Here is a 55,574-nt window from a genome sequence, read left to right as displayed (position 1 = left end):
AACTTGCTGCGCGGGAAACGGAAGTCGGCGAACTCCTGAGTGTCGGCCATGCGCCCAACGCGGTCGACGCTTTTCACCAGGCGGTATTTCTCGATCACCGTGTTGCGGTCGACATTCTTGGACGGTGAAAAGCGGTCCTTGATGATCTTGAACACCGTGTTGAAGCCTGGCAGGGTGAACACCGACATGACCATGCCGCGCACCCCGGGGGCCATGATGAAGCGGTCATCGGTGTCTGCCAGGTGGTGAATGAGCGCGCGGTAGAATTCGGACTTGCCGTGTTTGTAGAACCCGATGGAGGTGTAGAGCTCGGCAATGTGCTTGGCCGGCAGGATGCGTTTGAGAAAGCCGATGAATTCGGCGGGCACGGGCACATCCACCATGAAATACGAGCGGGTGAAGGAAAAGATGATCGACACCTCCGCCTCATCAGTGATCAGCGCATCAATGCGCACGCCCTGCCCTTCACGGTGCAGGAATGCGATTGCCACGGGCCACTGCTCGTCATGGGTGAACAGGCGTCCCACCAGGTAGGCGCCTTTATTGCGGTACAGCACCGAAGAAAACAGCTCCAGGCGCAGTTCACCGTCCTTGCACACCCAGTCGGGCAGGTGCTCACGCAGCTGGCCTTCCAGACGCTGCATATCGCCGCCCAGGTCTGCGTAGGCAACGTCGAAACGGTAATCGGCGAACACCTGGGCCAACATGCCCGCCAGCTGGCCATTGGGCGCATAGAGACGAGTCTGCGGCGCCCGCTCGCCGCGCAAGGAGGGTCGCGTGGTGTGGATGAACATGCAGCCGTCGCTGATCAGGTCATGGCTGAACAGGCCACAGAAGATGGAGTTGTACCAGGTTTCCGCCAGCTCATCGTCAAAGCGCAGATCGATCAGGCGAATGTAAGCGCTCTTGACCAGCGGCCACTGATCCACGTCGGTGAACACCTCAGTGGTAAAACCGTGGCGCAGGCGAGTCACGGTCTGGCCGACTTTCTCTTCGTACAGGCTGATGCGGGCTGCCGAGGCCTCCTGGATTTCCTGCCACTGGGCCTGCTCGAAGCGCCCGCGCGCGCCGTCGGTGATCAGGCGAAACTGTTCGCGGTAGTCATCGAAGCCATCAAGGATGGTACGGGCGATCTCGGCCGCCGGCCATTGTTGCGCCATGGGTCACGGGCCTCTGCAAAGGCATACAGGAAACCCAAGCGTAGCAGCCAGTGGCCGCCGCGACCTGTGGGGCCGGGCGAAGCTCGGGAAGGGGCCACCGCGTAGTACCTGAAGACCGCAGCGCCTGCTTCCCGAGCTGGCGCCCGGTCCTACAGGGTTGGCGGCGGTGCAGCGCCAACCCTTGCGCAGGCCCAACCGCTCAAGGACACTTGCGCCCTGCCAATCGGATCAGGAGATCCCCGTGAAACCCGCCTCCCTCATGAACATGTTGCTGCTGGCCGCCGTCTGGGGTGCGAGCTTTCTGTTCATGCGTGTCATCGCCCCGGAACTGGGTGCACTCCCCACTGCTTTTTTCCGCGTGGCCATCGCGGCCACCGGGTTGCTGGTCATGCTGGCGCTGATGCGGGTGAAATGGGCCTTCAATGGCAAGCTCAAGACCTGCCTGCTGCTGGGCATGATCAACTCGGGCATGCCGGCCACCCTGTACGCCGTCGCCGCCCAGGTGCTGCCAGCGGGCTACTCGGCCATCTTCAACGCCACCACCCCGTTGATGGGCGTGCTGATCGGCGGGCTGTTCTTCCATGAACGCCTGACCCCTATCAAGCTGCTGGGCGTGTTTGTCGGCTTGTTCGGCGTGGGCATCCTCACCCGCGCCGGCCCGGTGGCCTTCGACGCACAATTGGCCATGGGCGCCGGAGCCTGCCTGCTGGCTACCACCTGTTACGGTTTCGCCGGTTTCCTCGCGCGGCGCTGGCTGGACCAGCAAGGCGGCCTCGACCCACGCCTGTCGGCGCTGGGTAGCATGCTGGGGGCAACGTTACTGCTACTGCCCTTGTTCGCCGCCAGCGTCACCATCGCGCCCCCGGCGAGCTGGGGTGGCTGGGAAGTGTGGGGCTCGTTGCTGGGCCTGGGCCTGGTGTGCACGGCGTTCGCCTACATCCTGTATTTCCGCTTGCTGAGCGACATCGGGCCGGTGAAATCCAGCACCGTGACCTTCATGATTCCGGCGTTCGGGGTGCTGTGGGGAGCGTTGCTGCTGGGTGAGCCGCTGTCGTGGGCGCACTTGTATGGCGGGGTATTGATCGGGGTGGCGTTGTACCTGGTCTTGAGACCTGCGAAATAAGTGCTGGTGCGAACGTGTCACGGACCTGACCGCATACCATCACCAGAGTATCAGGCAGATGGCGGCCCTGCTGCACCGGGCGACGCTCGGGAGGGAAGCGACGTGCAATGTCAAGACCATCGCAGTGCCTGTTCCCGAGCTGGCGTCCGGTCCTGCAGGTGTGGCATCAGCCCAGTATCTCCTTGAGCCGGTACCACGCCATGCCCAGCGCCAACAGCGGCGAGCGCAGGGCCTTGCCGCCCGGGAAGGTCATGTGCGGCACTTTGCTGAACACGTCGAAGCCGTGACTGTGGCCCGCGTGAATGACCTCGGCCAGCAGTTTCGCCGTCCAGTGGGTGACGTTGACGCCGTGGCCGCTGTAACCCTGTGCGTAATACACGTTGGGGTACTGGCTCAGGCGCCCTACCTGGGGGAAGCGGTTGGCGGTAATGCCGATCATACCGCCCCATTGGTAATCCAGCCGCACGTTGGCCAGTTGCGGGAAAACCTTGAGCATCTTCGGCCGCATGTAGGCGCCGATGTCCGCCGGGTCACGCCCTGAATAATGGCAGGCGCCACCGAACAACAGACGGTTGTCGGCTGTCAGACGGTAGTAGTCCAAACCCACCTTTTGATCGCACAGCGCCAGGTTCTGCGGAATCAGGCTGGCAGCCAGTTCGGCCCCCAGCGGCTCGGTGGTGACAATGTAACTACCCGCGGGCAGTACCTTGCCGCTCAAGCGCGGTTCCAGGTCATCCAGGTGGGCGTTGCAGCCCAGGACCAGGTGGCCGGCACGCACGGTGCCACCGGCGCAGCGCACCTGCACGGTACTGCCATGGATGATCTCCAGCGCCGGGCTGTTTTCGAAGATGCGCACACCTTGGGCCTGGGCCAGGCGCGCTTCGCCCAGCACCAGGCGCAAGGGGTGCAGGTGCCCCGAGCCCATGTCCACCAAACCACCGGCGTACTGGTCGCTGTTCACCACCTGCCTGATGTGCGCGGGGCCGACAATGCGGGTCTCGTGGGCGTAGCCCATTTCTCCCAGCCAGCGCTGCTCCTCGGCAAACGCCGCGAACTGGGCCGGGGTGTTGGCCAGTTCGCAGAAGCCCCAGCGCAGGTCGCAATCGATGCCGCTGGCCTCGATGCGTTCGCGCACCAGCGCCACCGACTCGATACCCGCCTGCTCCAGGTAGCGTACGCCGTCATTGCCCACGTAGCGGGCGAAACCGTCCACTGCGTGGCCAATGCCGCGGATCAGCTGGCCGCCGTTGCGGCCACTGGCGCCCCAGCCGATTCGCCGCCCTTCCAGGAGCACCACCGACAGGCCACGCGCGGCCAGTTCCAGGGCCGTGTTGACGCCAGTGAAGCCACCGCCGATCACGCACACATCCGCCACCAGGTCTTCCCCCAGGCAGGGGTACTCCAGCATCTGGCCTGCGGTTGCCGCGTAATACGACCGGGCATGTTCTGAATGCACCACCATCACATTTCTCACTTAGCGGTTCGACTTGATGTCCACCCAGTCACGCGTCATCAAACGCATGATGGCCGGTTTCGGGGCGGTGGAAATGTAGAGCTGTTTGAGTACTTCCTGGGACGGGTATACCTCAGGGTTGGTCAGCAGGTCCTTGTCCATGTACTGCTTGGCCTCGAGGTTCGGGTTGGCGTAGCCGACCGTCGCGCTGACCTTGGCGATGACCTGAGGGTCGAGCAGGTTGTTGATGAAGGCGTGGGCCTCTTTCACGTCACCAGCATCGGCGGGAATGGCCAGCAGGTCGAACCACAGGTTGGCGCCTTCCTTGGGAATGGCATAGGCGATATGGATGCCGTTCTTGGCTTCCTTGGCGCGGTTGGCGGCCTGGAACACGTCACCCGAATAGCCGAAGGCCACGCAGATATTGCCGTTCGCCAGGTCCGACACGTACTTGGACGAGTGAAAATAGGTCACGTAGGGGCGCACGGCCTTGAGCTTGGCCTTGGCTTTGGCGTAGTCATCGGCATTGGCGCTGTTAGGGTCCAGCCCCATGTATTTGAGGGTGGCTGGCAACACTTCGTCAGCCGAGTCCATAAAGGAGACGCCACACTTGGTGAGCTTCTTCATGTTCTCGGGCTCGAACAGCACCGCCCAGGAATCGATGTGGTCGACGCCCAGTACTTCCTTGACCTTGTCCACGTTGTAGCCAATGCCGTTGGTACCCCACAGGTAGGGCACCGAGTGGGCGTTGCCGGGGTCATTCTTTTCCAGCAGCGCCATGAGTGTGGGGTCCAGGTTTTTCCAGTTCGGCAGCTGGGAGCGGTCCAGTTTCAGGAACGCCCCCGCCTTCACCTGGCGGCCCAGGAAGTGGTTGGACGGCACCACCACGTCATAGCCGGTGTGGCCAGCCAGCAGCTTGCCCTCCAGGGTTTCGTTGGAGTCGAATACGTCGTACACCACTTTGATGCCGGTCTTGGCGGTAAAATCCGCCAGGGTCGTTTCGCCGATGTAGTCGGTCCAGTTGTAGACACTGACCGAACCTTCGGCCTGGGCCCCAGTGGCCAGGGTCAGCGCAAGCGCTGCAGGTAACAGGGTTTTCAGAACATGCATTCGACTCACTCCTTTGGAAAGGTTGGAGCTGCAAACTTGAAGCTTGCAGCGTGAAGCTGCCTCAAACGCTCAACAGCAGGAACTCGCGTTCCCATGAACTGATGACCCGCTTGAAATTTTCATGCTCGGCGCGTTTCACCGCCACGTAGCCGCGCACGAACTTCTCGCCCAGGTACTGGATGACGGTGTCGCACTCTTCCATATGCGCCAAGGCATCTTCGATGGTGATCGGCAGGCGCAGGTTGCGGCGCTCATAGGCGCGGCCTTCCACCGGCGCGCTCGGCTCGATGCCCTCCACCATGCCCAGGTAGCCGCACAACAGGCTTGCGGCGATGGCCAGGTAAGGGTTGGCGTCAGCGCCTGGCAGGCGGTTTTCCACGCGCATGGCTTCGGGGCTTGCATCTGGTACGCGCAGGCCCACGGTGCGGTTTTCCTCACCCCACTCCACGTTCACCGGTGCCGATGTGTCCGGCAGGAAGCGGCGGAACGAGTTGACGTTGGGGGCAAACATGGGCAGCAGTTTGGGAATGTATTTCTGCAAGCCGCCAATGTGGTGCAGGAAAAGCTGGCTTTTGGCGCCGGTGTCGTCGACGAAGATCGGCTTGCCGGTGGCGATGTCGATCACGCTCTGGTGCAGGTGCATGGCGCTGCCAGGCTCGTCGCCCACCGGTTTGGCCATGAACGTGGCCGTGACGTTGTGCTTGAGCGCGGCTTCACGCATGGTGCGCTTGAAGATGGTGATCTGGTCGGCCAGGTCCAGGGCATCGCCGTGGCGGAAGTTGATCTCCATCTGCGCCGGGCCGTCTTCGTGGATCAGCGTGTCCAGGTCCAGGCCCTGGGCTTCGCACCAGTCGTAGACGTCTTCGAACAGCGGGTCGAATTCGTTGGCCGCATCGATGGAGAACGACTGCCGGCCGCTTTCAGCGCGGCCCGAACGGCCCAGGGGCGCACGCAGAGGCAGGTCCGGGTCTTCGCAGCGCTGGGTGAGGTAGAACTCCATTTCCGGCGCAACGATGGGCTGCCAGCCTTTGTCGGCATACAGCTTGAGCACCTTCTTAAGCACGTTGCGCGGCGACAGCTCAACGGGGTTGCCCTGTTTGTCGAAGGTGTCGTGGATGACGATGGCCGTCGGCTCGATGGCCCAGGGGATCACGTAGATCGACGAAGGGTCCGGGCGGCAGATCATGTCGATGTCGGCAGGGTCCAGCAGGTCGTAGTAGATGTCGTCGTCGACAAAATCCCCGGTTACCGTTTGCAACAGCACACTTTCCGGCAGGCGCATGCCTCGCTCATGCAGGAATTTGTTGGTGGGTGCTATCTTGCCGCGGGCAATGCCGGTCAGGTCGCTGACCACGCATTCAACCTCGGTAATCTTGTGATCTTTCAGCCAACTGGACAGTTGGTCGAAGGGGGCATTCATAAAGACCTCATCTCGATTTTTGTTGGCGCCGATAGTGCCTGGTTTTTGCTTCAAATGGACGAAGCGTGGGGCCGATCTTCCCCTCGGGCGCGTTCCCTTATATCTTGCGCAAGCAGCTTATAACCATCTATCCATTTTACGCACGCCTTAATGCACCATCGTGGTGCGATCAGGTCATCGTATGAAAGAGCCCTACCCGCTTACCGTCCACGCCTACCAGACCGGCAGTTTCACCGAGCAGATCCAGGCCACACCGGGCTGGGTGCAGGACTATCAGCAGATGTCACCGGGGCATTTCCGCGGGCAGATCCGTTACCTGGACCTGCACGGCGTGGAAATTTACGAAGAAGGCATGAACACCCGGGTAGAGCAGCACTTCAGCGCCCCCCAAGGTTCACTGGCGTTCTGTTTCGACCAGAGCGAGCAGTCGCTGTACCTGCTCAATGGTGAAAGCCGCAATATCTGGATCACCCCGGAGCACTACCGCGAGACCGCCGTGGTGTTCGGCCCGCAATTCGTGCGCGAGCATGGCCTGGATGTGGCGCGCCTGGAAGGGTTGTTCATGGCGCCGCTGCGCTGCGGGCAAAATCAACTGTTCACCCGATGGCTGGGCAGCACCCTCACCCGCCTGGGCCACAGCGCCGACGGCCCCGACCGTGACAGCCTGACCACGCAGCTGCTGGACGATTGCCTGTTCATCCTCGACAACGCCTCGGTGAGCCTGGACACCGGCGCCTTGCAGCGCCGGGCCGCAGAACGGCGGATCATGAAGCGGGTGTTCGAGTGGGCTGCCGACGTGCCCGATGAAACCCTCAACCTGGTGGCGCTGGCCCGCGTCGCGGGCGTTTCACTGCGCCAGTTGCAGCAAGCGTTCAAGGCTTACACCGGCATGGCGCCGGCCCAATGGCTGCGGCTCAAGCGCCTGAACAACGCGCACCGCGAACTGCTGCGCGCCCAAGGCAGTGCCACCACGGTGGCGGAGGTAGCGATGCATTGGTCGTTCTGGCACCTGGGGCGGTTTTCCAGCAGTTACCGGGCATTGTTCGATGAACTGCCCAGCGAGACGCTGAAGCGCAAGACCTGAAACCCGATACCTGCGCAACCGCAGCTAAACCTTGCGAAACACAAATATCAGCCCCAGCACGATCAGCCCCATCCCGGCCACGCTCAGCAGCGCCAGGCGGTTACCGAAAATCAGCCAGTCCATCACCGCCGTGACAGCCGGCACCAGGTAGAACAGGCTGGTAACGTTGACCAGGTTGCCACGGGCAATCAGTCGATAAAGCAGCAAGGTCGCCAGCACCGAGACCACCAGGCCCATGTACACCACCGGCACGTAAAACGACAGGCTGTGCTCGATGTGGAACGCCTGGCTGGGCACGAACACCGCGCACAGCAGCATGCCGGCCGCGTATTGCACCGGCAGGGTGCCAAGCGGATCAGTGGTGATGCGCTTCTGCATGATGGAGCCCAGGGTCATGCTCAGCATCGCCAGCAACGCGAACGCAATGCCTGCCCATGACATGCCAGCGATGCCGATGCTCTGGAACACCACCAGCACCAGCCCGGCGAGCCCCAGGCACAGGCCAAACAGGCGGGTGAGCGAATGGCGCCGCTCCACCAGCACCGCCGTGAGGATGGGTTGCACGCCCATGACCGTGGCCATCACGCCGGGGGTGACCTTCAGGCTCAGGGCCAGGATGTAGAAGATCTGGTAGGCGCCCAGCAGCACCAGGCCAGTGGCGATGGCGTATCCCAGGCCCTGACGGGTAGTGGGCAGGCGCAGCTTGAGCAACGGCACCAGCAACAACAGCGCCACCAGCGCGATGGCGAAACGGCACAGCAGGAAGGCGAAGGCCGAGGCATGCGCCAGGCCCCATTTGGAGAAGAACGCGCCACTGCTCCATAGCAGGACGAACAGCACGGTGGAGGCCACCGAGGCCACGGAGTCTTTCGAGAAGGCAAACATGTGAGGCACCTGTCATTCGGGCCAGATAAGGCCAGAGCGGCTAAACAGCCGGGTTCAGTGTGTTGGGGTGCGGTGCTTCAGACCGCAGCAACGACGCCGCAGGGCGGTGCAACAACTGCACACACGGGCGTCTGAACGACAGGAGGGGGATAGTGGCTGAGCTGGGCCGGCTGCTGGTCCGCGCACGGCACGCCGACAGCCAAAGCTGCGCGGGTGTGGCTGGCGTGAGGACGGATGGCGGGCATGGCGAGCTCGGATTCGGTTGAGGGCTGACTATAACCATCGCTCAGGGGTTTTGACAATGGTGCCTGGCGCGATTTTCGCGCTGTTGCGTTCCCGAGCTACGCCCATTCTCACAAGGAGCTGCGTGAACGCCTGTGGGACCGGGCGACGCTCGGGAAGGGGTCGCATGGCAGCCACCGCCGTGTGAAGATAAGCCCCCTGCCCCACCCATCGAAAGGACTGAATGATGCGTACCAAAGCCGTACTGGGCCACACCGAAACCACCCGTATCCTGGCCGCCGCCCGCGCTGAAGCACAGCAGAACAATTGGGCGGTGACCATCGCCATCGTCGACGACGGCGGCCACCTGCTGGCGCTGGAACGCCTGGACGGCGCGGCCTCCAGCACCGCCTACCTGGCGCCGGAAAAGGCCCGCACTTCGGCCATCAGTGGCCGCGAGTCGAAATATTACGAAGACCTGGTCAACACCACGGGCCGCACCTCGTTCCTGTCGGTGGACATCATGACCTGCCTGGAAGGCGCGGTACCGATCATCCACGACGGCCAGGTGATTGGCGCCGTTGGCGTTTCGGGGGTCAAGTCGGAGTTCGATGCGCAGATCGCCCGGGCCGGCGTGGCCGTGCTGGGCTAGGGGAACAGCAAACGAGAAGCCCCGGCCGAAAGGCCGGGGCACGGGTTTCAGCCGAACAGCCAGTAACCCAGCGCAGTCAGCACCACCACCGCCAGCACCGGCCGCAGTACGCGGTAGGCCTTGGGGTTGGCCCGCTTGAACTTCTTCATCTTGCCGGAAATGCCGTCGCTGAAACGCTTGCTCCAGGCATAGGCCTGGTTGATACCGCCCACGCGCTCTTCATCGACGTTCTGCGGCGCCGTGGCACGGCCCAGGAAGGCGCTGACGCTACGGTTGATGCGGCCCATCAGGCGGTTGCTCAACGGGCGCTCGATGTCGCAAAACAGGATCACGCGGGTGAAGTCGGTCTCGTTCTTGACCCAGTGCACATAGGTCTCGTCGAACATCACGTCCTCACCGTCGCGCCAGGCGTATTCCTGGCCATCCACGAAGATGCGGCACGCATCGGAATTGGGGGTCGACAGGCCCAGGTGGTAGCGCAGCGAACCGGCGAACGGGTCACGGTGCGGGTTCAGGTGGCTGCCGCCCGGCAGCAGGGCAAACATCGCGCCCTTGACGTTGGGGATGCTGCTCACCAGTTCCACCGTCTTGGGGCACAGGGCCACGGCCGAGGGCAGCGGCTGGTCGTACCATTTGAGGTAGAAACGCTTCCAGCCTTTCTTGAAGAACGAACCGAAACCGGCGTCGTTGTTCTTTTCGGCGGCGCGGATGTAGCCCTCGTCGAACAGGTGCATGGCCTCTTCGCGGATGGTTTCCCAGTTGTTCTTCAACAGGTCCAGTTCGGGAAACTTGCTGCGGTCCAGGTAAGGCTTGGACGGCACGGCGGAAAACAGGTACATCAGCGCGTTGTACGGCGCGAAAAACGCGGAGTGGTTGACGAACTGGCGCAGCACCGGCAGGCGCGCCTTGCCGCGCAGATGCACGTAGAGGATGCTGCAGACGAACAGCATCAGCACAGCAACCTTGACGGCGAGTGAAAGGGTCATGCAACAACTCCTTGAATGGGCAGTCCGCCATGATAAACCCTGGAAGGCTGCCTGGGCAGCCATTCCGGACGACATTCATTATTGCGCGGGCGATAGAACCCTTTCTTGAGGCAGGTCAACACCCTGTAGCCCTGGCGGGAAGGCCGCGTCGGCGTTACACGCCTACTGCTGGGTTTCGGCCTCGGTGAACAGGTCGCTGAACAGCATGCTCGACAGGTAACGCTCACCCGAGTCCGGCAGGATGACGACGATGGTCTTGCCCTGCATCTCCGGCTTCTCAGCCAGGCGAACGGCTGCCGCCATGGCGGCGCCACAGGAAATACCGCACAGGATGCCTTCTTCCTGCATCAGGCGCAGGGCCATCGCCTTGGCTTCATCGTCGCTGACCAATTCCACCCGGTCCACGAGCGCCAGGTCCAGATTGCCAGGCACGAAGCCCGCGCCGATGCCCTGGATCTTGTGCGGGCTGGGCTTGATCTCTTCACCAGCCAGCGCCTGGGTGATCACTGGCGAAGTGATCGGCTCCACGGCCACCGACAGGATGGACTTGCCCTGGGTTTTCTTGATGTAGCGCGACACGCCAGTAATGGTGCCGCCCGTGCCCACGCCGGCCACCAGCACATCGACCGCGCCGTCAGTGTCGTTCCAGATCTCCGGCCCGGTGGTTTTCTCGTGGATGGCCGGGTTGGCGGGGTTGCTGAACTGCTGGGGCATGAAATAGGTGTCGGGGTTGGCGTTGGCCAGTTCCTCGGCCTTCTCGATGGCGCCTTTCATGCCTTTGGCAGGCTCGGTGAGTACCAGCTCGGCGCCCAGGGCTTTCAGCACCTTGCGGCGCTCGATGCTCATGGAGGCCGGCATGGTCAGCACCAGTTTGTAGCCACGGGCGGCGGCGACAAAGGCCAGGCCAATGCCGGTGTTACCAGAGGTAGGTTCGATGATGGTCATGCCCGGCTTGAGCTTGCCGCTGCTTTCGGCGTCCCAGATCATGTTGGCACCGATGCGGCACTTGACCGAATAACCGGGGTTGCGGCCTTCGATCTTGGCCAGCACGGTTACACCGCGCGGGGCGATGCGGTTGATCTGCACCAGCGGCGTGTTGCCGATGGAATGCGCGTTGTCAGCGAAAATGCGGCTCATGGCAGGAGGTCCTTATGCACCAGCGTAAAAATCCAAGGGTAAGCCTGGTGGCCGGGGGAGTCCAGTCATGGCGAACGGATGCCGCGCGTACCGGTCAATGTCTTATAACGTCCAGGACACCGGCATCATGAAACGTCGCTACAGTTGGCCCCTGTGGACCGTGGCAGTCATCGCACTGCTGCTGATCGTGCTGCACATCGCGTTGCCCTACGTGGTGCGCAACTATCTCAACGACAAACTCGCCGACATGGGCGCCTACCGCGGCCACGTGGCCGACGTGGACTTGGCGCTGTGGCGCGGCGCCTACAAGATCAACGGCCTGGAGATCGTCAAGGTCGACGGCAAGGTACCGGTGCCCCTGCTGACCGCACCGTTGATCGACCTGGCGGTGAGTTGGCATTCCCTGTGGTACGACCATACGGTGGTGGCCAAGGTGGAGTTTGCCAACCCGGAACTGAACTTCGTCGACGGCGGTACCAACAAACAGGCCTCCCAGACCGGTGCCGGTACCGACTGGCGGGCACAGTTGAACAAGCTGGTGCCGTTCACCCTGGATGAAGTGCGGGTCAATGATGGCACCATCACCTTCCGCAACTTCAATTCCAAGCCGCCGGTGAACCTGTCGGCCAACCACGTCAACGCCAGCCTGTATAACCTCACCAACGTGGAAGACAAGCAAGGCAAGCGCGACGCCCGCTTCGAAGGCCATGCGCAGTTGTTCGGCCAGGCACCGCTGGAGGCGATCGCCACGTTCGACCCGTTCAGCAACTTCGAGGACTTCCAATTCCGCCTGCGCACTACCGGTGTGCAACTGCGCAAGGTCAACGATTTCTCCAGCGCCTATGGCAAGTTCGACTTCAATGCCGGCACCGGTGACGTGGTGGTGGAGGCCCAGGCCACCAAGGGCCAGCTCACGGGCTACATCAAGCCGTTGCTGCACAACGTCGAGGTATTCAACTGGCAGCAGGACGTGGAAAACAAGGACAAAGGCTTCTTCCGCTCGGTGTGGGAAGCCATTGTCGGCGGTACCCAGGCAGTGCTGAAGAACCACAACAAGAACCAGTTCGCCACCCGCGTGGACCTCAGCGGCAGTGTGCACCGCCAGGACATCAGTGCCTTGGAGGCGTTCTGGGAGATCCTGCGTAACGGCTTCGTGCAGGCCTTCAACGCCAAGTACGAACAGTCGCCACCCAAGGAAGGTGATTGATTGCGCTGGCCCGTGTTCATTCAGCGACTGAATAGCGGCGCTGCGTTCACATTCGACCAGACCCCGCGTTATAGTCGCGCCATAACAAACTGTTCAGACTGAGGGCAAGCAGACATGAAGTTCGAAGGCACCGCGGCATACGTCGCCACAGACGACCTGAAACTGGCGGTGAACGCGGCCATCACCCTGCAACGCCCCCTGCTGGTCAAGGGCGAGCCTGGCACCGGCAAGACCATGCTGGCCGAGCAACTGGCCGAGTCCTTCGGCGCCCGCCTGATCACCTGGCACATCAAGTCCACCACCAAGGCCCACCAGGGCCTGTACGAGTACGACGCGGTCAGCCGCCTGCGTGACTCGCAACTGGGCGTGGACAAGGTCCACGATGTGCGCAACTACCTGAAGAAGGGCAAGTTGTGGGAGGCTTTCGAATCCGAGGAGCGGGTCATTCTGCTGATCGACGAAATCGACAAGGCCGACATCGAATTCCCCAACGACCTGTTGCAGGAACTCGACAAGATGGAGTTCTACGTCTACGAGATCGACGAGACCATCAAGGCCAAGCAGCGCCCGATCATCATCATCACCTCCAACAACGAGAAAGAGCTGCCAGACGCGTTCCTGCGCCGCTGCTTCTTCCACTACATCGCCTTCCCCGACCGCCCTACCCTGCAGAAGATCGTCGACGTGCATTACCCCGACATCAAGAAAGAGCTGGTGAGCGAAGCGCTGGACGTGTTCTTCGACGTGCGCAAGGTGCCCGGCCTGAAGAAAAAGCCCTCTACGTCCGAACTGGTGGACTGGCTGAAACTGCTGATGGCCGACAACATCGGCGAAGCCGTGCTGCGCGAACGCGACCCCACCAAGGCCATCCCGCCGCTGGCCGGTGCCCTGGTGAAAAACGAGCAGGACGTGCAGTTGCTCGAGCGCCTGGCGTTCATGAGCCGTCGCGGTAACCGCTGAGGGGCCTGCCATGCTGCTCAACCTCTTCAACGAGATGCGCGCTGCCAAGGTGCCGGTCTCGGTGCGCGAACTGCTGGACCTGATCAACGCCCTGCAGGCGCGGGTCACCTTCGCCGACATGGACGAGTTCTACTACTTGTCCCGCGCCATCCTGGTAAAGGATGAACGGCACTTCGACAAGTTCGACCGTGCCTTCTCCGCCTACTTCAATGGCCTGGAAAAACTCGACGACCACTTGCAGGCGCTGATTCCCGAAGACTGGCTGCGCAAGGAGTTCGAGCGCTCGCTGACCGACGAGGAACGCGCGCAGATCCAGTCCCTGGGGGGCCTGGACAAACTCATCGAAGCATTCAAGCAGCGCCTGGAAGAACAGAAGGAACGCCACGCCGGCGGCAACAAGTGGATCGGCACGGGCGGCACCAGCCCATTCGGCTCCGGTGGCTTCAACCCCGAAGGCATCCGCGTGGGCGACGCCGGCAAGCGCCAGGGCAAGGCCGTGAAGGTATGGGACCAGCGCGAGTACAAGAACCTCGACGATCAGGTGGAACTGGGCACCCGCAACATCAAGGTGGCTCTGCGCCGCCTGCGCAAGTTCGCCCGCCAGGGCGCCGCCGAGGAGCTGGACATCGACGGCACCATCGACCACACCGCCCGTGATGCCGGCCTGCTGAACATCCAGATGCGCCCCGAGCGGCGCAACACCGTCAAGTTGCTGCTGTTGTTCGACATCGGCGGTTCGATGGACGCCCACGTGAAGATCTGCGAGGAACTGTTCTCGGCCTGCAAGACCGAGTTCAAGCACCTGGAGTACTTCTACTTCCACAACTTCGTGTACGAGTCGGTGTGGAAGAACAACCTGCGCCGCACATCGGAGCGCACCGCCACCCAGGACCTGCTGCACAAGTACGGGCCAGACTGGAAGGTGATTTTCGTCGGTGACGCGGCCATGGCGCCCTACGAGATCACCCAGCCGGGGGGTAGCGTGGAGCACTGGAACGAAGAAGCCGGCTACGTGTGGATGCAGCGGTTCATGGAGAAGTACAAGAAGCTCATCTGGATCAACCCCTACCCCAAGGACACCTGGGGGTATACGGCGTCGACCAACATCGTACGCGAACTGATCGAAGACCAGATGTACCCGCTGACCTTGCGCGGGCTAGAGGAAGGGATGCGGTTTCTCTCCAAATGAGATCGGCGCGAGCCGCTTCCCTGGCTTCGCCCGGTCCTGGAGACGGGCGCGGCCAGGGAAGAGACCCTCGCGGCCTAGCGCCAGTGTTCCGGCACTTCACCCTTGTAGCGACGCACGCCATACAGGGTCCACGCCGGCAACATCACCAGGCACTCCAGCACCAGCGCCAGAATGAACGCCACCGCCACGCCCCAGCCAATGGCTTCGGGCACCAGTAACACCTGGTAGGTATACCCGTTCAGGGTTTCCTGGCTGATCTTCGGGTCGGCTGCCGTGATCACGTGCCAGTCGCGCCACCACCATGGCCCCTGCAACGCCAGCCACTCGGCGTCCAGCGCCTTGTGCCGCTCGATCAGGGTGCCCACGCTCTGGCCATCGCTCTGGAACACGGGGTCGCTGCTGTCATGGTAATGGGCCACCAACGCCTGCAAGTCACCGTTGAAGAACTTGTCGGCAGTGTCCTGGAAGCCGCGCAGGCTTTGCTGCGCTTCCATCAGGTGTGCTTCCACCCGGTGCACGTAATCATTGATCAGACCGGGCACTTGAACGCCCAGCAACAACCCCACGGCAAACAGCACCAGTCGCAAGTAACTTCGCAGCATTGGGCTTTCCTAGTCAGTGGTGCCCTGCAGCACGCATTCGCCGCGGCGCCACAGCGCCCATTGGCCGGGCTCGTAGCGCTGCCAGGTTTCGTTTTCGGTCAGAGGTTCGGTGGCAATCACCGTGACCACGTCGTTGGGAGTGGTCTCGGCCTGAAAATCGACGATCACGTCAACGTCTTTGAGCCGGGCCGGGCCGAACGGCGCGCGACGGGTGATGTGGGCCAGTTTGGTCGAGCAGAAGCAGAACAGCCAGTCGCCGTCACTGAACAGGCAGTTGAAAACGCCCTTGGCTCGGTAGTGAGCGCACGCTTCGATGAGGACAGGCATTACCTGCTCGATTTCCACTGGCTCGGGGAACGCCTCGCGTACCCGGTTGAGCAAGTCGCAGAACGCCGCTTCGCTGTCGGTATCCCCTACCGGCCGGTAGAACGTGGCAGACGGGTTGAAGTCGGCCAGTTGGCCGTTGTGGGCGAAACACCAGTTGCGCCCCCACAGTTCGCGCACGAACGGGTGGGTGTTGGACAGGCACACCTTGCCCACGTTGGCCTGGCGAATGTGACCAATGACCACCTCGCTCTTGATCGGGTAACGCTGCACCAGTTCGGCCACCTGCGACTCGCTGCTCGCGGCCGGGTCCTGGAACAGGCGCAGGCCACGACCTTCGTAGAAAGCGATGCCCCAGCCGTCGCGGTGCGGGCCGGTGCGGCCGCCACGCTGCATCAGCCCGGTGAAGCTGAAAACGATGTCGGTCGGCACGTTGGCGCTCATGCCCAGCAGTTCACACATGGCGGCTCCCCGGCGGCGTTACAGGCGCGGCTCGACGCGCATGCGCCCGGCAGGGCTGGGCGGTGTCGGCTGGGGCGGCGTGCGGCCGAAACGGTCGGCGCTGCCAAAGGGCTCGTCGGGTTCGTCACGGCGCCGCTGGTCGGCCTCGGCCTTGGCCAGGGCTTCGTCACGGGCGGCCTGTTCTTCACGGCGGGCGCGGCTGCTACGTTCGATCGGCCAGCGAATCAGGGCGTAGATCACGTACAGCACCAGGGCGACCAGGCTGTACATGGCCAGGTCCGACATGGCGGGCAAGGCATGGCCTGCGTCCTTGAACAGGATGTCCAAAGCGGTCATGGCCACCGCAGGGGCAAACATGTCCTTGCCCGGGTCGACGATGGTGGGGGTGAACAGCACCACCGCCATCACCAGGCGCAATGGCTGGCGCAGCCAGCGCCAGATCCAGGTAGTCAGGCGCAGCCATACCATCAGGCAACCAAAGGCGGCGAAGGCATAGATACCCCAGGCGAGGAAATAGTCGTTCTCGGTCATGGTGTCCGTGGCAAGGCAGGCGAATAGGCGCTTATGATAACGACTTTTCGCCGTGCAGGCGCCCCCTATGCCAAAAGGCCCGTCGGGCGCCGCCAAATCCCCCTTTGCGAGTGAACCGCCCATGCCCCCATCAGCCACTGCCCCACGTGCCCCCATCGCCCGCAAGGCCGACGGCACCGACCCGTACGCCTGGCTGCAGGAACGCGACAGCGCCGAGGTGCTTGATTACCTGAAGGCCGAGAATGCTTACCAGGAAGCGCAACTGGCCGACCAGGCCGAGCTGCGCGAACAACTGTTCGAAGAGATCAAGGGCCGCATCCGCGAGACCGACCTGTCCCTGGCCTCGCCCTGGGGCCCGTACCTGTACTACACCCGCACCACGGCCGGCGATGAGTACGCCCGCCACTACCGCTGCCCGCGCCCGGCCGATGACAGCCCGACCGTGGACGAAGCCCACGAGGAACTGTTGCTGGACCCCAACGCCCTGGCCGCGGGCGGTTTCCTGTCCCTTGGCGCCTTCAACATCAGCCCCGACCACCGCTTGCTGGCCTACAGCCTGGACACCAGCGGTGACGAAATCTACCGCCTGTACGTGAAGGACCTGGCCACCGGCACCGTCACCGAGCTGCCGTTCCAGGATTGCGACGGCAGCATGACCTGGGCCAACGACAGCCAGACCCTGTTCTTCGGCGAACTGGATGATACTCACCGCCCCCACAAGCTTTACCGTCACCACCTGGGCAGCAGCGACGCGGCCCTGGTGTTCGAGGAGACCGACGGCCGGTTCTTCCTGCATTGCTACCGTTCCAGTTCCGAACGCCAGTTGATCCTGCTGCTCAACAGCAAGACCACCAGCGAGGCCTGGGTGCTGGACGCCGCCCACCCGGAGCAGGCCTTCCAGTGCCTGGCGCCCAGGGTCGAAGACCACGAGTACTACCCCGACCACGGTCGGCTCGACGGCGCCTGGACCTGGTTCATCCGCAGCAATCAGGACGGCATCAACTTCGCCCTGTTCCAGGCCGCGGACAACGGCCAGGTGCCTACCCGCGACCGCTGGCAACCGCTGATCGGCCATCGCGACGACGTGATGCTCGAAGGCGTGACCCTCAACGCTCAGGCGTTCACCCTGAGCCTGCGCGAAGGCGGCCTGCCGATCATCGAAGTGCACCCACAGGGCCTGGCGAGTTATCGCGTGCAATTGCCGGACGCGGCCTACAGCCTGCATGTGTCCGACAGCCTGGAGTTCGTCAGCCCCCGTATTCGCCTGCGCTACGAGGCCCTGAACCGCCCGGCCCAGGTGCGCCAGCTGAGCCTCGCCGATGGCGAGCAGAAAGTGCTCAAGGAAACCCCCGTGCTGGGCGTGTTCAATGCCGATGACTACGTCAGCCAGCGCCTGTGGGCCACGGCAACCGACGGCACGCGCATTCCCATCAGCCTGGTGGCCAAGCGCAGCGCCATGGGCCAGCCGACACCCTTGTACCTGTACGGTTACGGCGCCTACGGCGAAAGCCTCGACCCGTGGTTCTCCCACGCGCGCCTGAGCCTGCTGGAACGCGGCGTGGCCTTCGCCATTGCCCACGTGCGCGGTGGCGGTGAGCTGGGAGAGGCCTGGTACCGGGCCGGCAAACAGGAACACAAGGCCAATACCTTCAGTGACTTCATCGCCTGCGCCGAACACCTGATCGCCCAGGGCCTGACGACCAGCGACCAGTTGGCCATCAGCGGCGGCAGCGCCGGTGGCCTGCTGATCGGCGCGGTGCTCAACCAGCGCCCCGATCTGTTCAAGGCGGCCATCGCCGAGGTGCCGTTCGTCGACGTGCTCAACACCATGCTCGACCCGGACCTGCCGCTGACCGTCACCGAGTACGACGAGTGGGGCAACCCCGAAGAGCCCGACGTGTACGAGCGCATCAAGGGTTACGCGCCCTACGAAAACGTCAGCGCCCAGGCCTACCCTGCCCTCCTGGTGGTGGCCGGTTACAACGACAGCCGCGTGCAGTACTGGGAAGCGGCCAAATGGGTGGCACGCCTGCGCGACACCAAAACCGACAGCAACCTGCTGCTGCTCAAGACCGAACTGGGCGCCGGCCATGGCGGCATGAGCGGCCGCTACCAGGGCCTGCGAGACGTCGCGCTGGAATACGGTTTCGTGTTCAAGGTACTGGGCCTGGCCTGAGGGAACTTCGCGACGACCTGATGTCTGATTGACACTGTTTTTCACACACCTGCCGGTGCCCGCCGCCTACACTTCGGGGCGGGAACCGTGCGTATAACAAGACCGTGATGCCATGCCAGATCCGACCTACCTGAATAACGAAATCCGCGACATGCTCATGGACTGCGGGCTGTTCAACCAACTGCTGCCGGCGGACTTCGCTGCCGCGTCAGGCTATTTCATCATCACCAGCATTGCCCAGGGCGAAGAAATTTTCCACGAGGGCGATGCCGGTACGTTCATGTGCATCATTCACCGCGGCACCGTGACCGTGCGCAAGACCGGCAACGACGAGCAGCCGGTGGACGTCGCCAGTCTGCGCAAGGGCCGGGCGTTCGGCGAGATGGCGGTGCTGGATGGCGAACGACGTTCGGCCACCTGCGTGGCGGCCAGTGACTGTCAGTTGCTCAACCTGGGCAAGGACTCACTGGACAAGATGCTCAACGACGCGCCGAAAATCGCCGCGAAGATCATCCGGGCGCTGGCGGTGTCCATGTCCAAGCGCTTGCGCATGGTGGATGGCCAACTGCTCTCCCAGCACCCCTGATAACACTGCCCCTGCTCCTGCACGTTATCCGCTCAGCCGGGTGGGGGTTTGTTCGGCGAGGCTTCCAGTTCCGGCAAGGCATCATCCTTGGGCGGCCCCGGCACCTTGATCGGTGGCAGCAACGGCGCACTGCCAGCCGGCCCGGCCTTGGGCAGAATGGGGGTGGAGACCTGCGGGTAGGGCGTGGGCGTGGGCGTGCCGGGTGCGCCGCTGCTGGGTGTCACCACATTTGCCTGCACTTCCACCGCCTGCGCCGCACCAATACCAAGCCCAAGGGCGACAATGCCCGATACAATAAGCAACTTCATCGACGGCTCCGCTGCCGGGTACTTGTTCTGCACCCAAGGCTACTCTTTGCCGCGTCCGCTGTCCCCTCCCCCTGCGAGATCCCCATGAAACGCTTTGTACTGCTGGACACCACGCCCATCCCCGACAACGGCGGTGCCCTGTGCCTGTTCGAATACGGCGAGGATTTCGTCATCAAGATCCAGGGCGGCGACGGCGGCCAACTGATGAACACGCGCATGCACGGCTCCGAGGACGCGCTGGCCGAAATCCCCTGCCGCAAAGTGGCTGGGCGGCCGAATTCGCGGGTACTGATCGGCGGCCTGGGCATGGGCTTTACCCTGGCCTCGGCGCTCAAACACCTGGGCAAGAGCGCCGAGGTAGTGGTCGCCGAGCTGGTGCCTGGCGTGGTGCAGTGGAACCACGGCCCGCTCGGAGAAAAGGCCGGCATGCCGGTGCTGGACCCACGCACCACCATCGTTCAGGACGACGTGGCCAACGTGCTCCAGGCCGAGCCCCTGGGCTTTGACGCGATCATGCTCGACGTCGACAACGGCCCCGAAGGCCTGACCCAGAAAGCCAACTCCTGGCTCTATTCCAGCGGCGGCCTGGCGGCATGCGGTCGTGCCTTGCGGCCCAAGGGCATACTGGCGGTGTGGTCGGCCAGCGCCGACCGCCAGTTCAACGACCGCCTGCGCAAGGCCGGCTTCAAGGCCGAAGAAGTGCAGGTATATGCCCATGGCAACAAGGGTACCCGGCACACCATCTGGATTTGCGAAAAGCTCAAGGGCTAGCCCCTGAACGGCGCTCCTTCCTCTGTGGGACACAGGAGAAGAAGGGCCGCACGGCCTGGTTTCACGCTAGAATGCAGGCTGACCGTCATTATCCCTTGAGGTGAACCCATGAGTTCGTCCACCCCCCATACCGCCAAGCTCGACCGCATCCTGGCCGAGACCCAGCGCGAGCGCGAAAGCGGCTATCGCGACAAGGCACTGAAGATGTACCCGCACGTGTGCGGCCGCTGCGCCCGTGAGTTCTCCGGCAAGCGCCTGAGCGAACTGACCGTGCACCACCGCGACCATAACCACGACAACAACCCCCAGGACGGCTCCAACTGGGAACTGCTGTGCCTGTACTGCCACGACAACGAGCACGCTCGTTACACCGACCAGCAGTACTTCGGCGAAGGCTCCCTGAGCAGCCCGACCATCGCCAAGGCCACCCACAACCCCTTCGCGGCCCTGGCCGGTCTGATGAAAAAGGACTGACCCGGCGTGGCCAACAAGCGTTACAGCTGCATCGGTCTGTTCAACCCCAAATCCCCTGAAAACGTCGGCTCGGTCATGCGAGCCGCCGGCTGCTATGGCGTGAATTCGGTGTTCTATACCGGCAAGCGCTACGAGCGGGCACGGGACTTCGTCACCGACACCAAGCGCATCCACTATGACATCCCTCTGATCGGCATCGATGACTTGCAGAAGATCATCCCCCTGGGCTGCACCCCGGTGGCCGTGGAGCTGGTGGAAGGTGCGCGCCCGTTGCCCGAGTACACCCACCCGGACCGGGCCATCTATATCTTCGGCCCCGAAGACGGCTCGCTGGACCAGAGCGTGCGCGACTGGTGCGAAGACACCATCTATATCCCCACCGAGGGCTGCATGAATTTGGCGGCGACGGTCAACGTGGTGCTGTATGACCGCATGGCCAAGGGCTTGAATACCCGCTCAGGGCCGAAATTCAAATAGGCCGATGGAACAGCTGCCGGGTTTGGCAGTCAGCTACTGATAGAACAATTCCCATCAGGAGTATGATCATGAGCGACAACCAACACCTGGAAGTCTTCGACACCATTGGCCGCGCGACCTCCCCTACCGAACACAATGTGCAGGGCTGGGAACGCGCAGGCTCGGTGGCCACCGGCATTGTCCTGGTGGGCAAGGGCCTGCGCCGGGGCGGCCTTTTCGGCCTGGTGCAGATCGCCATCGGCGGCGTGGCCTTGGCCCGCGGCCTGACCGGCCATAGCGCCACCAAGGCCCTGATCGAACAAAGCCGTCAGGAGTTCGATGGCGTACGTGCCAAGATCGAACGCGCGGGGGAAGAGTTGAGCAAGTTGCAGGAAAGCGCGGTGAAGGCCACCAAGACCGCTACCGTGACCGGCAACGACGAGCTGGCTTCGCCCAAGCCTTGATCCTGCTTGATACTCTGCGGCGCCTGGCCGCGTCGAGGGCACATACGGTGGGCCTGATATTACGCGGTGCCTGGGACGCGGCCGGGTCCGCTGCAGGCACCCGCTGATCAACCGGCGCGGAAGATCAGGTAGTCTTCCCAGTCGTCCTCGTCCACATCCTTCTCACTGAGCATGCGTCCCGACTGGGAAATGTGCTTCTTGTGCACCCGCTTGCGGTCCCCACACACCAGGTGGTGCCAGCTGGGCAGGTCCTTGCGCTCGCTGACCAGGCGATAGCCGCAGGTCGGCGGCAGCCATTTGAACTGGTCGGCTTGCCCTGGGGTGAGCTGGATGCAGTCAGGCACCTTGGCCTTGCGGTTGGGGTAGTCGGTGCACTGGCAGGTCTTCAGGTCCAGCAACTGGCAGGCGATCCGGGTGTAGTAGACGCTATGGTCATCTTCATCTTCCAGCTTCTGCAGGCAGCACAGCCCGCACCCGTCGCACAGCGACTCCCACTCCACCGGGGTGAGCTGGTCGAGGGTTTTGGTGCGCCAGAAGGGGTCGACGTGCGTGGCCATGTTGCTGGTGTCCTGTATCGAGATGCAGTTCGCCGGTAGCCGGCTGAAAAGGCCGCCAGTCTAGTGCCGCAAGGGCCTGGGGCCAAGCGCCGGCGACATCCGGTCAAACACTTCACTTGTCAGCGGTGGCCTTGGCGCAGTAATTTCGGTGTTTTCCCTCAACTTCGTAGGAAGCGTCCATGAGTGTCAACCCGCGTATCGCCGAGCTCGGTATTCACGAGCAGTTCATCAACCGCTGGTCGCCACGCGCCTTCAGTGACGAAAACATCTCGGAAGAAACCCTGCTGAGCTTCCTGGAAGCCGCCCGCTGGGCGCCTTCGGCCTACAACTCGCAGCCATGGCGTTTCCTCTACGCCCGCCGCGGCACCCCGAACTGGGAGCGTTACCTGGGCCTGCTGAACGAGTTCAACCGCAGCTGGGCGCAACACGCTTCGGCGCTGGTGATCATCCTCTCCAAGACCACCTTCACCGCACCGGGCGCCACGGAAGAAACCCCAGCCCTGTGGCACACGTTCGACACCGGTTCCGCCTGGGGCCACCTGGCACTGCAAGCGAGCCTGAGTGGCTGGCATACCCACGGCATGGCCGGTTTCGACAAGGAACTGACCCGCAAGGAGCTGAAGGTACCAGAGGGGTATGAGCTGCACGCGGCCATCGCCATCGGCAAACTGGGCGACAAGGCCAGCCTGGCCGAACACCTGCAAGCCCGCGAACTGCCTAGCCCACGCCGCCCGCTGAGCGAACTGGCTGCCGAAGGTGATTTCACCCTGTAGGTCATCCCAAAGGGATGGAGCTGCGAGCGGAGTGCAACCTGCTTGCAGCTTGCAGCTCCCCGAAGGCGTTCAGTAGCCCCGGATGAAATCCACTTCGCCGCGCAATGGTTGACCCGCGCTGTAGTTGCGCAGGTTTTCCACGAACAGGCGCACCATCGCCTGCGGCGAGGTCGGCGCCGAACTGTGCCCGGTCAGCAACAGCCCCCAGGCCGTCCAGAACGGATGACGCTGGGGCAGAGGCTCCTGGCGGCAGACATCGATCACCGCACCGGCCAGGTGACCCAGCTTCAACGCCTCCACCAGGTCCGCATCGACTACCGCCACCCCACGCCCGGCGTTGATGAACAACGCGTCCGGATTGAACCGGGCAAACAGCGCGGCGTTGTAAATGTCCTGGGTAGCCGGCGTGTCCGGCAGCAGGTTGATCACGTAGTCCACCTGCCCCACCTTGTCGCCCAGGGCGTCCAGGCCCAGCACCTCGACGAACGGCGCCTGCTCGCGCGGGCTGCTGGCGATGCCATACAGGGCCACGCCAAACGGCAGCAGGCATTCCGCCACCCGCTGGCCGATGTCGCCGGTACCCACGATCAGCACGCGGCGCCCTTCCAGGCTGCGGCCGGGGCGGTTGTCCCACTTGCGCTCGACCTGGGCCACCAGGCGGGCCAGCACCTCACGCTCATGGCCGAGCATATAGGTCAGCATGTACTCGGCCATCACCTGGCCGAAAATGCCCACCGCCCGGGTCAGCCGGTAGTGGCGTGGCAGGCCGGGCAGCAACAACGGCGTGATGCCCGCCCAGGTGGACTGCAGCCACTGGGGCTGGTGGCCCTGGCGCAGCAGTGTGCCCAGCAGATCTGGCTGGCCCAGCCACACAGGGCAGTCGGCAGCCAGCTTTGAGAGCTCGGCCGAATCCCCACTGGTGAGAACGTCAACGTCCGGCGCCGCTTCACGCAGCAACTGCGCGTAAAGGGCGTAATCCTGTTCTGCGATCAGAACCCGCATGCTTGAGAAACCCTTGAAAACCCTGCCCGCCTCACGGACGACTGCCGGGTGTGACGGTCAGACCGGATCGTTGCGACGCAACAGCTCTTCGGGCAGGTGCTCGATGTACTCTTCTTCGGGCGGCGGCATCTGCAGGTGGTAACCCTGGCCGTCCAGGTTGGCCAACACCTGGGTGATGTCCTCGCGGGCCAGCGTGCGTTCCGGGGTCAGCACCATGTCGAAGGCGTGCACCGGTTTGCCGAACACGGTCAGCAGGCCATCGGGTACGCGCGCCAGGGCATCGCTCTTGAGCACATACAGGTACATCTCGTTCTTGCGCGGGCTTTTGTAAATGGAGCAGATGCGTTTCATGGTGTCTCTCCTGCGCCCGCCAGGGCCTTGAGCAGGGCTTGGCCCATGAGCTCGCGGCGCCAGCCACGCAGTGTGTCAGGCAATTGATAGGGGCCGTCGGGGTAGCCGCTCTTGAGCAGGGCTTCGAGGGTCTTCTTGCGCAGCATCACTTCCGGGGCTATGCCCAGGCGCTCGCCTTCGGCCTGGCCGATGGCGCGCAGCTGCTTGAGCACGCCCGCCGCTTCGATCGGCAATGGCTCTGGCAAGGCTGGCGGCCACTGTTCGGGGGGCACGCTGCCGGCGTCCTTGATCAGCTTGAGCAGGAACTCGCCATCCTGGCGCACGGTACGCGGGTGCATGTCTTCGATCTTGGCCAGGGCGCCCAGGTTGTCCGGCTGGGTACGGGCCAGGGGCCACAGCGAATGCTCGCGCACGATGCGGTTACGCGGCAAGTCGCGGGCGCGTGCCTCGCGTTCGCGCCAGGCGCACAGCTCGCGCAGCACCGCCAGTTGCTGGCGTGACAGCTTCCAGGCCAGCTTGGCCTCGCGGTAGATTTCGTACGGGTCCACCTCGCGGCGCAGTTGCGCCACCAGCTCACTGCCGTCTTCCAGCACCCAGGCGTATTTGTCGTCGGACAACTGCGGGCGCAGCTTTTCATAGACTTCGGCCAGGTGCACCGCGTCTTCGGCGGCGTAGCTCACCTGGGTGTCCGACAGGGGGCGTTGCAGCCAGTCGGAACGGGTCTCGCCCTTGGGCAGCTCGATGTCGAGCACCGCCTGCACCAGGCGCGAATAGCCCATGGAGAAGCCCAGGTTCAGGTAGGCAGCGGCCAGCTGAGTGTCGAACAGCGGCGCCGGCAGGCTGCCGGTCAGGCGCAACAGCACTTCCAGGTCTTCGCTGCAGGCATGCACCACCTTGATGACGGCGGTGTTTTCCAGCAATTGTGCCAGTGGTTGCCACTGTTGGATGGTCAACGGGTCGATCAGCCAGGCGGCGGCGCCATCGCCGATCTGGATCAAGCCGGCTATGGGGTAAAAGGTGTCGACCCGCATGAACTCGGTGTCGAGTGCAACGTACGGCAGACGCTGCCATTCGGCACACTGCCGGGCCAGGCTTTCGTCGTCGCGAATCCAGTGAATATCGATGGCCACAAGGCTCTCCCTCGAACAATGGCGCGCAGTATATATCGACCCCGACGGTTACTGGGCATTCCATCGACAAAGGCGATGCGGATCAAGCCTTGCGCAGCACGTAGGTACGCCACATGGCGTACCCGGGAACAAGATCATGATGGTCGACGATCGCGAACCCCGCCTGACGGAATTCGCTTTCGATCTGCGCGCGGGGTACCACGAAGCGGTTGTGATGCCCAGCACCCTCGGCGCCGAGGCGCCGCTGCTCCAGGCGGCGACGGCGCCAGGCGCGGAAATTGCCGTCCACCCACAGGGAAATGATCACCGTGTCGCGGCTGACCCGGTGGAATTCGCGCAGCACGCTCAAGCGCTGCTCGCTGCTGGGGACATGGTGAAACCAGCGCATGCAGAAGATGCAATCGACCGCATTGTTGCCCAGGCTGATGGCCTCGGCGCTGGCCTTGAGCGGTGCTACGCGCGCCGACAGCGCGGCGGGTGAACCGCTCATGGCCAGGCTGAGCTGGTCGGGGTCAGGGTCGGCGGCCAGAATCACGCGGTTGGCGTGTTCTGCCAGCACCGGCCAGAAACGCCCACTGCCACAGGGCAAGTCCAGCACCAGACCGGGCTCGCCGGCAGCGCCCAGGCACTGGCGCGCCAGCTGTGCTTCACGCCACTGTTGCAGGCGCCCGCCCAGGCCCGAATGTGACGGCGCAGCAGCGTACAGTTGACCGGAACCGCGGTGGGAAGGTGGCAACGACATGAATGGCGAGCGCTCGCAGGGCCAGGGTGAAGGGTTACCTTAGCGGCACAGGAGTTAAATGCGGGTCAATCCAATGTGAAAAAAACGTCAGCAAGCGCCGGAATATTTTCATCCAAATACCCTTCACCCTGGCAGTCGACAGGTTTCAACAGGCCTCTCAACGGAATCAAGGCTACTCTCAATAGTCTGAACCTAGGCCCACAAACCCAGCAGAGGTGACGAGAATGCCGGTCAAACACAATCTGTACGAGGATTTGAAACTCACTCGCGAAGAGGTCGACACCCGCAGGAAAAGCGATGACAGGCTCAGCAAGCTGCTGAACGACTACGACGCCATTGACGCAGATGTGCTCAAGGCCGAATCCGCCGCCGCGCCGGACGACGAGGTGAAGAAGCTCAAGGAGAAACGTTTGCTGGCCAAGGACCGCATCGTGCAGCAATTGGAATACCCGGGCACCCGCGGGGCTGGGGCGGGGTTTGATCAGTAACTGATGGGGTGGACAAGCCCGCCCCCGCCCCGACGAAAGGCCCGCGATGAATTCATTGCGGGCTTTTTCTTTCTGGGCCCCTACAACGCGGCGTTACATTGCGGTGTGGAAAATCTGCTCGATCTCGCCCTGTGTGGCGGTGCGCGGGTTGGTGAAGCCGCACGCATCCTTCATCGCATTCGCGGCCAAGGTAGGAATGTCATCAGCCTTGGCGCCCAACTCGGCCAACCCGCCGGGAATACCGATGTCGGCGGACAGCGCGCGAATGGCCGCGATCGCGGCGGCGGCGCCCTTTTCATCGTCCAGCCCCTGGGTGTCTACGCCCATTGCCGTGGCCACATCCTTCAGGCGCGCCGGGCAGACGCTGGCGTTGAAGCTTTCCACATGGGGCAGCAGCACCGCGTTGCACACGCCATGGGGCAGGTCATAGAAACCACCCAACTGGTGCGCCATGGCATGCACGTAGCCCAGGGATGCGTTGTTGAACGCCATGCCTGCCAGGAACTGCGCGTAGGCCATGTTTTCCCGTGCAGTCATGTCGTCGCCCTGGGCCACGGCCGTGCGCAGGTTGGCGGAAATCAGCTGCACCGCCTTGAGTGCACAGGCGTCGGTGATGGGCGTCGCGGCCGTGGATACATAGGCCTCAACGGCATGGGTCAGGGCGTCCATGCCGGTGGCGGCGGTGAGCCCCTTGGGCATCTTGGCCATCAGCGCCGGGTCGTTCACCGACAGCAGCGGCGTGACGTTGCGGTCGACGATGGCCATTTTCACGTGGCGGGTTTCATCGGTGATGATGCAGAACCGCGTCATCTCGCTGGCCGTGCCAGCCGTGGTATTGATGGCAATCAGCGGCAATTGCGGCTTGGCCGACTGGTCGACGCCTTCGTATTCGCTGATGTGGCCGCCGTTGGTGGCGCACAGGGCGATGCCCTTGGCGCAGTCGTGGGGCGAACCGCCGCCCAGGGAAATGATGAAATCGCTGCCCGACTGCTTCAGCGCGGCCAGGCCGTTCTCGACATTGCTTACGGTAGGGTTGGGCTTGGCGCCGTCGAAGATGGTGGCATTGATGTCCTGCTCGGCCAGCAGGCCCGCCACCTTGTCGGCCACCCCGGCCTTGGCCAGGCCAGCATCGGTGACGATCAGGGCCTTGCGAAAACCATACTTGCGAATGGCTACCACCGCCTCGTCGAGGCTGCCGATACCCATCATGTTCACGGAGGGAATGAAGAAAGTGCTGCTCATGATTGATCCTCTTTTATTGTGGTTGGCCCAGGGCCGGGCCGAGGTTGCGGTTCATCAGGCGAGCTCGTTGCTGGATCAATGCTAGGCGCGCGGGGGTAGGGGCAGAATGGTGCTTTGGGGGGGATCGAGGGGGTGCTTTGGTAGTAGACCCGGCGGCAGGCCAACAGGCGGCCTGCCCTGCCGTTCAGGAGCGGGAGGCATCCTTCTGAAGTACCTCACGGGTGAAAATCAGGAAATCGTCCATGTGCTTGGTGATGATCGATACAAGGATGGGCAACTGGAGGGTCTGGTACTCATGCACGGCGATGTTGCGGAAACCAACCATGTTCTTGAGGTTGGAGGAAAGCGTTTCATCTACCCAACCGGCTTGTGCAATCAGCGCCAGTGCACTCCGAGCGTTTAGATAGCCTGCAACGCTGGCAAACGCTGTTGGAGCCTTTCAATAATCTTTTCCATGTTCATGAAGCGTATCTATGCACGTTTTGCCCGATAAGGCACGCCCCGCGCTGATGACTGCCCGTTCGGCCTCTTCCGGACACTTACACAACCCGCGCCGGCTGCTAGGATATCGACCATCAGAAGAACAAAGCCGGCGCTATCTTTGTAGTCTCCCGGACGGAGGAAAGATGAACGCCCAGAAAGAGCCGCCCCTGATCGAACTGCAGCGCCTGCCGCGCCAGGCCTGGCTGCGGCTGCTGGGCCAGGCACCGGCAGGCCTGTGGTTCTGGCCTATCATGCTGCTGGCCATCATGGCGCGCCTGTACCAACTGACGGCCTCCGCCATCTGGTGCGACGAAGGCTCCAGCCTGGTGATCAGCGCCTACTCCCCCGCACAGATCTGGACCCACGCCGGCCATGATGTACACCCCCCGCTGTATTACCTGGTGCTGCACGGCTGGATGGCACTGTTCGGCAACGGGCTGTTTTCCATTCGGGTGATCAGCGCCCTGCCCGGCATCGTCAGTGTCGGCCTGGGCGTGTGGCTGGCGCAGCTGGCAGCCGGGCGGCGCGCAGCGGTGCTGGGCGGGCTGATGCTGGCACTGTTGCCCATCGCCGTGCACTACAGCCAGGAAATTCGCATGTACCCGCTGATGGGCATGTGGCTGATGGCCGCCACCCTGGCGCTGGTGTACTGGGTGAAATACCCGCGCCGCAACGGTTTTCTGGTGGCGTACGTGCTGCTGATGAGCGCCAGTTTCTACACCCATTACTTCACCAGCCTGTGCGTGCTGGCTCATTGGGCGTACCTGGCGCTGTTGCGTGGTGGCGGTAACCGACTGGTGCAACGCCCTGCCTGGTGGCTGGCCAACGTCGCCATCGTGGCGCTGTACCTGCCGTGGGTGCCCAGCCTGGTGGACCTGGTGCAACACCTGCCGGAACTGGCTGCCGGCAATGACGTGGGCTGGATCAGTGACGTGACGGTCGGCTCGCTGCCGTCGATGGTCTGGCAGTACCTGATCCTCAGCGATGGCTTCGACCTGCCGGTGCTACTGTTCGTCGGCCTGCCCCTGGTGCTGGGGGCTATCGTGGGTTGGGTGCTTTGCAGCGACCGGCACCCCTTGCGCCTGCCATCACTGCTGGTGATCTACAGCGTGCTGCCGTTGCTGGTGATTTTTCTGATTTCGTTCAAGACACCGTTGCTGGTGGACCGCTACATGATGTTCTCGGCCCTGGGGCTGCCGCTGGTGCTGGGCATTGCCGCCGACCGCTTGGCCCGTCGCTCCCAACCACTGGCGGTGGCGGCGGTACTGGCGTTCGTCGCCGTGCAGGCGGTGGGCCTGCAGCGCAACTATGACGTGGACGATGACCAGTTCGACAAGATGGTGAACTTCGTCAACCAGCGCTACCAGCCGGGCGATCGCATCGTGGTCAGCGATCTGTTCTGGTATTTCGGCTATTTGTACTACAACACCACTGGCGCCGAACCGCTGCTGTACACCCCGCCCAAGCTGGACGGCAGCACCGGCCGACCGACCGACTACGGCTTTGGCAACCTGGTGGACGAGGACGCTGAGCGCATTTATGTGGATACCTTGAAGGATCTGCCCCAGGACCACCAGCGGGTGTGGTTGATCAGCGGCACAGGCGACACCGACGACTTCGCCTCGATCCCGGCCCAGTGGCGCAAGGTGGACCAGACCGTGGTCGGTGACACCGAAGCGCGGCTTTACGAGCGGCCCTGATCAGGGCAGGTAGAGCTTGAAATAACCGCCGCCCAGGCTGCCACCGTTGGCCAGTTCCACCCGGCCGACGACACCGTTGCGTTCATGGCGCTCGGCGATGCGCGCCGCGAAATACAGGCCCAGGCCCGTGCTGCCGCTGACCGGGTTGATACCCTGCACATAAGCCGACTGCGACTCGATCAGCGCCGACGGGTAGCCGGGGCCATCGTCATTGATGCCCAGCACCAGTTGCCCGTCTTCTTCCCACGCACTGATATGAATGGCCCCACGGGCAAATCGGATGGCGTTGATGATCACGTTGGCCACCACCGAGCCCACCAGTTCGCGGTCGAAGAACCCCAGCGGGCACAACACGTCCACGTCATGGCTGGCGCTGATACCCCGGCTGTCCAGTACTTCCTGGTGCCAGGCCAACTGCGCCTCGATGAAATCGTCCATCTCATGGTATTCAGGCCGCAGGGGCAACTGGTTGACGCCCAGCTTATACAGCCCCAGCAGTTGCACCATCATGCCGTTGAGGTTGGCGAATTCGTAGTCTATGACCCCGCGCTCCGCCGTATTGCGCTGCTCTTCGGGCAGCCCCTGTGACCACTTGCCATGGGCGGTCATGACCGACGACAACGAGTTTTTCATGTCATGCACGATGGAGGCGATGACCATGGAAAAGTCCAGGCCGCTGTTGTTTTCACTCATGCGCCAAACGCCCTGTTCCGCAGTTTCTGGTAACGCTCGAAGCGAGCATCGCTTTCGGGCATGTGGCCCACGGTGCGCAGGCACGCCCTGCACTCTTCCAGGCCCGCGCCGGTGATCGGCACGCCCTTGGCGTGCAGCAGGCCCTGGGCCAGGTTGAGGGCGATACTGATGTTCTTCGGTTGCAGCGCCAGGGCTTGACGAAACAGCGCCTGAGCCTCGACGAAACGCCCTTCGCGATAGGCGCGCACGCCCTGCTGGTTGTAGTCGATGGCAATCTTGTTGGAGCCGAGGATAGCCGGGTCGTCGGTCTGCTTGGCGATGTTCTGCATCACCTGCGGGTCGTCGCCATAGATTTCGGCACAGCTCTTGAGCACGCCGACGCCCGCTTCGTCCTGACCCAGGTTCTGCAACTGCGCGGCCACCGACAGGGCGGCCTCGGCGCTGAGGAACTGGTCCATGCTCTGCAGGCGGCTGACGGCCTCTTCAGCCAGCTTGGCGGCCTCTTCGGGGTTGGAGCGCTGCAGGCTGGTGGCCTTGATCAGCCGGGTGCGCACCTGGATGCCCTGGTCGTCATTATTGTCCTTGGCGACGTCGGTGAGGGTCTGGTTCAGCTCCACGCGGCTGCGCGCATCCAGGCCCGCGTCGCCCCCCTTGCTGATCAGCGCCTGGGCAAACCCCAGGTTGGTCTCGGGGTTCTTGAAACGGGAATACTGACCCTGGTTCACCGCTTGGCGGAACGCCCGGGACGCGCTATCGAAATCCTGGTTTTCCATGGCCAGCTTGCCCAGCAGGCTCTGCCGGCGCACGGCCAGGGGCGACAGCTTCACCGCGTCTTCCAGCACCTGCTGGGCGCGCTTGCCGTCGTTGCGGGCCACCAGCACGTCGGCCAGGCCGTCGTACAGTGCGGGCAACATCGGGAACGTCTTCAGTGCGCGCTCGTACACGTCCTGGGCTTCGGCCAGGTTCTTGCGCTTGAACAGCAGGTTGCCCAAGGCACCGAAGGCCCACGGCGTGGGGCGGTCGGCCAGAATGGTCTTGAGGAAGGCCTCCAGCGGCTCGTGCTGGTTGAGGTCACGCAACGCCTCTGCCTTGTAGCGATGGCACAGCGGCGCGTAACGGGCATCTTCCTGGGTCAGGCGCGTGCACGCGGCCAGCACTTCCATCGGCAGGCCCTTGTCCAGCGCCTGCAGAATCGGCTTGAGCAGGGTCTTGCGCTGCACCAGTTTTTCCAGGCGCTGCGCCAGGCCCGCGCGGTTGAACGGCTTGGTCAGATAGGCATCGGGCTCCCATTCCAGGGCGCTCATCACCATGGCCTGGCTGTTCTCGGCGGTGACCATGATGAACACGCTTTCGTGGCTGAGCAGCTTGTCCAGCATCAGGTCTTCGAGCACCTGCTGGCCATTCTTCTTGCCGTCGCCCAGGTTGAAGTCGTGCAGCACGAAATCGTAGCGCTTCTGCGCGCAAGCCTTCAGGGCCTGTTCACCGGTGTCGGCCGTGTCCACATCCTTCACGCCCAACTCGCGCAGCATGGAGCGCACCGAGCTGCGGAAATCGGAGAAGTCGTCGACGATGAGAAACGATTTTTGGTTGTACGCCAGCATGCGCGATCCCGTTGGGGGAATGAATATAAGCCTGTGGGGGCTTTCCAATACGTGGGCTATCGGCATGGGGCGGATTTTCTAGAGGTGTCGCCCCATGAATACCGCGCCTTTTCACCCGGGTGTGGGACCTACGGTAACCCGCACAGGTCACACTGCAAATGCCATTATTTTGCCACTAATCCGCAAACCCGTTCGATTACCGCCAAGGAGAAAAGGTAGGCGAAAAACAGGTGCCTGGCGGAAGACGAAGCACGACGCCGACTGCGCGTCGCTCTTTTCGCTGGCAAGCCATGCTCCCATGTTGGAGCAGAGCTTGCTCGCGAAGCAGGCGCCGCTGGGCCAGCTCAGAGACCAATACACAAGCCAAGGACCAAGTTCACCAAAACAGGAAATCGCACGGCTGGCAGATTCACCCCTGCAGGACAGAGCGAAACGCTGGAAAGCGTTATTCACAAACCAACCCTTATAAATAAAATAACAACCGCACTTTTATAGCTCCCTGCATAACCGCAAGCGCGAAACAAGATAAAGTTTCTTGCAACTTCAACTAACATCATAGTTGATCCACGAACATTTCACGATAGAAATCCCACAACAACGGATTCATGAAATTATCATTTCATCCATGTGCCCGGGGCCACTCGCATGACCGACAAACCCGCTGCGCCGCCGTCAATCGGCGAACAAGAACTCAACAAGGTCTATCACCCCGATGATGTCGCCGCCTTGAAACGACTTCAATCATTTTGCCCTGACTATTTCGATATCATTCAGGAGTTCGGCCTGGGTAGCCTCTGGCAGCGCCCCTGCCTCAGCGCCCGGGAGAAGGAGTTGGTGGCAATCGCGGCGCTGGTAACCCAGGGTGACAGCGAGCGCGAAATACGCCAGCACTTGCATACCGCTCCCCTTCGCGGGCTGACTATTACCGACATTACCGAGTGTATCATCCTGCTCAGTATCTACATTGGCGTACCGCGAACTTACAACGCCATGGAAATCATCCGTAACCACGGGTAACCTCCCATGAATGTCGCCGACGCGCTATTCAACGTATTGAGCAAGGAGGCAGTAAGCCATCTATTCTGCGTACCGGGACAGCCCATCGATGCGCTGCTTGAAAGTGCAACTTCCGGGGGCAACGTTATTCCAATCGTCGCCGCCCACGAAGCGGGTGCCGTGTACATGGCTGATGGTTACAGCCGTGCGAGCGGTCGCTTTGGCGCCTGCCTTTGCATCGGTGGCCCCGGTATTACCAATACCATCACGGCGCTGGCCACGGCGCTTGCAGATCGCTCACCTCTACTGGTGGTGACCGGGGACACCCACCGCCAGAACAAGCACCTTGGGGCCTTGCAGGATTTAGCCTGTATCGACACTTGCGCCTCAACGGTGGTCGCGCCCGTCACTGCGGCACGCTTGACCCTGGAAGCCCCCGAACAAACACTCCGCTACTTACGCAGGTTGCTGCAGCGAATGCTCGCCCCAGCCTCTCGAGGGCCGGTACAACTCACTATACCCATGGACCTGCAGAAGGCCTTGGTTCACGAGACCTGGACACCGCTCAATGCAAGCGACTTCCATCCCCGGCCATTGGACGAGACGGGATGCCAGCGCTTTTGGCGTACCGTAGGCCCCCGCCCCCGCATCGCCATCCTGGCAGGCTCCGGATGCGTCCAGTCCGGCGCCAGCGAAGAGCTGCTCCGGTTCGCCGAACGGCTCCACATTCCGGTGGCCACGACCTTGGGGGCCAAAGGCGTGTTTCCCGAAGACCACCCGTTAAGCCTCGGCGTGCTCGGCTGGTTCGGCAATGGCCCAGCCATCCAGGCACTCACGGGCAACGTGCTCGATACACTGGTGGTACTCGGCTCACGCCTCAACATGTTGAGCAGTCTGGGCTGGGCCCCAGGGTTGCAGCCGGCGCACGCCCTCATCGTAAACGATATCAATGCTGACGCTTTATGCAGCGCTTACCGGGTCGACTTGAGCATCAACGGTGACACCGCTGCCTTCCTGACCACCCTCAACAGGTGCAGCCAAGAGGATGGCAGGCCCTTGCTAGCTAGCCTGGCAGACCGTAAACGCTGGCTCGAAGCACTGACTCGTGGCCATCCACGCCATGAAGCCATGAGCAATACCGTCACGACCCTACAGCCAATTCATCCCGCACGCGTAGTGCACGACCTGCAGCAGGTAATAGGGGCCGACACCCTGCTGTTCTCCGACAGCGGTGCCCACGCATTTTTCGTCGGGCACTACTGGAAAAGCCTGCGGCCGCGGCGCTTTTTCACTTCCATCAAGTACATGGGGGCGATGGGCTGGGCGATCCCGGCGGCTATTGGTGCCGCGTTCGCCTGCCCAGGCGAACCCTGTGTGGTCGTGACTGGAGACGGCTGCATGCTGATGCATGGCATCGAGATCCAGACGGCGGCCCGTCATGGCCTGCCGCTGATGTGCGTGGTGATGAACAATGCCGCCCTGGGCAACCCGAAGCTGCGCGCTGATGCGGTCAACCCGGCGCTGGGCAAATTGCATGAACTACCCCTTCACGACTGGGCGGGCTTCGCTAAGGCGCTGGGGGCCACAGGCCTGACCGTTACGGATGCAGAGCAGTTGGTCCCGACGTTCAAATACGCGCTGGGGTGCGGCGGCACTGTGGTCATCGACGTACGCACCGGCAACTACCCAACCCCCACCACTGCCTTTGACCTGAGCATGAAACTCCGCGGGGGAGCCGCACATAAGCCCGCCTCACAGCGTAACGTAGGGAGCGCACCGCAAGCAGCCGCCGATTAGCGCACGGCCACCAGTTCGTGAAAAAACTCGGGCTTAGCCTTGACGACCTCCAACACCTTCGCGGCAAGACCGGTCGGGTGACGGCGGCCGCTTTCCCAGCTCTTGATCGTATCCAGGCTGGTGCCCAGGGCCTTGGCCATATCGCTCTGCGAGACGTTCAGTTGAGCCCGGATGGCCTTCACATCAACCACTTTAAAACGGCTCTGGCGGGACGGCAGGCGATGACCATTTTTGATGTCCACCGCCTCTTCAAGGGAATCCTTCATCTCGTCAAAAAAACTCATATCACACCTCATTGTTCAGTCGTTGAGTGAGCGCTTTCAATTCAGCTTTTTCCACGGCCGTCAGGCTGTCCTTGGTGCGTTTGGGGTATCCCATGACCAGATAGATCACCTCAGCGGTGGCGAGAAGCGCCGCGCGGGCGGCGCTGGGTATCAATGGCAGCACTGAAACATCGGCTCGCATCTTGCGGCCATTGCTCCATCAATGTCCGGAGCCTGCGGAAAAACCCGGGGGATTTGCTTGGACACTGCATCAAGGCCTGCAGGGGCATGCCGCGAGGTGTGCGCGGCTCCTGCGACCGTGCGCCGCCCGCGCGGCGCTTCCCGGCCAAGGCCGGTCCCACATGAGTTGCAACGTGCCATGACCTGTGGAATGAGGTAACCAGCCTTGGCTGCGGGCGGTAAAGATGCGGCGCGGCATTATTCATGTACCGTCGGAGCAACAGCGAAGATTAATCGAACTGATGGGCGATTCGATGCGCAGGCACCCAACCAGAGACACAAGCCTCAGGCTCAAAACGCAAGCCAGCGCTATGCTCACTGCCTCTCCACTGAACGCCTTTGCCTTTCCTCAATCAGATGAGACCGATGTTCAAAGCCATCTTGGGTGACGATAATTGTTCTGTACAGGTAGCGACCTGCTGACTGTGCAACCGCCATGATAGGATCCAATAAATAACAAAGGGAGTTTCCATTGATCAAGCCGTGTGTCGCAGGAATGGTTGGATTGGTAATGTGTGGTTCTGTGTGGGCCGCGAGCACCGAGGATGAAGCTGCTGCATTAGCTAGCCTTAACCAGGTCCAGAAGCTATACGAGAATCGCCCTCTAGGAACGCCAAACAAATCTGGAACGCGAACCTTATCGAAGAAGGACATCAACGACTGTGTAGTCCAGATGACCGAAGCAAAAAACAAGCTCGATGCCCTGAAGCGAGAGTACGGCACTACCCAAGCCTACCAGTCGATGCAGACTCGGATGCTAAGTGGACAGGTTCATGGGCGGCTTGGGAGCTGCAAGCAGACCAAAGACACACTCGGCTACTGACGTAATATCCATTGCTTTGGAAGATCGTGTCCCAGAGCTGATGATCGGCTCATGCTTAATGGCATCCTCCGGGTAATCCGTTCCAGTGCTGCCTGGCGGGGGGTGGTGTTGCGCATAAGCAGAACGCTCACCATCAATCGCGTGGTTTGGTGCCTGCAACGCCGGTATAGGGGTTCATGTTGCCTTTTGTGCTGTAGTTGTTGTTCCTGGTGGAGTCTGGATTGGTCGCGTGATAGGGGTGCACATACGTTCCGTTACTTCGGGTGTACCCGCTGACGGTGTGATCAGAACTCGTCCCGTAGCTATACGATGAATGCCCACCGTAACTACTACCGCGTGCAAATGCCTGCCCTGACAGAACAAAGGCAGCAACAGCCCCAATTATTAAGATTCGTTTCATGTGATTTCCATATTCGAATGAATGATGGCAAAACGATACCACCCAAAAGATTGGGCGACAACGTTTTTACCAACCTTCATGGCTGATGGGACATCACATAGCCGGTCAGCAGTAAAAACTGAGTAGTAGAGTTGAAAAAACAGTAGACGAAAAAAACCCCGAAAATCAAAGATTTACGAGGCTTTTTCATATATGGCGGAGAGATAGGGATTTGAACCCTAGGTACTGTCGCCAGTACAACGGATTTCGAATCCGTCCCGTTCGGCCACTCCGGCATCTCTCCAGTGGCGCGCATGATACCAGCACTTTTCGAAAAGGCGAAGCCTTTTGTGAAAAAAATTCGCGTGGTATCAGGCGCTTGCGTGCGCGGCCGCGGTTACAGCGGCACGCCCAGGCGCTTGGCGACTTCTTCGTAGGCTTCGATCACGTCGCCCAGACCCTGGCGGAAGCGGTCCTTGTCCATCTTTTTCTTGGTGTCCTTGTCCCACAGGCGGCAGCCGTCAGGGCTGAACTCGTCACCCAGGACGATCTGACCGTGGAACAGGCCGAATTCCAGTTTGAAGTCCACCAGCAGCAGGCCAGCGTCATCGAAGAGCTTGTTCAGCACGTCGTTGACCTTCAGCGACAGCTCTTTCATTTTCGCCAGTTGCTCGGCGGTGCCCCAGCCGAACGCCACCACGTGGGATTCGTTGATGAACGGGTCGCCCTTGGCGTCGTCTTTCAGGAACAGTTCGAAGGTGTACGGGTTCAGCTTCAGGCCTTCTTCCACGCCCAGGCGCTTGACCAGGCTGCCAGCGGCGTAGTTGCGCACCACGCACTCGACCGGGATCATGTCCAGCTTCTTGACCAGGCACTCGTTGTCGCCCAGCAGCTTGTCGAACTGGGTAGGAATACCCGCTTCTTCCAGCTTCTGCATGATGAAGGCGTTGAACTTGTTGTTCACCATGCCCTTGCGGTCCAGCTGTTCGATGCGCTTGCCGTCGAACGCCGAGGTGTCGTTGCGAAACAGCAGGATCAGGCGGTCGGCGTCGTCGGTCTTGTAAACCGACTTGGCTTTGCCACGGTAGAGTTCTTCACGTTTTTCCATGATGGGCTCCGCTTGCAGGTAGGTGGGCTAGGCGATTTCGCGCCAGTCGAGCCCTGAATCTTGATCGGCCAGTTGCAGCCAGTCCGGGTCGCACCCCAAGGTGTCGACGAAACATTGCCGGGCCAGCTGCGGCAGGTTGTTCTTGCTGCTGAGGTGGGCCAGCACCAGGTGTTGCAGGTTCTGCCAGCCCAGCTCCGACACCAGGTTTGCCGCCTGGTGGTTGTTCAAATGCCCAAAGGCGCCGCCCACCCGCAACTTGAGAAACTGGGGGTAATGCCCCCTGGCGAGCAGGTCGCGGCAATGGTTGGACTCGATCACCAAGGCGTCGAGGTCCTGATAACTGTCCATGACACGCCCGCAATACGACCCCAGGTCGGTCAGCACGCCCAGGCGCCGCTGGCCGTTGCTGAACACGTACTGGGTCGGTTCCAGCGCATCGTGCGCCACGCCCACCACGTTGATGGCCAGGGCGCCGATTTCCAGTACGTCACCGCAGGCCACGAAACCCGTGGGCTCCAACGGCTTGCGCAGCGCACGCAGGGTGCCGCGGCTGAGGTACACCGGGATATTGTAGCGCCGAGACAGCAAACCCACGCCATGCACGTGGTCGGCATGTTCGTGGGTCACCAGGATGGCGCTCAACTGTTCGGGGTTGACGCCCAGCCGCGCCAGCCGACGCTCGGTTTCCCGCAAGGAGAAACCGCAGTCGACCAGCACGTGGGTGCCTTGGTATTGGACCAGCGTGCCATTCCCTTGGCTACCGCTACCGAGAATGGCGAAGCGCACTTAACCCAGGTTGTCCTGGATCACGCTCAACACACGGCGGGCGACGTCAGCCGGTGCCACGGTGTTGATGTTCTTCTCGACGGTGACCTGGACGTTCTCGCCCACCTTGCTCAGGCGGACCTGATAGCGCTCGGCACGGGCTTCGATCTCTTCCTTGCTCGGCTCGCTGCCGAACAGGCGGCTGAAGAAGCCAGGCTGGTCATCCTTCTTGACGGGTTTCTCCGCCAGGTTGATGTAGTACAGGCCCAGGCTGCGGTTGATGTCTTCGACCTTCCACTGGCCGTGGTCCAGGGCGCGACCCACGCTGGACCAGGCGCGGTCCAGGTCGGAGCCGACGTTGAGCACCGGGTTGCCGCTGCCGTCTTCGCTCAGGGCGACGCGGCTAGGGGCATCGAAATCACGGGCCGCGAGCAGCGACACCGAACCACCCTTCTGGGCGCTGCGGGTCATGCTGGCGAGCACTTCGTCGACCAGGGCGAGGTCGGTGCCGCTGTTGCCCGGCATTTTCGGGAAGTCGACTTCGGTGCTGCTGCCGGCGGGGCGCGACACAGTGGTCACGTAGACTTCACTGGTGTTGCGCTGCACGCCTGGCTCGATGCGCACGCGCACACGGGCTTCGCCATCACCGTTGCTGGCCGCGCCTTGCAAGCGCTTGGCCATGGCGGCGGACAATTCGTCGAAACGCTGCCAGCTGGTGGTGAATTCACCGGTCTGCGGGCGCTCGTCGGCGATACGGAAGCCGTTGTCTTCAAAGAACTGGTGGGCCACCGGCCAGGTTTCGGCCGGCGGGTGCGCGGACAGAATCCAGCGCGACTCGCCATTCTTCTGCAAGGTGTAGTCGGTGGCTTCCTGGCTGGCCTGCAACGGCAGCGGCCGCGGAACTTCGTACTCGCCGCTGCGCTGGGCTTCGTCGGCGACGTTGCGCGGGATCGGTAGCAGCGGATCAAGGCGCTTGGCTACCTGCACGTCGGGCGGGGTCTGCATGGGCGCCGTCTGACGGGCTTCCAGGTAATCACTGCCACGGTCACGGAAGTAACCATTTTCGCCCCACAGCCAACTGCAACCGCTGGTGCTCGAAATCACCACGGCAAGGGCGGAAAGACCGACCAATCGCTTCATGCGTTGTACTTCCTCAAATTAGACCAGGACGCCGGTCTGGCGCAGGGCCTGACGCAGCGTTTCGTGATAAGGGGCGCTCAACCAGGTGAGCGGCAGGCGAATGCCTTCAGGCATCAGGCCCATTTCGTGCAATGCCCATTTCACGGGAATCGGGTTGGCTTCCAGGAACAGGTTTTTGTGCAACGGCATGAGTTGTTCGTTGATGGCGCGGGCTTCGGCAGCTTCGCCACGCAGGGCAGCGGCGCACAGCTCGTGCATGGCGCGCGGCGCGACGTTGGCGGTGACCGAAATGTTGCCTTTGCCACCCAGCAGGATCAGTTCGACGGCAGTCGGGTCATCACCGGACAGCAGCAGGAAGTCGCTGGAGACGCCGGCCAGGATATCCTTGGCGCGCTGCAGGTCGCCGGTGGCTTCCTTGATGCCGATGATGTTGCGCACGGTGGACAGGCGAATGACGGTCTCGGCCTTCATGTCGCAGGCGGTGCGGCCTGGCACGTTGTAGAGGATCTGCGGGATGTCCACGGCTTCGGCGACGTGCTTGAAGTGCTGGTACAGGCCTTCCTGGGTCGGCTTGTTGTAGTACGGGGTTACCAGCAGGCAGGCGTCGGCGCCGGCTTCCTTGGCGTTGCGGGTCAGTTCGACCGCCTCGCGGGTGGAGTTGGCACCGGTGCCGGCGATGACCGGAATGCGCCCCGCGACCTGCTCGACCACACGATGGATCACATCGATGTGTTCCTTGTAGTCCAGGGTCGCGGACTCGCCGGTGGTGCCCACGGCGACGATGGCGTCAGTGCCTTCCTTCAGGTGGAAGTCCACGAGTTTGCTGAGGCTGTCCCAGTCGAGACGACCTTCTGCGTCCATGGGTGTGACCAGTGCCACCATACTGCCCGCAATCATGCAACCGCTCCTGCCGGAAAAAGAGAGCGGTAATGGTACTGGGGCCATGTGCCTTGCACAAGCGAAGTACCACGATGCGAGCATTCCCCTTGGCGCTGCTTTTCGCTACCCTTCAGACTTTGATCGGTACCGGTGGGTGTGTTTGTCCGGTTTGCTACGTGCCAGAAGCGCCGCAAACCCTTGTTCCTGAGCCGCCGATCCCCTGCCAACGGGCGTTTTCGTACCGTTGCCGGCATATCGCCCGGGCGCCACGGGGTCATCAGGCCCAGCCATCATGTCTGCTTTACGTACCGACCGCTCATCGCTTTAGGAATGCTGCATGTCCACCCCCACAGTTCGCGAACAATTCCTTGTCATCAGTGCCCTTGGCCCTAACCCCATGGAGCTGACCAACGTGCTGTGCCGTGCCAGCCACGACAGCCGTTGCTCCGTGGTGACCTCGCGCCTGACCCGCCACGGCGAGTACAGCGCCCTGGTGCTGCAGGTGTCGGGCAACTGGGACGCCCTGGCGCGCCTGGAAACCAGCCTCGGCTCGCTGGCCAAGAAGCACGGTTTCACCGTCAACCTGGTGCGCAGCGCCACGCTGGAAAGCCGCCCGATGTCGCTGCCTTACGTGGCGTATGTCAGCTCGGTGTACCGCTCGGACATCATCAACGAGCTGTGCCAGTTCTTCATCGACCACAACGTGGAACTGGAGAACCTGACCTGCGACACCTACCAGGCCCCGCAGACCGGCGGCACCATGCTCAACGCCACCTTCACCGTGACCTTGCCGGCCGGTGTGCAGATCAGTTGGCTGCGCGACCAGTTCCTGGACTTCGCCGACGCCCTGAACCTGGACGCGTTGATCGAGCCGTGGCGCCCACAGAACCCCATGTAAGAAAAGGACAACCCCCATGGCAGTTGAAATTGGCCAGCCGGTCGCGGACTTCGAAGCGCCGGCCACCGGCGAGCAGTCCATCCGCCTGAGCGCCCTGAAGGGCCGCCAGGTGGTGATCTACTTCTACCCCAAGGACAGCACCCCGGGCTGCACCACCCAGGGCCAGGGCTTCCGTGACCAGCACGACGCCTTCAAGGCCGCCAACACCGAGGTGTTCGGCGTGTCGCGTGACAGCCTCAAGTCCCATGAGAACTTCAAGGGCAAACAGGCCTTCACCTTCGACCTGATCAGCGACAAGGACGAGGCCCTGTGCCAACTGTTCGACGTGATCAAGCTCAAGAAGCTGTATGGCAAGGAATACCTGGGCGTGGACCGCAGCACGTTCCTGATCGACAAGGACGGTGTACTGCGCCAGGAATGGCGTGGCGTGAAGGTCCCGGGGCATGTGGATGCGGTGCTGGCGGCGGCACAGGCATTGGCCAGGAACTAGTTCTGCGGTGTTCGGGAGATCGAGCGCCGTGCGCACGGCGTTCGATCTTCGGGACGACCAAGGGCCCAAGCCATGCCCATGGCAACCCTCCCCTACAGAATCGGCGCCACCTGCGGTTCATTCCGCGGCCACGCATCCAGCACGGCCTTGAACAGCGTCGCCAACGGGATCGCGAAGAAGATCCCCCAGAAGCCCCACAACCCGCCGAACAGTAGCACCGCGCAGATGATCGCCACCGGGTGCAGGTTGACCGCGCCAGCGAACAGCAAGGGCACCAGCACGTTGCCGTCCAGGGTCTGGATGATGCCGTACACCACCATCAGGTAGATGAACTGGTCACCCCACCCCCACTGGAACAGGGCAATCAAGGTGACCGGCACCGTCACCACCACCGCGCCCACGTAGGGCACTACCACCGACAACCCCACCAGCAATGCCAGCAACGCCGCATAGTTGAGCCCCAGGGCCACGAAGGCGATGTAGGTGGCCACGCCGCAGATGATGATCTCGATCACCTTGCCGCGAATGTAGTTGGCGATCTGGCGGTTCATTTCCTGGCCCACCCGGGTGATCAACGCACGCTCGCGGGGCAGGTAGCCCTTGACCCATTGCGCGATCATGACCCGGTCCTTGAGGAAGAAGAACACCAGGATGGGCACCAGCACGAAATAGATCATGATGTTGACCAGCAACGGCAGGCTGGACAGCGAAAAGGTCAGCGCCCACTGGCCGAACTTGCCGATCTCGCCGCGCGCCGCCTCGATGGCTTGCAGTACCTGTTCATCGGACACCAGGTGCGGATAACGCTCGGGCAACAGCAACAGCAGCGACTGCCACTTGCCCAGCATGCCGGGCAGCTCGTTGAACAGGGTGATGAACTGGTGCCACAGCAACGGCACCAGCACCAGCATGAACACCGCCAGGGCGCTCATGAACAGCGCGAACACAAGGCCCACGGCCATGCCGGAGGGCACCCGCAGGCGCTCCAGCCCCGTGACCAGCCCTTGCATCAGAAACGCCAGGACCATGCCCGCCAGCACAGGTGCCAGCATGCCGCCCAGGGTCAGTACGGCGGTGAACGCCAGCACCAGCAGAACCGTGAGCACCACCGCCTGTTCATCCGAGAAGTAACGCTGTATCCAGTCGCGAAGCACTTTGAACATCAGTTTTCCTTGTTATGGCACGCAGCACGCAGGGCGCTCAGGCTTTCCTGAGCCAGTAGGTGTAGACCCCACCCTGCACAGTTTCCTGTAACAGCGCATGACCTGCCAACCGGGCGAAAGTCTGAAAATCGCGCTGGGAACCGGCATCGGTGGCAATCACTTTCAGCACCGCCCCGGCCTGGAGCCGGTTAAGCTCCATCTTGGCCTTGAGCAATGGTAATGGGCAATTGAGACCGCTGGCATCAAGCTCGGCGTCACACTGTACAGCGTCGGTCATGGGCTTTTTTCTCCAGGGCAAGGCAACGCGGGCAGGCGGGCCGCCTAGGATACCCCAAGCACGCGCACCTCTGGTCCTCGGCGGATGACACGGCTACAGTAAGGTCTTTCTCGACCAAGAGCCCCGTGCATGTCTCTATTGCGCCCTACCCTGCTGACGCTTGCCTGCCTGCTGGCCCTGCCGGGGCATGCCGACGACTTGCCGTCACTTGGCGACGCCAGTTCGGCCATTGTCTCCCCCCAGCAGGAACATGACCTGGGCCGCGCCTGGCTGGGCATGTTGCGCAGCCAGGTCGGCCAGCTGTCCGACCCGCAGCTCAAGGATTATGTCGAAACCACCGTGTACCGCCTGGCCGAGAGCAGCCAGCTGCAAGACCACCGCCTGGAATTCATCCTCATCGACAGCAAGGAACTCAATGCCTTCGCGGCGCCTGGCGGTATCGTCGGGGTCAACGGCGGGCTGTTCCTCAATGCTGACACCGAAGGCCAGTACGCCGGCGTGATGGCCCACGAACTGTCGCACTTGGCGCAACGCCACTTCGCCCGTGGCGTGGAAGAACAGCAGCGCATGCAGCTACCGGTGATGGCAGCGTTGCTGGCCGGCATCGTGCTGGCTGCAACGGGGGGCGGGGAAGCCGGCATGGCGACCATCATGGGCAGCCAGGCAGCGGCCATTCAGTCCCAACGGGCGTTTTCCCGGGAGAACGAGGCCGAGGCCGACCGCGTGGGCCTGGTCACCCTGCAAAGGGCCGGGTACGACCCACGCAACATGCCTGACATGTTCGAGAAGCTGGCGCGCCAATACCGCTTCGATGCCAAGCCACCGGAATTTCTGCTGACCCACCCGGTCACCGAGGCGCGGATCGCCGATACCCGCAACCGCGCCGAGCAATTTCCGCACGGGGGCGTCGAAGACAGCCTGCGCTACCAGTTGATCAAGAAACGCGTGGAGCTGTTCTACGAGGACACCCCTGGCATGGCCGCAAAACGCTTCCGCGCCCTGCTGGACGAAAACCCCAAGTCGGACCCGGCCCGCTACGGCCTGGCCATTGCCCAGATAAAAAGCAGCCAGTTCAACGATGCGCGGGAAAACCTCAAGCCGCTGCTGGCCAAGGCGCCCAACGAGATCGTCTACAACCTGGCCGCGGTAGACCTGGACATGGCCAGCAACCACCTGGCCGACGCGCAGTCGCGGGTGGACCGCCTGCTCGGCCTGTACCCCGGCAACTTTCCGCTCAACCAGGTGCGCGTCGACCTGCTGATCAAGCAGAGCCGCACCGCGGATGCGGAAAAGGCGCTGGAAGACCTGCTCAAGTCGCGGCCCAATGACCCGGACGTCTGGAACCAGGTGGCCGACACCCGTGGCGCCAATGGCAATATCATCGGCCTGCACCAGGCCCGCGCCGAATACTTCGCCCTGGAAGGCGACTTCCGCCAGGCCCAGCAGCAACTGGACTTCGCCAAGCGCCGGGCGGCCAACAACTTCCAGCTGGCGTCGCGCATCGATGCGCGGCAGAAGGACCTGGCGGAGCAGGAGCGCATGGTCAAGGAGATGATGCGCGGCTAGGTAGAGCCCGGTCCCACCGTGATGGCGTGGGGTGTTGTGGCGAACAACGCGCGGCGTGGATTGGGCTATACTTTTTTCCCGCCCCGGAAGGAGTTAGCCGCGCCAACGGTTTTTTTCGTTGCACGTTCGACAATTTTTTCACCATTGGCGGCCAGCGTCTAAGCTTCAGGCAGGTACGATGAATTTACCTGACCGGGCTGACGACTATGGGCGCTTTGTGGCAGACAGAACCCACCAGGACTGCGGTCCCCACCGACAGCCCGGCTGACCCCCAACCACCGAAAAGCCCACGCCAGCGCCGCTTGTGGCGCCGCCTGTTCTGGCTGCTGGTCGTGGTCGCCCTGGTGGCGCTGGCCTTTGCCATGCGTGCCGAAATGCGCACCTCCAAGTTGCAGTCGCGCGAATTCAGCCGTTACGCCAAGGACCTGACCTACACCCTGGCCCCCGGCCCCAGCGACTCCATTGCCTACCCCGGCGAAGGCCCCTTCGACAAGCGCCTGGGCTATAGCGACCTGGGCCAGTTCCTGCCCCGCCTGATCAAGCGCGAATACGTGGTCAAGGAACAGACCCGCTTCTCGCCGTCGCTCATGGCCTACTACGACCGCGGCCTGTTCATTCCCTACGAGGAAAAGATCCAGGCCGGCCTGTCCATCACCGACTGCCGTGCCGACGTGCTCTACGAGTTTCACTACCCGCAGCAACTGTACGCCCAGTTCCAGGACATTCCGCCGGTGGTGGTCAACAGCCTGCTGTTCGTGGAAAACCGCAGCCTGCTGGACCCACGCGAACCGCTGCTCAACCCCGCGGTGGACTGGCCGCGGTTCGGCAAGGCCGCCTATACCCAGGTGGCCAAGGTGTTCTCCCTGCCAGGGCAATCGGCCGGCGGCAGCACCTTGGCCACGCAACTGGAAAAGTACCGGCACTCCCCCGACGGCCTGACCGTTTCAGGTGGCGAAAAGATTCGCCAGATGGTCTCCGCCAGCGTGCGCGCCTACCAGGACGGCCCGCAAACCCTGGAAGCGCGCCAGCGTATCGTGCGCGACTACCTCAACAGCGTGCCGCTGTCGGCAGTGCCCGGCCACGGCGAAGTGCACGGCATGGCCGAGGGCCTGCGCGTATGGTACGGCTCGGATTTCCAACGGGTGAACCAGGTGCTGCGCTCGACCGACAGCAGCCCCAAGGCCCTGGCCGAACGTGGCCTGGCACTGCGTGAAGTGCTGTCGCTGATGATTGCCCAGCGCCGCCCTTCGCACTTCCTCAACAGGGGTCACGATGAGCTGGCGGAGCTGACCAACAGCCATATCCGCCTGCTGGCCGCCAACAATGTCATCGACCGCCCCCTGGCTGATGCCGCCCTGGCCAGCAAGGTCAGTTACCGCGACTGGGTGCAGCAACCGACGATCCAGCCAGTGGAGAGCAACAAGGGCATCAGCGTGGCCCGCAGCCGCCTGTCGATGCTGCTCAACCGGCCACTTTACGACCTTGACCGCCTTGACCTGTCAGCCACCACTACCTTGCAGAACGACCTGCAAACCCAGGTCACCGAGTACCTCAAGCACCTCGCCGACCCCGCCTTCGCCCAGCAGCTGGGGCTGATCGGCGAACACCTGCTGACACCCGTCAGTACCCCGGAAGTCAAATACAGTTTCACCCTGATGGAGCGCACCGCCGATGGCTCGCGGGTGCGGGTGCAGACCGACAACACCGACCAGCCCTTCGACATCAACGAAGGCAGCAAACTGGAACTGGGCTCCACCGCCAAGATGCGCGTGCTGACCAGCTACCTGGAGATCATCAGCGAACTGCACGACCGCTTCGCCGGCCAGTCGCCGGTGGCGCTGAAAAAAGTCGACGTCAACGAGCAGGACCGCCTCAGCCGCTGGGCCGTGGACTACCTGGCCCAGGCCAAGGACCCGAGCCTCAAGCCCATGCTCGACGCAGCCCTGGAGCGCAAGTACTCGGCCAGCCCCGGCGAAAGCTTTTTCACCGGCGGCGGCGCCCATACCTTCAAGAACTTCCGCAACGAAGACAACGGCCGCATTCCCACGCTCAAGGAAGCCCTGCGCGAGTCCATCAACCTGCCCTTCATTCGCCTGATGCGCGATATCGTGCGTTACACCACCTACAACGGCCCGAACAACAGCGCCGAACTGCTCAAGGACGACGGCGACCCGCGCCGTCAGGAATACCTGGCGCGCTTCGCCGACAAGGAAGGCAGCGACTTCCTGCTGCGCTTCTACAAGCGCTACCAGGGCAAGACCACGGCCGAGCGCCTGGACACCTTCCTCGACGGCCTGCACCCTACCGCATCGCACCTGGCCGCCGTGCACCGCTACCTGTACCCCACCGCCAGCGAGGCAACCTTCGAGAGTTTCGTGCGCTCGCACCTGGGCAAGGGCGAAACCGTCACGCCCAAGCGCCTGGGCGAATACTACGACAGCTACGGCCCCGGCCACTGGGACTTGCCCGACCAGGGCTACATCGCCCGGGTGCACCCGCTGGACCTGTGGCTGGTGGGCTACCTGATGCAGCACCCGGACGCCAAGTTCAGCGAAGCGGTGACCGCCAGCCATTTCGAACGCCAGGAAGTCTATGGCTGGCTGTTCAAAAGCCGCCACAAGAGCGCCCGCGACAGCCGCATCCGTACCATGCTGGAGATCGAAGCCTTCCTCGACATCCACCGCCGCTGGGCGCGCCTGGGCTACCCTTTCGACCACTTGGTGCCGTCGCTGGCCACCGCCATCGGCAGCTCGGGTGACCGCCCGGCCGCCCTGGCCGAACTCATCGGCATCATCCAGAACGACGGCGTGCGCCTGCCGGTCCTGCGCATCGACAGCCTGCATTTTGCCGCAGGCACGCCGTACGAAACCGAAGTCATCGCGGCCCCCGACAAGGCTCGCCAGGTGCTCAAGCCGGAAATCGCCCAGGCCATGCGCGAAGCGTTGTCACAGGTGGTGGACGCCGGCACCGCACGGCGCGTATCCGGCAGTTTCAAGACCGCCGACGGCACCGCACTCGTGATGGGGGGCAAGACCGGTACCGGCGACAACCGCATCGAGAGTTTCGGCGCACGCGGGCGAATCCTGGGCTCCAAAGCCATCAACCGTACTGCCACGTTCGTGTTCTACATTGGCGAGAACCACTTCGGCACGCTTACCGCCTTTGTCCCTGGGCGCGCTGCCGAAGGCTTCCGTTTCACCTCGGCTTTGCCGGTGCAGGTGCTCAAGGGCATGGCGCCGATGCTGACGCCGTACCTGCAACCGGGCGGTCAAACTCAATGCAAGGCCCCCGCCCAGACGACCGCGGCCCGCTGATGTCCCCCTGTGGGACCGGCGAAGCTCGGTCCCACGAAAGACCCGGCGGCCCACAGACTGCCAGATGAGAACCATTCGTCTTTTCCACTTGCGCAAACAGAAAGATATATCTTAAGGTATATCTTAAGAAACCAAGCGAAGAGAAAAAGACGATGAGAGACCACCATCACCCCCGCAGAGAATTGGGCGACGGCCACGACGGCCTGGAACGCCGCCCCGGGCGCGAACGAGGCGGCCGCGGCCCTCGTGTGTTCGCCCCCGGCGACCTGAAATTGCTGTTGCTGGCCCTGGTAGCCGAGCAACCCTGCCACGGCTACGACCTGATCCGCCAGATCGAAGGCATGTTCGACGGCGCCTACAGCCCCAGCCCCGGCGTCATCTACCCCACCCTGACGTTCCTGGAAGAAAGCGAACTGATCCAGGGCGATGCCCAGGGTGGCAAGAAACTCTACACCGTGACCGAAGCTGGCCGTGCCTCGCTGGCCGAACAGGCCATTGCCCTGGACGGCGTGCGCACGCGCATCGACGTCAGCAAGCGTTCATTGCGCGGCCATGACCGCCCGGCCGAGATCCACGAAGCCGTCCATAACCTGCGCCATGCTCTGCAACTGCACCATGGACGCTGGAGCCCTGATGAGATCGCGCGGGTCCGTGACCTGCTCAACAGTACCGCCAAGGCCATCGTCGATGGCCCCGCCACTACTCAACACCCTCAGGAGAAGTCCGTATGAAGCCAGAGAATACCCAGGGCGTGCACCGCGTCATGCATGAAATCAAGCGCCGTCGCCTGGACGTGCTGCGCGTTGCCGAGCTGACCCCGCGCATGCGCCGCATCACCGTGGGCGGCCCGGAGCTGGAGGGCTTCCTGAGCCTGGGCGCCGACGACCACATCAAATTGATGTTCGCCCGCAACGCCGAAGAGCAGGCCGCCCTGCAAACCCTGAAACTGGGCGGCCCCAGCGACGGCGGGCCGAAACCGGCCATGCGCGACTACACCCCGCGGCGCATCGACCTGGCCAAGGGCGAACTGGACATCGACTTCGTGATCCACGGCGACGGCCCCGCGTCTACCTGGGCTGAACAAGCCGCGCCCGGCCAGCACCTGTACATCGGCGGCCCACGCAGTTCCACCATCGTGCCGGATATCTTCGACAGCTACCTGCTGATTGGCGATGAAACCGCGATCCCCGCCATCGCCCGCCGCCTGGAAGAACTGCCGGCCAACCGCAAGGCGCTGGTAGTGATCGAGATCGAGGATGCCCGCGAGCAGCAAGTGCTGAACAGCGCCGCTCAGGTGGAGGTGATCTGGGTAGAGCGCCACAGCCGTGAGGATGCGCTCGTGGCCGCGGTTGCCGGCTTGACCATACCCCAAGGCCAGCTGTACGCCTGGGTGGCCACCGAAGCGGCACTCTCGCGGCGGGTGCGCAAGGTACTGCTGGATGACCACCACCTGGGCGACACCGCGGAGGTCAAGGCCGTGGGCTACTGGCGCCTGGACGAGAACGACGAGGGCTGACGGCCCTTATCCGGCGACCTGCCGCTGGCGCTTGCCACGCCAGCGGTCCAGGCCCACCAGCAGCAGGGAAATGATCACGAAGCCCAGCAGAATCGCCAGGGCGTTCACCAGCACGCGGCCGTAGCCCAGCGTGCCCACATCAATGAACGGGTACGGGTACACCCCGATCGCGTTGCCACGCAGCAGGCAATAGCCGAAATAGGCAACCGGGTACACCGACCACGCCACCACGTGCCGCACCTGCAAGGTGCCCTTGGGCACGCACCACCACCAGAACACCACGAACACTGGCGGCATTATGTCGTGCAGCAGTTCGTTGACCACCCACTGCACCCCCTGGGGATTCCAGGTGTTGCGCAGCAGCAGACTGTACGCCAGGCCCACCAGAATGATGCTGGCCGCGACCCCTGAACTCACCCACGGCCGCAACCAGAACGATGGCGCGCCTTCACCTTCATGGCGGGCCGCGGCCGTGAGCACGGCGGCCACCAGGGTGTTGGTCAGAATGGTGAAATAGCCGAAGAAATGCAGCACCCCACCTACCAGGCTGGCCTGGTCGGCCAGCCGCGCCTGCAGGATAAGCAGCAATTGCACCGTCAGGGCCAGCCACGCCACCCACGCCGCGGTGGTGACAAACAGGTGCAAGGGGCGCGAAGGTAGCGATGGGGGCATATAAGGTCAGTCCTCGACAGGTCGTTTGGTGCGGGCCAGCTTCACGTACAGGCGCTCCACTTTCTCTCGCGCCCAGGGCGTCTTGCGCAGAAAGGTCAGGCTCGACTTGATGCTGGGGTCGCTCTTGAAGCAACGGATATCAATGCGCTCGGCCAGCCCTTCCCAGGTGTAATGGACAACCAGGGCATTGAGGATCTGCTCGAGCGTGACACCGTGCAGCGGGTTTTGAGTGGTCTGGGTCATGCCAGGCTCCAGGCGAGTGAGGGGGTGCGCACCATAGCCGAGCCTTGCGGCAGCGGGAAGAGCTTACCGCCCTGGCGTGATGTCGCTGATCGGCCTAATCGGCGCGCGTTGTAGGATTCTTCCTAAATCTACCACCCCACAGCTCCATCCCCGTTAAACATCAGGTCCGGCCACACGTTGGAACCCTGACGCTGAAGAAATCTTCACAGGCCGCGGAGGGCCATGTTCCGGGGACGCGGGTTGGCCTGGCCATTGTTACGCCACCCGTAACTATGCATGTTGTACTTGCATCTTTTAATAATAAAAAAACCTCTATATCCTCCGCCCCCCGCAAGTGAAACGATTTTTTTGCGTAATAAAACCTACATTTTGCAGTGACTTCTAAACAGCATTATAAAATGTACCGTTTGGTTAATAATTAAAGATCCTTATAAATGCCAAAATTCGAACTTCGCCGTGCTCGTGCCGCCGGCCGCTTCACCGTATCGCCAGCCCTGCGCCTGCTGGGCGGCCTGACTGCCATTGGTATTGCCTCCTGCGCCCAGGCCGCACCGGCCTTCGACGCTGATTCGCCGTACATGTCCGGCGACTGGGGCGGCAAGCGTACCGAGCTGCATGACCTGGGCTACGACTTCAAGCTGGAGTACGTCGGTGAAACAGGTTCGAACCTGCACGGTGGCTACAACCATGACCACGCTACCCGCTACAGCGACCAGTTCGCCCTGGGCATGCACATGGACCTGCAGAAGATCCTGGGCTGGCACGACGCCGAGTTCCAATTGACGCTGACCGACCGTAACGGTGACAACATCACCAACGACCGCGTGGCTGACCCGCGCACCGGCGGCATCAGTTCCTCCCAGGAAGTCTATGGCCGCGGCAGCATCGTGCGGATCACGCAGATGTACTACCAGCAGAAGTTCTTCGACCAGAAGCTGGACATCAAGGTGGGCCGCTTCGGCGAAGGCGAAGACTTCAACAGCTTCCAGTGCGACTTCCAGAACCTGGCGTTCTGCGGCTCGCAGGTGGGTAACTGGGCTACCGGTATCTGGTACAACTGGCCTGTCAGCCAGTGGGCAGCCCGGGTCAAGTACCACCTGAACGACGAAATCTACGCCCAGGTCGGCGCCTATGCGCTGAACCCGAGCAACCTGGAAAATGGTAACGGTTTCAAATTGAACAATGCCGGTAACGAAGGCGCCGTGCTGCCGGTCGAGCTGGTGTGGGCCCCACACGTCAATGGCCTGCCGGGCGAATACCGCGTGGGTTACTACTACAGCACCGCCAACGCCAAGGATGTCTACAAGGACAACCATGGCCAGCCGGCGGCCCTGAGCGGCGACGACTACCGCTCCAGTTCCAGCAAGCATGGCTACTGGCTGACGTTCAACCAGCAACTGACTTCCCAGGCCAGCGACAACGCTCGCGGCCTGAGCGTGTTCGGCAACGTCACCGTGCACGACAAGAAGACCAACATGGTCGACAACTATGTCCAGGCCGGCGTCGTCTACAAGGGCCTGTTCGATGCCCGTCCAAAGGATGACATCGGTATCGCCCTGGCGCGTATCCACGTCAACTCTGCGTACCGCAAGAACGAAGAAGCCACCAACGAAGCCAACGGTGTGACGGACTACAACGATCCGGCCTACATGCCGATCCAGCGCACCGAAAGCAGCGCCGAACTGAACTACGGCGTGCACGTCACCAACTGGCTGACCGTGCGCCCGAACCTGCAATACATCAAGCACCCGGGTGGTGTCGACGAAGTCGATAACGCACTGGTTGCCGGTATCAAGATCCAAAGCTCTTTCTAACAACAACTCAACTTTACGGAAGAAGTTAACCAGACTGCGAGCGTAGGACGTTTCTGAACTATGCTCGAATACTCAAACGTAACGGAGAAACCACACTATGAGCACTGACAGTGCTTTCGGTCGGTCTCGCCTGGCCCCGAGCTTGCTCGGCCTGGTGATGCTGCTAATGGGCCTCGCCCTGCTGGTCGGGGGTGTCAAGCTCGTCACCCTGGGCGGTTCGCTGTACTACGTGATTGCCGGACTTTTCCTTGTAGTCACAGGTGTGCTGGTGCTGAGGGGGCGTTCCATTGCCCTGGGCGTCTACGCCGTGTTCCTGCTGGGCAGCACCGTCTGGTCGCTGGCTGAAACAGGCCTTGACTGGTGGCAACTGGTGCCACGGCTGTCGCTGTGGTTCGTGCTGGGCCTGCTGCTGTGGCTGCCCTGGTTCCGCAAGCCGCTGGTACTGCGTGAAGCCGCTCCCAAGGGCACGTCTGTCCTGGGCGTTGCCGTTGTCCTGGCTGGCGCCTGCGCCGTGGCCGCCCAGTTCACCAGCTACGGTGACATCAGTGGTGACCTGGGCCGTGACGGCACCGACATGGCCAGCGCCGCCCCGGCCCAGCCTGACGGCGAGTGGCAGTCGTATGGCCGCACCGAGTTCGGCGAGCGTTACTCGCCGCTCAAGCAGATCACCCCGGACAACGTCGGCAAGCTGACTGAAGCCTGGCGCATCCGCACCGGTGACATGCCGACCGACAAAGACCCGGTCGAGCTGACCAACCAGAACACCCCGCTGAAGGTCAACGGCATGCTGTATGCCTGTACCGCCCACAGCAAGGTACTGGCCCTGGACCCGGACACCGGCAAGGAAATCTGGCGCTACGACCCACAGATCCAGGGTCCCAATGGCAACGATTTCCGTGGCTGGGCGCACATGACCTGCCGTGGTGTGTCGTACTACGACGAAGCTGCCTACAGCAAGTCTGACGTGCCAAGCGTTCCGGCCGCACTGTCGACCGCTGGCCAGGCCGTGGCCACCAGCTGCCCGCGCCGCCTGTTCCTGCCGACCGCGGACGCCCGCCTGATCGCCCTGAACGCCGACACCGGTAAAGTCTGTGAAGACTTCGGTGACAAAGGCGTGGTGAACCTGCGCGCCAACATCGGCAAGTTCACTCCTGGCGGCTACTACGCCACCTCCCCTGCCGCCATCACCCGTAACCTGGTGATCATCGGCGGCCACGTGACCGACAACGAATCCACCGACGAGCCTTCGGGCGTGATCCGTGCATTCGACGTGCACGACGGCCACCTGGTATGGAACTGGGACGCTGGCAACCCGGACGACACCGCGCCGATCGCCGAAGGCAAGTTCTACACCCGCAACTCGCCGAACATGTGGTCGCTGGCCAGCGTCGACGAGAAGCTGGGCATGGTCTACCTGCCACTGGGCAACCAGATGCCTGACCAGTGGGGCGGCAACCGTACCCCTGAGTCGGAGAAATTCAGCGCCGGCACCGTGGCCCTGGACATCGACACGGGCAAGCTGAAGTGGAACTACCAGTTCACTCACCACGACCTGTGGGACATGGACGTACCGAGCCAGCCTACCCTGGTTGACATCAAGACAGCCGAAGGCGTGAAACACGCCCTGGTGCAGCCGACCAAGCAAGGCAGCCTGTACGTGCTGGACCGTGCGACCGGCCAGCCGATCGTGCCGATCCAGGAAGTGGACGCACCGAAAGGCGCGGTCGAGGGCGACCATTCTTCGCCAACCCAGGCGCGTTCGGAGCTGAACCTGCTGCCACCTGAGCTGAATGAAAAGGCCATGTGGGGCGTTACCCCGTTCGACCAACTGCTGTGCCGCATCCAGTTCAAATCGCTGCGTTATGAAGGCCAGTACACCCCGCCGTCGGTCCAGGGCAGCATCATCTACCCAGGCAACGTCGGTGTGTTCAACTGGGGCGCGGTGTCGGTGGACCCGGTTCGCCAGATGCTGTTCACCAGCCCGAACTACATGGCATTCGTCTCCCAGCTGGTGCCTCGCGCCAAAGTGGAAGCCGGCAGCAAGCGTGAAAGCGAAACCAGCGGCGTGCAGCCAAACACCGGCGCGCCTTACGCGGTGATCATGCACCCGTTGATGTCGCCGTTCGGCGTACCGTGCCAGGCGCCTTCGTGGGGCTACGTGGCCGGTGTCGACCTGACCACCGCCAAGGTGATCTGGAAGCACAAGAACGGCACCAGCCGCGACAGCTCGCCGATCCCACTGGGCCTGACCCTGGGCGTGCCTAGCATGGGTGGTTCGATGGTCACCGCAGGTGGCGTTGGCTTCCTGAGCGGCACCCTGGACCAGTACATCCGCGCTTATGACGTGAAAAACGGCAAGAAGCTGTGGGAAAGCCGCCTGCCGGCTGGCGGTCAGTCGACGCCAATGACCTACACCGGCAAGGACGGCGAGCAGTATGTGCTGTCGGTTGTCGGCGGCCATGGCTCGCTGGGCACCAAGATGGGCGATTACATCATTGCCTACAAGCTGTCCAAGTGATGGTGTGATGTGATGCGGTAAAAAACGGCTCCTTCGGGGGCCGTTTTTTTTGGTTCTTCACGGATTGCCGGGAAAGTTGGTGGTGCCTTCAAAGATCTGTAGTGAACAAACAAGGCGGACTAGGTGATTTCAAGGCATAACTGGCCCGAAACAGATGTGGGACCGGGCTTGCCCGGGAAGCGCCGCGCGGGCGGCGCTGGATCTTGAGA

54 protein-coding genes, 1 tRNA gene and 1 pseudogene (1 of these 56 running past the window's edge) are annotated in these 55,574 nt (G+C 62.6%); 25 read left to right on the top strand and 31 right to left on the bottom strand.

Annotation, left to right across the window (positions count from 1 at the left end; all coding sequences use genetic code 11):
* On the bottom strand, positions 1 to 1,160 hold the 5' portion of the coding sequence (aceK, locus tag QBK88_RS21975) for a bifunctional isocitrate dehydrogenase kinase/phosphatase (protein ID WP_277963697.1). The gene continues 562 nt to the left of window position 1, outside the view; 1,160 of the gene's 1,722 nt are visible here — the first part of the coding sequence; it begins with the start codon at positions 1,158 to 1,160; its stop codon lies beyond the left edge, outside the window.
* Between the two features lie 259 nt (positions 1,161 to 1,419).
* Between aceK and QBK88_RS21970 the strand changes: the two genes are divergently transcribed.
* Entirely contained in the window at positions 1,420 to 2,283 is an 864-nt protein-coding gene (locus QBK88_RS21970) for a DMT family transporter (protein WP_445764978.1), read from the top strand.
* A 166-nt stretch (positions 2,284 to 2,449) separates the two neighbouring features.
* Here the strand turns inward: QBK88_RS21970 and QBK88_RS21965 are convergent, their stop codons facing one another.
* The 3 genes from QBK88_RS21965 to QBK88_RS21955 form a co-directional block, all read right to left on the bottom strand.
* Positions 2,450 to 3,745 (bottom strand): NAD(P)/FAD-dependent oxidoreductase, encoded by a 1,296-nt coding sequence (locus QBK88_RS21965; RefSeq protein ID WP_277963695.1) that lies wholly within the window; start codon positions 3,743 to 3,745, stop codon positions 2,450 to 2,452.
* A gap of 12 nt (positions 3,746 to 3,757) precedes the next feature.
* The gene (locus QBK88_RS21960; RefSeq protein ID WP_277963694.1) at positions 3,758 to 4,846 is read right to left on the bottom strand and encodes a polyamine ABC transporter substrate-binding protein; all 1,089 of its coding nucleotides are present in this window, start codon (positions 4,844 to 4,846) and stop codon (positions 3,758 to 3,760) included.
* A gap of 61 nt (positions 4,847 to 4,907) precedes the next feature.
* On the bottom strand, positions 4,908 to 6,266 hold the full coding sequence (locus QBK88_RS21955; protein ID WP_277963693.1) for a glutamine synthetase family protein: 1,359 nt from the start codon (positions 6,264 to 6,266) through the stop codon (positions 4,908 to 4,910).
* A 181-nt stretch (positions 6,267 to 6,447) separates the two neighbouring features.
* Between QBK88_RS21955 and QBK88_RS21950 the strand changes: the two genes are divergently transcribed.
* Positions 6,448 to 7,350: a helix-turn-helix domain-containing protein gene (locus tag QBK88_RS21950; protein WP_277963692.1), complete on the top strand. Its 903-nt coding sequence runs from the start codon at positions 6,448 to 6,450 to the stop codon at positions 7,348 to 7,350.
* A 24-nt stretch (positions 7,351 to 7,374) separates the two neighbouring features.
* On the opposite strand, the gene QBK88_RS21945 is transcribed toward QBK88_RS21950, so the two are convergent.
* On the bottom strand, positions 7,375 to 8,235 hold the full coding sequence (locus QBK88_RS21945) for a DMT family transporter (protein WP_277963691.1): 861 nt from the start codon (positions 8,233 to 8,235) through the stop codon (positions 7,375 to 7,377).
* A gap of 469 nt (positions 8,236 to 8,704) precedes the next feature.
* Here QBK88_RS21945 and QBK88_RS21940 point away from each other — a divergent pair, with 469 nt between their 5' ends.
* Complete coding sequence (locus QBK88_RS21940) at positions 8,705 to 9,109, top strand: heme-binding protein (protein WP_277963690.1); 405 nt, start codon at positions 8,705 to 8,707, stop codon at positions 9,107 to 9,109.
* 47 nt (positions 9,110 to 9,156) lie between these two features.
* On the opposite strand, the gene QBK88_RS21935 is transcribed toward QBK88_RS21940, so the two are convergent.
* Positions 9,157 to 10,095, bottom strand: coding sequence for an aspartyl/asparaginyl beta-hydroxylase domain-containing protein (locus tag QBK88_RS21935; protein WP_268148934.1), 939 nt, complete (start codon positions 10,093 to 10,095; stop codon positions 9,157 to 9,159).
* Positions 10,096 to 10,257: 162 nt separating this feature from the next.
* Positions 10,258 to 11,232 carry a cysteine synthase A gene (gene cysK, locus QBK88_RS21930; protein WP_268148932.1) on the bottom strand — a complete coding sequence of 325 codons (975 nt, stop codon included), beginning with the start codon at positions 11,230 to 11,232 and terminating at the stop codon, positions 10,258 to 10,260.
* Positions 11,233 to 11,359: 127 nt separating this feature from the next.
* Here cysK and QBK88_RS21925 point away from each other — a divergent pair, with 127 nt between their 5' ends.
* The 3 genes from QBK88_RS21925 (at position 11,360) to QBK88_RS21915 (ending at position 14,588) form a co-directional block, all read left to right on the top strand.
* The gene (locus QBK88_RS21925; protein ID WP_277963689.1) at positions 11,360 to 12,439 is read left to right on the top strand and encodes a DUF748 domain-containing protein; all 1,080 of its coding nucleotides are present in this window, start codon (positions 11,360 to 11,362) and stop codon (positions 12,437 to 12,439) included.
* A 114-nt stretch (positions 12,440 to 12,553) separates the two neighbouring features.
* Positions 12,554 to 13,399 (top strand): AAA family ATPase, encoded by an 846-nt coding sequence (locus QBK88_RS21920; protein ID WP_158152532.1) that lies wholly within the window; start codon positions 12,554 to 12,556, stop codon positions 13,397 to 13,399.
* A 10-nt stretch (positions 13,400 to 13,409) separates the two neighbouring features.
* A complete protein-coding gene (locus QBK88_RS21915) occupies positions 13,410 to 14,588 on the top strand; it encodes a vWA domain-containing protein (RefSeq protein WP_277963688.1) in 1,179 nt (392 codons plus the stop codon).
* Between the two features lie 74 nt (positions 14,589 to 14,662).
* On the opposite strand, the gene QBK88_RS21910 is transcribed toward QBK88_RS21915, so the two are convergent.
* Genes QBK88_RS21910 through QBK88_RS21900 form a run of 3 tightly spaced genes read right to left on the bottom strand, consistent with a single transcriptional unit; the run spans position 14,663 to position 16,507 of the window.
* Positions 14,663 to 15,190, bottom strand: coding sequence for a DUF2937 family protein (locus QBK88_RS21910; RefSeq protein WP_176571864.1), 528 nt, complete (start codon positions 15,188 to 15,190; stop codon positions 14,663 to 14,665).
* 9 nt (positions 15,191 to 15,199) lie between these two features.
* Positions 15,200 to 15,976 carry a class II glutamine amidotransferase gene (locus tag QBK88_RS21905; protein WP_277963687.1) on the bottom strand — a complete coding sequence of 259 codons (777 nt, stop codon included), beginning with the start codon at positions 15,974 to 15,976 and terminating at the stop codon, positions 15,200 to 15,202.
* An 18-nt stretch (positions 15,977 to 15,994) separates the two neighbouring features.
* Positions 15,995 to 16,507, bottom strand: coding sequence for an MFS transporter (locus QBK88_RS21900; RefSeq protein WP_268148925.1), 513 nt, complete (start codon positions 16,505 to 16,507; stop codon positions 15,995 to 15,997).
* Between the two features lie 121 nt (positions 16,508 to 16,628).
* Here QBK88_RS21900 and QBK88_RS21895 point away from each other — a divergent pair, with 121 nt between their 5' ends.
* Together QBK88_RS21895 and QBK88_RS21890 are read left to right on the top strand one after the other, a co-directional pair.
* A complete protein-coding gene (locus tag QBK88_RS21895) occupies positions 16,629 to 18,683 on the top strand; it encodes a S9 family peptidase (protein WP_277963686.1) in 2,055 nt (684 codons plus the stop codon).
* 112 nt (positions 18,684 to 18,795) lie between these two features.
* The gene (locus QBK88_RS21890; RefSeq protein WP_268148921.1) at positions 18,796 to 19,269 is read left to right on the top strand and encodes a cyclic nucleotide-binding domain-containing protein; all 474 of its coding nucleotides are present in this window, start codon (positions 18,796 to 18,798) and stop codon (positions 19,267 to 19,269) included.
* A gap of 32 nt (positions 19,270 to 19,301) precedes the next feature.
* On the opposite strand, the gene QBK88_RS21885 is transcribed toward QBK88_RS21890, so the two are convergent.
* Entirely contained in the window at positions 19,302 to 19,577 is a 276-nt protein-coding gene (locus QBK88_RS21885; RefSeq protein ID WP_268148919.1) for a hypothetical protein, read from the bottom strand.
* A gap of 84 nt (positions 19,578 to 19,661) precedes the next feature.
* Here QBK88_RS21885 and QBK88_RS21880 point away from each other — a divergent pair, with 84 nt between their 5' ends.
* The 4 genes from QBK88_RS21880 (at position 19,662) to QBK88_RS21865 (ending at position 21,742) form a co-directional block, all read left to right on the top strand.
* A complete protein-coding gene (locus QBK88_RS21880) occupies positions 19,662 to 20,348 on the top strand; it encodes a hypothetical protein (protein WP_277963685.1) in 687 nt (228 codons plus the stop codon).
* A 108-nt stretch (positions 20,349 to 20,456) separates the two neighbouring features.
* A complete protein-coding gene (locus tag QBK88_RS21875; RefSeq protein ID WP_158158551.1) occupies positions 20,457 to 20,822 on the top strand; it encodes a YajD family HNH nuclease in 366 nt (121 codons plus the stop codon).
* A gap of 6 nt (positions 20,823 to 20,828) precedes the next feature.
* Positions 20,829 to 21,299: an RNA methyltransferase gene (locus QBK88_RS21870; protein ID WP_027977079.1), complete on the top strand. Its 471-nt coding sequence runs from the start codon at positions 20,829 to 20,831 to the stop codon at positions 21,297 to 21,299.
* Between the two features lie 68 nt (positions 21,300 to 21,367).
* Complete coding sequence (locus tag QBK88_RS21865) at positions 21,368 to 21,742, top strand: YgaP family membrane protein (RefSeq protein ID WP_277963684.1); 375 nt, start codon at positions 21,368 to 21,370, stop codon at positions 21,740 to 21,742.
* 107 nt (positions 21,743 to 21,849) lie between these two features.
* On the opposite strand, the gene QBK88_RS21860 is transcribed toward QBK88_RS21865, so the two are convergent.
* Complete coding sequence (locus tag QBK88_RS21860) at positions 21,850 to 22,299, bottom strand: YcgN family cysteine cluster protein (protein ID WP_277963683.1); 450 nt, start codon at positions 22,297 to 22,299, stop codon at positions 21,850 to 21,852.
* 179 nt (positions 22,300 to 22,478) lie between these two features.
* On the opposite strand from QBK88_RS21860, the gene QBK88_RS21855 reads away from it, so the two are divergent.
* Positions 22,479 to 23,072, top strand: coding sequence for a nitroreductase family protein (locus QBK88_RS21855; RefSeq protein WP_268148911.1), 594 nt, complete (start codon positions 22,479 to 22,481; stop codon positions 23,070 to 23,072).
* Positions 23,073 to 23,141: 69 nt separating this feature from the next.
* On the opposite strand, the gene QBK88_RS21850 is transcribed toward QBK88_RS21855, so the two are convergent.
* The 4 genes from QBK88_RS21850 to QBK88_RS21835 form a co-directional block, all read right to left on the bottom strand.
* Positions 23,142 to 24,074, bottom strand: coding sequence for a D-2-hydroxyacid dehydrogenase (locus QBK88_RS21850; protein WP_277963682.1), 933 nt, complete (start codon positions 24,072 to 24,074; stop codon positions 23,142 to 23,144).
* A gap of 57 nt (positions 24,075 to 24,131) precedes the next feature.
* Positions 24,132 to 24,425: a YcgL domain-containing protein gene (locus QBK88_RS21845; RefSeq protein WP_277963681.1), complete on the bottom strand. Its 294-nt coding sequence runs from the start codon at positions 24,423 to 24,425 to the stop codon at positions 24,132 to 24,134.
* Positions 24,422 to 25,555 carry a ribonuclease D gene (rnd, locus tag QBK88_RS21840; RefSeq protein ID WP_277963680.1) on the bottom strand — a complete coding sequence of 378 codons (1,134 nt, stop codon included), beginning with the start codon at positions 25,553 to 25,555 and terminating at the stop codon, positions 24,422 to 24,424. Before rnd ends, QBK88_RS21845 begins: the two co-directional genes overlap by 4 nt.
* Positions 25,556 to 25,637: 82 nt before the next feature.
* The gene (locus QBK88_RS21835; RefSeq protein WP_277963679.1) at positions 25,638 to 26,297 is read right to left on the bottom strand and encodes a class I SAM-dependent methyltransferase; all 660 of its coding nucleotides are present in this window, start codon (positions 26,295 to 26,297) and stop codon (positions 25,638 to 25,640) included.
* A 224-nt stretch (positions 26,298 to 26,521) separates the two neighbouring features.
* On the opposite strand from QBK88_RS21835, the gene QBK88_RS21830 reads away from it, so the two are divergent.
* The gene (locus QBK88_RS21830; protein WP_277963678.1) at positions 26,522 to 26,785 is read left to right on the top strand and encodes a hypothetical protein; all 264 of its coding nucleotides are present in this window, start codon (positions 26,522 to 26,524) and stop codon (positions 26,783 to 26,785) included.
* A gap of 93 nt (positions 26,786 to 26,878) precedes the next feature.
* Here the strand turns inward: QBK88_RS21830 and yiaY are convergent, their stop codons facing one another.
* Both yiaY and hepT read right to left on the bottom strand, forming a co-directional pair.
* Positions 26,879 to 28,027, bottom strand: a complete 1,149-nt coding sequence (gene yiaY / locus QBK88_RS21825) for an L-threonine dehydrogenase (protein ID WP_277963677.1) — start codon at positions 28,025 to 28,027, stop codon at positions 26,879 to 26,881.
* A gap of 184 nt (positions 28,028 to 28,211) precedes the next feature.
* Positions 28,212 to 28,424, bottom strand: a pseudogene (gene hepT / locus QBK88_RS21820) (type VII toxin-antitoxin system HepT family RNase toxin); the annotation flags it as partial.
* A gap of 229 nt (positions 28,425 to 28,653) precedes the next feature.
* Here hepT and QBK88_RS21815 point away from each other — a divergent pair.
* On the top strand, positions 28,654 to 30,210 hold the full coding sequence (locus QBK88_RS21815) for a glycosyltransferase family 39 protein (protein ID WP_277963676.1): 1,557 nt from the start codon (positions 28,654 to 28,656) through the stop codon (positions 30,208 to 30,210).
* Here QBK88_RS21815 and QBK88_RS21810 read toward each other — a convergent pair whose 3' ends face one another.
* Positions 30,211 to 30,903 (bottom strand): sensor histidine kinase, encoded by a 693-nt coding sequence (locus QBK88_RS21810; RefSeq protein ID WP_277963675.1) that lies wholly within the window; start codon positions 30,901 to 30,903, stop codon positions 30,211 to 30,213.
* On the bottom strand, positions 30,900 to 32,504 hold the full coding sequence (locus QBK88_RS21805; protein ID WP_268148894.1) for a response regulator: 1,605 nt from the start codon (positions 32,502 to 32,504) through the stop codon (positions 30,900 to 30,902). The genes QBK88_RS21810 and QBK88_RS21805 overlap by 4 nt, the downstream gene beginning before the upstream one ends.
* A gap of 645 nt (positions 32,505 to 33,149) precedes the next feature.
* Between QBK88_RS21805 and QBK88_RS21800 the strand changes: the two genes are divergently transcribed.
* On the top strand, positions 33,150 to 33,521 hold the full coding sequence (locus QBK88_RS21800) for a carboxymuconolactone decarboxylase family protein (RefSeq protein WP_277963674.1): 372 nt from the start codon (positions 33,150 to 33,152) through the stop codon (positions 33,519 to 33,521).
* Between the two features lie 6 nt (positions 33,522 to 33,527).
* Positions 33,528 to 35,297, top strand: a complete 1,770-nt coding sequence (locus tag QBK88_RS21795) for a thiamine pyrophosphate-binding protein (RefSeq protein ID WP_277963673.1) — start codon at positions 33,528 to 33,530, stop codon at positions 35,295 to 35,297.
* Here QBK88_RS21795 and nadS read toward each other — a convergent pair.
* The 7 genes from nadS to dapA form a co-directional block, all read right to left on the bottom strand.
* Positions 35,294 to 35,581, bottom strand: coding sequence for a NadS family protein (nadS, locus tag QBK88_RS21790; protein WP_277963672.1), 288 nt, complete (start codon positions 35,579 to 35,581; stop codon positions 35,294 to 35,296). The two genes, QBK88_RS21795 and nadS, sit on opposite strands and share 4 nt — an antisense overlap.
* Before the next feature lies 1 nt (position 35,582).
* Positions 35,583 to 35,762: a hypothetical protein gene (locus QBK88_RS21785; RefSeq protein ID WP_277963671.1), complete on the bottom strand. Its 180-nt coding sequence runs from the start codon at positions 35,760 to 35,762 to the stop codon at positions 35,583 to 35,585.
* A 1,454-nt stretch (positions 35,763 to 37,216) separates the two neighbouring features.
* Positions 37,217 to 37,306 (bottom strand) — tRNA-Ser (locus QBK88_RS21780).
* A 93-nt stretch (positions 37,307 to 37,399) separates the two neighbouring features.
* A complete protein-coding gene (gene purC, locus QBK88_RS21775) occupies positions 37,400 to 38,110 on the bottom strand; it encodes a phosphoribosylaminoimidazolesuccinocarboxamide synthase (RefSeq protein ID WP_027977064.1) in 711 nt (236 codons plus the stop codon).
* 27 nt (positions 38,111 to 38,137) lie between these two features.
* A complete protein-coding gene (locus QBK88_RS21770) occupies positions 38,138 to 38,896 on the bottom strand; it encodes an MBL fold metallo-hydrolase (protein ID WP_176571875.1) in 759 nt (252 codons plus the stop codon).
* On the bottom strand, positions 38,897 to 40,015 hold the full coding sequence (gene bamC / locus QBK88_RS21765; protein ID WP_268148879.1) for an outer membrane protein assembly factor BamC: 1,119 nt from the start codon (positions 40,013 to 40,015) through the stop codon (positions 38,897 to 38,899).
* An 18-nt stretch (positions 40,016 to 40,033) separates the two neighbouring features.
* Positions 40,034 to 40,912, bottom strand: coding sequence for a 4-hydroxy-tetrahydrodipicolinate synthase (gene dapA / locus QBK88_RS21760; protein ID WP_268148877.1), 879 nt, complete (start codon positions 40,910 to 40,912; stop codon positions 40,034 to 40,036).
* A 319-nt stretch (positions 40,913 to 41,231) separates the two neighbouring features.
* Here dapA and QBK88_RS21755 point away from each other — a divergent pair, with 319 nt between their 5' ends.
* Both QBK88_RS21755 and QBK88_RS21750 read left to right on the top strand, forming a co-directional pair.
* A complete protein-coding gene (locus QBK88_RS21755) occupies positions 41,232 to 41,792 on the top strand; it encodes a glycine cleavage system protein R (RefSeq protein ID WP_158153184.1) in 561 nt (186 codons plus the stop codon).
* A 16-nt stretch (positions 41,793 to 41,808) separates the two neighbouring features.
* A complete protein-coding gene (locus tag QBK88_RS21750) occupies positions 41,809 to 42,282 on the top strand; it encodes a peroxiredoxin (protein ID WP_268148875.1) in 474 nt (157 codons plus the stop codon).
* Positions 42,283 to 42,374: 92 nt separating this feature from the next.
* Here QBK88_RS21750 and QBK88_RS21745 read toward each other — a convergent pair whose 3' ends face one another.
* Both QBK88_RS21745 and QBK88_RS21740 read right to left on the bottom strand, forming a co-directional pair.
* A complete protein-coding gene (locus tag QBK88_RS21745; RefSeq protein WP_277963670.1) occupies positions 42,375 to 43,445 on the bottom strand; it encodes an AI-2E family transporter in 1,071 nt (356 codons plus the stop codon).
* Positions 43,446 to 43,482: 37 nt separating this feature from the next.
* Positions 43,483 to 43,722: a sulfurtransferase TusA family protein gene (locus QBK88_RS21740; RefSeq protein ID WP_268148873.1), complete on the bottom strand. Its 240-nt coding sequence runs from the start codon at positions 43,720 to 43,722 to the stop codon at positions 43,483 to 43,485.
* Between the two features lie 129 nt (positions 43,723 to 43,851).
* Here QBK88_RS21740 and QBK88_RS21735 point away from each other — a divergent pair, with 129 nt between their 5' ends.
* From QBK88_RS21735 to QBK88_RS21720, 4 genes are all read left to right on the top strand, one after another.
* On the top strand, positions 43,852 to 45,288 hold the full coding sequence (locus QBK88_RS21735) for a M48 family metalloprotease (RefSeq protein WP_277963669.1): 1,437 nt from the start codon (positions 43,852 to 43,854) through the stop codon (positions 45,286 to 45,288).
* A gap of 206 nt (positions 45,289 to 45,494) precedes the next feature.
* Positions 45,495 to 48,602 (top strand): transglycosylase domain-containing protein, encoded by a 3,108-nt coding sequence (locus QBK88_RS21730; protein WP_277963668.1) that lies wholly within the window; start codon positions 45,495 to 45,497, stop codon positions 48,600 to 48,602.
* Positions 48,603 to 48,754: 152 nt separating this feature from the next.
* On the top strand, positions 48,755 to 49,333 hold the full coding sequence (locus tag QBK88_RS21725) for a PadR family transcriptional regulator (RefSeq protein WP_277963667.1): 579 nt from the start codon (positions 48,755 to 48,757) through the stop codon (positions 49,331 to 49,333).
* Complete coding sequence (locus QBK88_RS21720; protein WP_277963666.1) at positions 49,330 to 50,118, top strand: siderophore-interacting protein; 789 nt, start codon at positions 49,330 to 49,332, stop codon at positions 50,116 to 50,118. The genes QBK88_RS21725 and QBK88_RS21720 overlap by 4 nt, the downstream gene beginning before the upstream one ends.
* A 6-nt stretch (positions 50,119 to 50,124) precedes the next feature.
* Here QBK88_RS21720 and QBK88_RS21715 read toward each other — a convergent pair whose 3' ends face one another.
* Positions 50,125 to 50,790 (bottom strand): Pr6Pr family membrane protein, encoded by a 666-nt coding sequence (locus tag QBK88_RS21715; protein WP_277963665.1) that lies wholly within the window; start codon positions 50,788 to 50,790, stop codon positions 50,125 to 50,127.
* 6 nt (positions 50,791 to 50,796) lie between these two features.
* Positions 50,797 to 51,033, bottom strand: coding sequence for a VF530 family protein (locus QBK88_RS21710; protein WP_277963664.1), 237 nt, complete (start codon positions 51,031 to 51,033; stop codon positions 50,797 to 50,799).
* 434 nt (positions 51,034 to 51,467) lie between these two features.
* Between QBK88_RS21710 and QBK88_RS21705 the strand changes: the two genes are divergently transcribed.
* Together QBK88_RS21705 and QBK88_RS21700 are read left to right on the top strand one after the other, a co-directional pair.
* Positions 51,468 to 52,847, top strand: a complete 1,380-nt coding sequence (locus QBK88_RS21705) for a carbohydrate porin (protein WP_277963663.1) — start codon at positions 51,468 to 51,470, stop codon at positions 52,845 to 52,847.
* Between the two features lie 97 nt (positions 52,848 to 52,944).
* Positions 52,945 to 55,365 carry a glucose/quinate/shikimate family membrane-bound PQQ-dependent dehydrogenase gene (locus QBK88_RS21700; protein WP_277963662.1) on the top strand — a complete coding sequence of 807 codons (2,421 nt, stop codon included), beginning with the start codon at positions 52,945 to 52,947 and terminating at the stop codon, positions 55,363 to 55,365.
* The last annotated feature ends 209 nt before the right edge of the window (positions 55,366 to 55,574 follow it).

This window comes from Pseudomonas sp. RIT-To-2, assembly GCF_029623465.1.
Lineage (GTDB): Bacteria > Pseudomonadota > Gammaproteobacteria > Pseudomonadales > Pseudomonadaceae > Aquipseudomonas > Aquipseudomonas silvicola.
This window is presented reverse-complemented; position numbering and strand designations above follow the sequence as displayed.

Coding starts and splice junctions, on each gene's coding strand:
- QBK88_RS21970 (WP_445764978.1), top strand. CDS start 1,420: ATGAACATGTTGCTGCTGGCCGCCGTCTGGGGTGCGAGCTTTCTGTTC.
- QBK88_RS21965 (WP_277963695.1), bottom strand. CDS start 3,745: ATGGTGGTGCATTCAGAACATGCCCGGTCGTATTACGCGGCAACCGCA.
- QBK88_RS21960 (WP_277963694.1), bottom strand. CDS start 4,846: ATGCATGTTCTGAAAACCCTGTTACCTGCAGCGCTTGCGCTGACCCTG.
- QBK88_RS21955 (WP_277963693.1), bottom strand. CDS start 6,266: ATGAATGCCCCCTTCGACCAACTGTCCAGTTGGCTGAAAGATCACAAG.
- QBK88_RS21950 (WP_277963692.1), top strand. CDS start 6,448: ATGAAAGAGCCCTACCCGCTTACCGTCCACGCCTACCAGACCGGCAGT.
- QBK88_RS21945 (WP_277963691.1), bottom strand. CDS start 8,235: ATGTTTGCCTTCTCGAAAGACTCCGTGGCCTCGGTGGCCTCCACCGTG.
- QBK88_RS21940 (WP_277963690.1), top strand. CDS start 8,705: ATGCGTACCAAAGCCGTACTGGGCCACACCGAAACCACCCGTATCCTG.
- QBK88_RS21935 (WP_268148934.1), bottom strand. CDS start 10,095: ATGACCCTTTCACTCGCCGTCAAGGTTGCTGTGCTGATGCTGTTCGTC.
- cysK (WP_268148932.1), bottom strand. CDS start 11,232: ATGAGCCGCATTTTCGCTGACAACGCGCATTCCATCGGCAACACGCCG.
- QBK88_RS21925 (WP_277963689.1), top strand. CDS start 11,360: ATGAAACGTCGCTACAGTTGGCCCCTGTGGACCGTGGCAGTCATCGCA.
- QBK88_RS21920 (WP_158152532.1), top strand. CDS start 12,554: ATGAAGTTCGAAGGCACCGCGGCATACGTCGCCACAGACGACCTGAAA.
- QBK88_RS21915 (WP_277963688.1), top strand. CDS start 13,410: ATGCTGCTCAACCTCTTCAACGAGATGCGCGCTGCCAAGGTGCCGGTC.
- QBK88_RS21910 (WP_176571864.1), bottom strand. CDS start 15,190: ATGCTGCGAAGTTACTTGCGACTGGTGCTGTTTGCCGTGGGGTTGTTG.
- QBK88_RS21905 (WP_277963687.1), bottom strand. CDS start 15,976: ATGTGTGAACTGCTGGGCATGAGCGCCAACGTGCCGACCGACATCGTT.
- QBK88_RS21900 (WP_268148925.1), bottom strand. CDS start 16,507: ATGACCGAGAACGACTATTTCCTCGCCTGGGGTATCTATGCCTTCGCC.
- QBK88_RS21895 (WP_277963686.1), top strand. CDS start 16,629: ATGCCCCCATCAGCCACTGCCCCACGTGCCCCCATCGCCCGCAAGGCC.
- QBK88_RS21890 (WP_268148921.1), top strand. CDS start 18,796: ATGCCAGATCCGACCTACCTGAATAACGAAATCCGCGACATGCTCATG.
- QBK88_RS21885 (WP_268148919.1), bottom strand. CDS start 19,577: ATGAAGTTGCTTATTGTATCGGGCATTGTCGCCCTTGGGCTTGGTATT.
- QBK88_RS21880 (WP_277963685.1), top strand. CDS start 19,662: ATGAAACGCTTTGTACTGCTGGACACCACGCCCATCCCCGACAACGGC.
- QBK88_RS21875 (WP_158158551.1), top strand. CDS start 20,457: ATGAGTTCGTCCACCCCCCATACCGCCAAGCTCGACCGCATCCTGGCC.
- QBK88_RS21865 (WP_277963684.1), top strand. CDS start 21,368: ATGAGCGACAACCAACACCTGGAAGTCTTCGACACCATTGGCCGCGCG.
- QBK88_RS21860 (WP_277963683.1), bottom strand. CDS start 22,299: ATGGCCACGCACGTCGACCCCTTCTGGCGCACCAAAACCCTCGACCAG.
- QBK88_RS21855 (WP_268148911.1), top strand. CDS start 22,479: ATGAGTGTCAACCCGCGTATCGCCGAGCTCGGTATTCACGAGCAGTTC.
- QBK88_RS21850 (WP_277963682.1), bottom strand. CDS start 24,074: ATGCGGGTTCTGATCGCAGAACAGGATTACGCCCTTTACGCGCAGTTG.
- QBK88_RS21845 (WP_277963681.1), bottom strand. CDS start 24,425: ATGAAACGCATCTGCTCCATTTACAAAAGCCCGCGCAAGAACGAGATG.
- QBK88_RS21835 (WP_277963679.1), bottom strand. CDS start 26,297: ATGTCGTTGCCACCTTCCCACCGCGGTTCCGGTCAACTGTACGCTGCT.
- QBK88_RS21830 (WP_277963678.1), top strand. CDS start 26,522: ATGCCGGTCAAACACAATCTGTACGAGGATTTGAAACTCACTCGCGAA.
- yiaY (WP_277963677.1), bottom strand. CDS start 28,027: ATGAGCAGCACTTTCTTCATTCCCTCCGTGAACATGATGGGTATCGGC.
- QBK88_RS21815 (WP_277963676.1), top strand. CDS start 28,654: ATGAACGCCCAGAAAGAGCCGCCCCTGATCGAACTGCAGCGCCTGCCG.
- QBK88_RS21810 (WP_277963675.1), bottom strand. CDS start 30,903: ATGAGTGAAAACAACAGCGGCCTGGACTTTTCCATGGTCATCGCCTCC.
- QBK88_RS21805 (WP_268148894.1), bottom strand. CDS start 32,504: ATGCTGGCGTACAACCAAAAATCGTTTCTCATCGTCGACGACTTCTCC.
- QBK88_RS21800 (WP_277963674.1), top strand. CDS start 33,150: ATGACCGACAAACCCGCTGCGCCGCCGTCAATCGGCGAACAAGAACTC.
- QBK88_RS21795 (WP_277963673.1), top strand. CDS start 33,528: ATGAATGTCGCCGACGCGCTATTCAACGTATTGAGCAAGGAGGCAGTA.
- nadS (WP_277963672.1), bottom strand. CDS start 35,581: ATGAGTTTTTTTGACGAGATGAAGGATTCCCTTGAAGAGGCGGTGGAC.
- QBK88_RS21785 (WP_277963671.1), bottom strand. CDS start 35,762: ATGCGAGCCGATGTTTCAGTGCTGCCATTGATACCCAGCGCCGCCCGC.
- purC (WP_027977064.1), bottom strand. CDS start 38,110: ATGGAAAAACGTGAAGAACTCTACCGTGGCAAAGCCAAGTCGGTTTAC.
- bamC (WP_268148879.1), bottom strand. CDS start 40,015: ATGAAGCGATTGGTCGGTCTTTCCGCCCTTGCCGTGGTGATTTCGAGC.
- dapA (WP_268148877.1), bottom strand. CDS start 40,912: ATGATTGCGGGCAGTATGGTGGCACTGGTCACACCCATGGACGCAGAA.
- QBK88_RS21755 (WP_158153184.1), top strand. CDS start 41,232: ATGTCCACCCCCACAGTTCGCGAACAATTCCTTGTCATCAGTGCCCTT.
- QBK88_RS21750 (WP_268148875.1), top strand. CDS start 41,809: ATGGCAGTTGAAATTGGCCAGCCGGTCGCGGACTTCGAAGCGCCGGCC.
- QBK88_RS21745 (WP_277963670.1), bottom strand. CDS start 43,445: ATGTTCAAAGTGCTTCGCGACTGGATACAGCGTTACTTCTCGGATGAA.
- QBK88_RS21740 (WP_268148873.1), bottom strand. CDS start 43,722: ATGACCGACGCTGTACAGTGTGACGCCGAGCTTGATGCCAGCGGTCTC.
- QBK88_RS21735 (WP_277963669.1), top strand. CDS start 43,852: ATGTCTCTATTGCGCCCTACCCTGCTGACGCTTGCCTGCCTGCTGGCC.
- QBK88_RS21730 (WP_277963668.1), top strand. CDS start 45,495: ATGGGCGCTTTGTGGCAGACAGAACCCACCAGGACTGCGGTCCCCACC.
- QBK88_RS21725 (WP_277963667.1), top strand. CDS start 48,755: ATGAGAGACCACCATCACCCCCGCAGAGAATTGGGCGACGGCCACGAC.
- QBK88_RS21720 (WP_277963666.1), top strand. CDS start 49,330: ATGAAGCCAGAGAATACCCAGGGCGTGCACCGCGTCATGCATGAAATC.
- QBK88_RS21715 (WP_277963665.1), bottom strand. CDS start 50,790: ATGCCCCCATCGCTACCTTCGCGCCCCTTGCACCTGTTTGTCACCACC.
- QBK88_RS21710 (WP_277963664.1), bottom strand. CDS start 51,033: ATGACCCAGACCACTCAAAACCCGCTGCACGGTGTCACGCTCGAGCAG.
- QBK88_RS21705 (WP_277963663.1), top strand. CDS start 51,468: ATGCCAAAATTCGAACTTCGCCGTGCTCGTGCCGCCGGCCGCTTCACC.
- QBK88_RS21700 (WP_277963662.1), top strand. CDS start 52,945: ATGAGCACTGACAGTGCTTTCGGTCGGTCTCGCCTGGCCCCGAGCTTG.